General features: G+C 34.6%; 57 protein-coding genes and 1 other RNA gene (2 of these 58 only partly in view). 5 read left to right on the plus strand and 53 right to left on the minus strand.

Annotated elements, in window-relative coordinates; all coding sequences use genetic code 11:
* From LC457_RS15875 to LC457_RS15895, 5 genes are all read right to left on the minus strand, one after another.
* On the minus strand, positions 1-48 hold the start of the coding sequence (locus LC457_RS15875) for a phospho-sugar mutase (protein WP_223600762.1). 1,668 nt of this gene lie to the left of the window's left edge; 48 of the gene's 1,716 nt are visible here — the first part of the coding sequence; its start codon is at positions 46-48; its stop codon lies off the left edge, out of view.
* 56 nt (positions 49-104) lie between these two features.
* Positions 105-806, minus strand: coding sequence for a GIN domain-containing protein (locus LC457_RS15880; protein ID WP_213279613.1), 702 nt, complete (start codon positions 804-806; stop codon positions 105-107).
* 190 nt (positions 807-996) lie between these two features.
* On the minus strand, positions 997-1,380 hold the full coding sequence (locus tag LC457_RS15885; protein WP_223600763.1) for a hypothetical protein: 384 nt from the start codon (positions 1,378-1,380) through the stop codon (positions 997-999).
* 214 nt (positions 1,381-1,594) lie between these two features.
* Complete coding sequence (locus tag LC457_RS15890; RefSeq protein WP_047425488.1) at positions 1,595-2,545, minus strand: glycosyltransferase family 2 protein; 951 nt, start codon at positions 2,543-2,545, stop codon at positions 1,595-1,597.
* Between the two features lie 16 nt (positions 2,546-2,561).
* Entirely contained in the window at positions 2,562-3,164 is a 603-nt protein-coding gene (locus LC457_RS15895; protein WP_223600764.1) for a DUF4199 domain-containing protein, read from the minus strand.
* Between the two features lie 131 nt (positions 3,165-3,295).
* Here LC457_RS15895 and ffs point away from each other — a divergent pair.
* An RNA gene (ffs, locus tag LC457_RS15900) (signal recognition particle sRNA small type) lies at positions 3,296-3,393 on the plus strand.
* Between the two features lie 115 nt (positions 3,394-3,508).
* On the opposite strand, the gene LC457_RS15905 is transcribed toward ffs, so the two are convergent.
* The 6 genes from LC457_RS15905 to gyrA form a co-directional block, all read right to left on the minus strand.
* Positions 3,509-4,195, minus strand: a complete 687-nt coding sequence (locus LC457_RS15905) for a metal-dependent hydrolase (protein ID WP_223600765.1) — start codon at positions 4,193-4,195, stop codon at positions 3,509-3,511.
* A gap of 118 nt (positions 4,196-4,313) precedes the next feature.
* Positions 4,314-4,760, minus strand: a complete 447-nt coding sequence (locus tag LC457_RS15910; protein WP_223600766.1) for an SRPBCC family protein — start codon at positions 4,758-4,760, stop codon at positions 4,314-4,316.
* 17 nt (positions 4,761-4,777) lie between these two features.
* Positions 4,778-5,707, minus strand: a complete 930-nt coding sequence (gene menA / locus LC457_RS15915; protein WP_223600767.1) for a 1,4-dihydroxy-2-naphthoate octaprenyltransferase — start codon at positions 5,705-5,707, stop codon at positions 4,778-4,780.
* 72 nt (positions 5,708-5,779) lie between these two features.
* Positions 5,780-6,616 carry a 1,4-dihydroxy-2-naphthoyl-CoA synthase gene (locus LC457_RS15920; protein ID WP_223600768.1) on the minus strand — a complete coding sequence of 279 codons (837 nt, stop codon included), beginning with the start codon at positions 6,614-6,616 and terminating at the stop codon, positions 5,780-5,782.
* Positions 6,617-6,835: 219 nt separating this feature from the next.
* A complete protein-coding gene (locus LC457_RS15925; protein WP_223600769.1) occupies positions 6,836-7,873 on the minus strand; it encodes a M48 family metallopeptidase in 1,038 nt (345 codons plus the stop codon).
* 30 nt (positions 7,874-7,903) lie between these two features.
* Entirely contained in the window at positions 7,904-10,489 is a 2,586-nt protein-coding gene (gyrA, locus tag LC457_RS15930) for a DNA gyrase subunit A (RefSeq protein WP_223600770.1), read from the minus strand.
* Positions 10,490-10,584: 95 nt separating this feature from the next.
* Between gyrA and LC457_RS15935 the strand changes: the two genes are divergently transcribed.
* Positions 10,585-10,953, plus strand: coding sequence for a DUF4286 family protein (locus LC457_RS15935; RefSeq protein ID WP_223600771.1), 369 nt, complete (start codon positions 10,585-10,587; stop codon positions 10,951-10,953).
* 38 nt (positions 10,954-10,991) lie between these two features.
* Here LC457_RS15935 and LC457_RS15940 read toward each other — a convergent pair whose 3' ends face one another.
* The 4 genes from LC457_RS15940 to LC457_RS15955 all read right to left on the minus strand — a co-directional run bounded on the left by LC457_RS15940 (position 10,992) and on the right by LC457_RS15955 (position 12,764).
* Positions 10,992-11,213, minus strand: coding sequence for a hypothetical protein (locus LC457_RS15940; RefSeq protein ID WP_223600772.1), 222 nt, complete (start codon positions 11,211-11,213; stop codon positions 10,992-10,994).
* 115 nt (positions 11,214-11,328) lie between these two features.
* A complete protein-coding gene (locus LC457_RS15945) occupies positions 11,329-11,508 on the minus strand; it encodes a quinol oxidase subunit 4 (protein ID WP_223600773.1) in 180 nt (59 codons plus the stop codon).
* 246 nt (positions 11,509-11,754) lie between these two features.
* Complete coding sequence (locus LC457_RS15950) at positions 11,755-12,246, minus strand: GNAT family N-acetyltransferase (protein WP_223600774.1); 492 nt, start codon at positions 12,244-12,246, stop codon at positions 11,755-11,757.
* 5 nt (positions 12,247-12,251) lie between these two features.
* Positions 12,252-12,764 carry a DUF421 domain-containing protein gene (locus LC457_RS15955; protein ID WP_223600775.1) on the minus strand — a complete coding sequence of 171 codons (513 nt, stop codon included), beginning with the start codon at positions 12,762-12,764 and terminating at the stop codon, positions 12,252-12,254.
* Positions 12,765-12,918: 154 nt separating this feature from the next.
* Between LC457_RS15955 and LC457_RS15960 the strand changes: the two genes are divergently transcribed.
* Positions 12,919-13,458 carry a hypothetical protein gene (locus LC457_RS15960; RefSeq protein ID WP_223600776.1) on the plus strand — a complete coding sequence of 180 codons (540 nt, stop codon included), beginning with the start codon at positions 12,919-12,921 and terminating at the stop codon, positions 13,456-13,458.
* Between the two features lie 30 nt (positions 13,459-13,488).
* Here the strand turns inward: LC457_RS15960 and LC457_RS15965 are convergent, their stop codons facing one another.
* The 7 genes from LC457_RS15965 to LC457_RS15995 form a co-directional block, all read right to left on the minus strand.
* Entirely contained in the window at positions 13,489-13,623 is a 135-nt protein-coding gene (locus LC457_RS15965; RefSeq protein WP_077417018.1) for a protein with bacteriocin-type signal sequence, read from the minus strand.
* A 114-nt stretch (positions 13,624-13,737) separates the two neighbouring features.
* Positions 13,738-14,142: a hypothetical protein gene (locus LC457_RS15970; protein ID WP_223600777.1), complete on the minus strand. Its 405-nt coding sequence runs from the start codon at positions 14,140-14,142 to the stop codon at positions 13,738-13,740.
* Positions 14,143-14,366: 224 nt separating this feature from the next.
* Positions 14,367-17,360 carry a leucine-rich repeat domain-containing protein gene (locus LC457_RS15975; RefSeq protein WP_223600778.1) on the minus strand — a complete coding sequence of 998 codons (2,994 nt, stop codon included), beginning with the start codon at positions 17,358-17,360 and terminating at the stop codon, positions 14,367-14,369.
* A gap of 79 nt (positions 17,361-17,439) precedes the next feature.
* Complete coding sequence (gene uvrA / locus LC457_RS15980; RefSeq protein ID WP_223600779.1) at positions 17,440-20,271, minus strand: excinuclease ABC subunit UvrA; 2,832 nt, start codon at positions 20,269-20,271, stop codon at positions 17,440-17,442.
* A gap of 303 nt (positions 20,272-20,574) precedes the next feature.
* A complete protein-coding gene (locus LC457_RS15985) occupies positions 20,575-22,458 on the minus strand; it encodes a type VI secretion system baseplate subunit TssF (RefSeq protein WP_223600780.1) in 1,884 nt (627 codons plus the stop codon).
* Between the two features lie 24 nt (positions 22,459-22,482).
* A complete protein-coding gene (locus LC457_RS15990) occupies positions 22,483-22,923 on the minus strand; it encodes a GPW/gp25 family protein (protein ID WP_047374475.1) in 441 nt (146 codons plus the stop codon).
* Positions 22,924-23,081: 158 nt separating this feature from the next.
* The gene (locus tag LC457_RS15995; protein WP_223600781.1) at positions 23,082-24,494 is read right to left on the minus strand and encodes an APC family permease; all 1,413 of its coding nucleotides are present in this window, start codon (positions 24,492-24,494) and stop codon (positions 23,082-23,084) included.
* A gap of 142 nt (positions 24,495-24,636) precedes the next feature.
* On the opposite strand from LC457_RS15995, the gene LC457_RS16000 reads away from it, so the two are divergent.
* On the plus strand, positions 24,637-25,134 hold the full coding sequence (locus LC457_RS16000) for a DUF4920 domain-containing protein (protein WP_223600782.1): 498 nt from the start codon (positions 24,637-24,639) through the stop codon (positions 25,132-25,134).
* A 188-nt stretch (positions 25,135-25,322) separates the two neighbouring features.
* Here LC457_RS16000 and LC457_RS16005 read toward each other — a convergent pair whose 3' ends face one another.
* Positions 25,323-26,432: a M14 family zinc carboxypeptidase gene (locus LC457_RS16005; RefSeq protein ID WP_223600783.1), complete on the minus strand. Its 1,110-nt coding sequence runs from the start codon at positions 26,430-26,432 to the stop codon at positions 25,323-25,325.
* Positions 26,433-27,392: 960 nt separating this feature from the next.
* Between LC457_RS16005 and LC457_RS16010 the strand changes: the two genes are divergently transcribed.
* Positions 27,393-27,929: a helix-turn-helix transcriptional regulator gene (locus LC457_RS16010; protein ID WP_223600784.1), complete on the plus strand. Its 537-nt coding sequence runs from the start codon at positions 27,393-27,395 to the stop codon at positions 27,927-27,929.
* Positions 27,930-28,406: 477 nt separating this feature from the next.
* On the opposite strand, the gene LC457_RS16015 is transcribed toward LC457_RS16010, so the two are convergent.
* The 30 genes from LC457_RS16015 to LC457_RS16160 form a co-directional block, all read right to left on the minus strand.
* Positions 28,407-29,573, minus strand: a complete 1,167-nt coding sequence (locus tag LC457_RS16015; RefSeq protein WP_223600785.1) for a proline dehydrogenase family protein — start codon at positions 29,571-29,573, stop codon at positions 28,407-28,409.
* A gap of 63 nt (positions 29,574-29,636) precedes the next feature.
* Complete coding sequence (locus LC457_RS16020; protein ID WP_223600786.1) at positions 29,637-30,566, minus strand: UbiA family prenyltransferase; 930 nt, start codon at positions 30,564-30,566, stop codon at positions 29,637-29,639.
* A 10-nt stretch (positions 30,567-30,576) separates the two neighbouring features.
* Complete coding sequence (locus LC457_RS16025; RefSeq protein ID WP_223600787.1) at positions 30,577-31,503, minus strand: mevalonate kinase; 927 nt, start codon at positions 31,501-31,503, stop codon at positions 30,577-30,579.
* 134 nt (positions 31,504-31,637) lie between these two features.
* The gene (locus tag LC457_RS16030; RefSeq protein WP_223600788.1) at positions 31,638-33,716 is read right to left on the minus strand and encodes a M12 family metallo-peptidase; all 2,079 of its coding nucleotides are present in this window, start codon (positions 33,714-33,716) and stop codon (positions 31,638-31,640) included.
* Between the two features lie 264 nt (positions 33,717-33,980).
* Positions 33,981-35,471, minus strand: a complete 1,491-nt coding sequence (locus LC457_RS16035; RefSeq protein WP_223600789.1) for an MFS transporter — start codon at positions 35,469-35,471, stop codon at positions 33,981-33,983.
* 467 nt (positions 35,472-35,938) lie between these two features.
* Positions 35,939-37,117 carry an acetyl-CoA C-acyltransferase gene (locus tag LC457_RS16040; protein ID WP_223600790.1) on the minus strand — a complete coding sequence of 393 codons (1,179 nt, stop codon included), beginning with the start codon at positions 37,115-37,117 and terminating at the stop codon, positions 35,939-35,941.
* A gap of 56 nt (positions 37,118-37,173) precedes the next feature.
* On the minus strand, positions 37,174-37,584 hold the full coding sequence (locus tag LC457_RS16045) for a hypothetical protein (protein WP_223600791.1): 411 nt from the start codon (positions 37,582-37,584) through the stop codon (positions 37,174-37,176).
* Positions 37,585-37,586: 2 nt separating this feature from the next.
* On the minus strand, positions 37,587-37,991 hold the full coding sequence (locus tag LC457_RS16050) for a hypothetical protein (protein WP_223600792.1): 405 nt from the start codon (positions 37,989-37,991) through the stop codon (positions 37,587-37,589).
* Between the two features lie 327 nt (positions 37,992-38,318).
* The gene (locus LC457_RS16055) at positions 38,319-39,599 is read right to left on the minus strand and encodes an MFS transporter (RefSeq protein WP_223600793.1); all 1,281 of its coding nucleotides are present in this window, start codon (positions 39,597-39,599) and stop codon (positions 38,319-38,321) included.
* A gap of 22 nt (positions 39,600-39,621) precedes the next feature.
* Positions 39,622-40,221, minus strand: coding sequence for a bifunctional nuclease family protein (locus LC457_RS16060; RefSeq protein ID WP_223600794.1), 600 nt, complete (start codon positions 40,219-40,221; stop codon positions 39,622-39,624).
* Positions 40,222-40,410: 189 nt separating this feature from the next.
* Positions 40,411-41,358 carry an electron transfer flavoprotein subunit alpha/FixB family protein gene (locus LC457_RS16065; RefSeq protein ID WP_184554211.1) on the minus strand — a complete coding sequence of 316 codons (948 nt, stop codon included), beginning with the start codon at positions 41,356-41,358 and terminating at the stop codon, positions 40,411-40,413.
* A 42-nt stretch (positions 41,359-41,400) separates the two neighbouring features.
* On the minus strand, positions 41,401-42,147 hold the full coding sequence (locus LC457_RS16070; protein WP_223600795.1) for an electron transfer flavoprotein subunit beta/FixA family protein: 747 nt from the start codon (positions 42,145-42,147) through the stop codon (positions 41,401-41,403).
* A gap of 197 nt (positions 42,148-42,344) precedes the next feature.
* Positions 42,345-43,052: an SDR family oxidoreductase gene (locus tag LC457_RS16075; protein WP_223600796.1), complete on the minus strand. Its 708-nt coding sequence runs from the start codon at positions 43,050-43,052 to the stop codon at positions 42,345-42,347.
* 79 nt (positions 43,053-43,131) lie between these two features.
* Positions 43,132-44,055, minus strand: a complete 924-nt coding sequence (locus LC457_RS16080; RefSeq protein ID WP_223600797.1) for a T9SS type A sorting domain-containing protein — start codon at positions 44,053-44,055, stop codon at positions 43,132-43,134.
* A gap of 210 nt (positions 44,056-44,265) precedes the next feature.
* Positions 44,266-45,186 (minus strand): T9SS type A sorting domain-containing protein, encoded by a 921-nt coding sequence (locus LC457_RS16085; protein ID WP_223600798.1) that lies wholly within the window; start codon positions 45,184-45,186, stop codon positions 44,266-44,268.
* Positions 45,187-45,396: 210 nt separating this feature from the next.
* Positions 45,397-46,776, minus strand: coding sequence for a dipeptidase (locus LC457_RS16090; protein WP_223600799.1), 1,380 nt, complete (start codon positions 46,774-46,776; stop codon positions 45,397-45,399).
* Positions 46,777-46,933: 157 nt separating this feature from the next.
* On the minus strand, positions 46,934-47,203 hold the full coding sequence (locus LC457_RS16095) for a hypothetical protein (RefSeq protein ID WP_223600800.1): 270 nt from the start codon (positions 47,201-47,203) through the stop codon (positions 46,934-46,936).
* A 138-nt stretch (positions 47,204-47,341) separates the two neighbouring features.
* On the minus strand, positions 47,342-48,487 hold the full coding sequence (locus tag LC457_RS16100; protein ID WP_223600801.1) for a class I SAM-dependent methyltransferase: 1,146 nt from the start codon (positions 48,485-48,487) through the stop codon (positions 47,342-47,344).
* A 268-nt stretch (positions 48,488-48,755) separates the two neighbouring features.
* Positions 48,756-49,139: a GxxExxY protein gene (locus LC457_RS16105; protein ID WP_223600802.1), complete on the minus strand. Its 384-nt coding sequence runs from the start codon at positions 49,137-49,139 to the stop codon at positions 48,756-48,758.
* 66 nt (positions 49,140-49,205) lie between these two features.
* Positions 49,206-49,646: a DinB family protein gene (locus LC457_RS16110; RefSeq protein ID WP_223600803.1), complete on the minus strand. Its 441-nt coding sequence runs from the start codon at positions 49,644-49,646 to the stop codon at positions 49,206-49,208.
* A gap of 10 nt (positions 49,647-49,656) precedes the next feature.
* Complete coding sequence (locus LC457_RS16115) at positions 49,657-50,106, minus strand: hypothetical protein (RefSeq protein WP_223600804.1); 450 nt, start codon at positions 50,104-50,106, stop codon at positions 49,657-49,659.
* Between the two features lie 17 nt (positions 50,107-50,123).
* Positions 50,124-51,287, minus strand: coding sequence for a methylmalonyl-CoA mutase family protein (locus LC457_RS16120; RefSeq protein ID WP_223600805.1), 1,164 nt, complete (start codon positions 51,285-51,287; stop codon positions 50,124-50,126).
* A gap of 104 nt (positions 51,288-51,391) precedes the next feature.
* On the minus strand, positions 51,392-51,748 hold the full coding sequence (locus LC457_RS16125; protein ID WP_047374422.1) for a septum formation initiator family protein: 357 nt from the start codon (positions 51,746-51,748) through the stop codon (positions 51,392-51,394).
* Positions 51,749-51,752: 4 nt separating this feature from the next.
* A complete protein-coding gene (gene udk / locus LC457_RS16130; protein ID WP_129057369.1) occupies positions 51,753-52,367 on the minus strand; it encodes a uridine kinase in 615 nt (204 codons plus the stop codon).
* 208 nt (positions 52,368-52,575) lie between these two features.
* Positions 52,576-52,881 (minus strand): ATP-dependent Clp protease adaptor ClpS, encoded by a 306-nt coding sequence (locus tag LC457_RS16135; protein WP_052186520.1) that lies wholly within the window; start codon positions 52,879-52,881, stop codon positions 52,576-52,578.
* A 14-nt stretch (positions 52,882-52,895) separates the two neighbouring features.
* Entirely contained in the window at positions 52,896-54,254 is a 1,359-nt protein-coding gene (locus LC457_RS16140) for a hemolysin family protein (protein ID WP_223600806.1), read from the minus strand.
* A 270-nt stretch (positions 54,255-54,524) separates the two neighbouring features.
* A complete protein-coding gene (gene atpG / locus LC457_RS16145) occupies positions 54,525-55,388 on the minus strand; it encodes an ATP synthase F1 subunit gamma (RefSeq protein ID WP_184554239.1) in 864 nt (287 codons plus the stop codon).
* Between the two features lie 76 nt (positions 55,389-55,464).
* Positions 55,465-57,042 carry a F0F1 ATP synthase subunit alpha gene (atpA, locus tag LC457_RS16150; RefSeq protein WP_223600807.1) on the minus strand — a complete coding sequence of 526 codons (1,578 nt, stop codon included), beginning with the start codon at positions 57,040-57,042 and terminating at the stop codon, positions 55,465-55,467.
* A 16-nt stretch (positions 57,043-57,058) separates the two neighbouring features.
* Positions 57,059-57,598, minus strand: coding sequence for an ATP synthase F1 subunit delta (gene atpH / locus LC457_RS16155; RefSeq protein WP_223600808.1), 540 nt, complete (start codon positions 57,596-57,598; stop codon positions 57,059-57,061).
* Positions 57,599-57,600: 2 nt separating this feature from the next.
* Positions 57,601-57,671, minus strand: the 3' portion of a protein-coding gene (locus LC457_RS16160) for a F0F1 ATP synthase subunit B (protein WP_047374409.1). Its footprint extends 427 nt past the window's final position; the window shows 71 of its 498 coding nt (coding positions 428-498); the start codon falls outside the window, past its right edge; it ends in the stop codon at positions 57,601-57,603.

Genomic DNA, 57,671 nt, shown 5'->3' on the forward strand with positions numbered 1-57,671 from the left:
ATCGAAGGTATCACTTAACCAAAGTTTCGCTTTTTCTAATGTATTCATATTTGTATGTTGTTCTTTTATAGTTTGTAAAGTTTCTAGTTTAAATAATACTGTTTTTAATCCAGTTTTTTGTTTTCAACTTTCGTCGTCTTATCGATTTTGAACGCCCTGATAGGATCGTTATAGTAAACAAATTTTGCAGTATTCTGGATATTCCCTTTCAAAGAATCTTTTACATTTACTTCTGCATAATTTCCGTTTTTAGAATCGATATTCAGATTGGTGATTTTCCAGTAAGGAGCAATTAAACTTGCTGTATCTGAGATTTTTATAACCGCTTCTTTAGACAATCCAAGAAAATTCGCACGGCTTCTGTTGTGCATTTCCACTTCTGCTCTTCTTGTGTTGACAGATCCCATGAAACTTGCATTATTTTTCATATTAAGTCTGAAATTGTCGGTCTTGATTTCACTTGAAATATTCACTTCCACAGAGTCAGAAATGGCTACTTTTTCCAGGTTATATTTTGAATAAATCGTTACATTATAAAAATCTACGCCTTTTGTACCTCTTTTTTCTTTAATGAAAAGTGTTTTGTCTTTTACATCCACATCCAGATTGCTCGCCACATTCGGATAGGTTTCTATTTCCACAAAATTCTTGGGCCCTTTGGCATAAAATACACGGAATTTCCCTTCCAGATCAAGGTTGACGAACTCCGAAACATCCACATCCTTCTTTTCAATATTTCCTTTCGGAGAAACTTTTCCACAGGAAACTACTGCCATCAGCATCAATGTGTATACAACTTTTTTCATATTTAATTTTAAATATTCTATATTATAACCGTAAAGATATTTATTGAAAATCTCTGAAAGCATTTTTCATAGCTCTCAATGGACTTTCAATATTACTTTTGAACAAAAATAGGATTAAAATTTCTAAAAATCTTTGTCTTTTGACAATAAAATACCTGATAATTTTCAATTTTTTGCTTTTCGGGAAAGACTATTTCTCCTTTCCTTTTACTTTTTTATAAAACCAGGTTTTAGGACTTCCAGCCAGTGAAAACAAAAGCAGATAATCTTTATTTATACCTGAAATTTTCATTGAAGTTGCTTCTTTATCATCATTATACTTCATTTTCAACAGATTATTTTCTATTTCATAAGTCCCGCTATTCCCCATTGAACTGAAAGTTTTATCCTTATAAAAAGTGAGAATTCCTGTTCCGTATCTGGAATTTTTTGTCTTGGTTTTCAATGTATCTGTCTGATGGATTTCCCCATCATAAATATCAATAAATTCCCATGAACCAGAAAGTTTATTGGATGAACATGAAGCTGCAAAAAGTAAAAGAAAATAAAAAAGAATTGGCTTGAGTTTAAACATCCTGATTAAAAGTTTTTATAAAATTACAAAAAGCACCCTGCTGACAGAGTGCTTTTTATGTATTGAAATTGGAATCATTATTTAGCGTAACCACCCCGTCAAAAATTCTTTGAATTTTCGCCACCCCTCCAGAGGATGGGAATGGTCATACATCGACTAAAGATTTATATTAACAGATTATTTTCAGTATGTTTAACTGAATACCCCTCTGAATTTATATCACTTCGTCGATATTATAGTTCTTGTGCTCACGATTGGTTCTGATAATCATTTCTCCTAAGAATCCTGCTACAAACAGAAGGCTTCCCAAGATCATCATTGTTAAAGCAATAAAGAACCAAGGATTATTGGTAATTAAATGTCCGTAAATTCCTCTTGCAACGTCAATCAGTTTAGAAATTCCCAGCCAAAGTGCAGAAAGAAAACCAACAATAAACATTAACGTTCCTACTGCTCCAAAGAAATGCATTGGTCTTCCTCCAAAACGGCTTACAAACCACAGCGTTATCAAATCCAGAAAACCTCTTACAAATCTTTCAGTACCGAATTTTGATGTTCCGTAAGGTCTTGCCTGATGCTGTACTTCTTTTTCCGTGATTCTTCTGAAACCTGCATTGGCAGCCAGTACCGGAATATAGCGGTGCATATCTCCGTAAACATCAACAGATTTTACAACCTGCTTTTTGTAAGCTTTCAAACCACAGTTGAAGTCATGAAGATAAACTCCTGAAACTTTTCTTGCTGCTGCATTGAATAGTTTTGACGGAATATTTTTCGTCATTACATTATCAAAACGCTTCTTTTTCCAACCGGAAACAATATCATAATTATCATGAATCACCATATTGTACAGTTCAGGAATTTCTTCAGGGAAATCCTGCAGGTCGGCATCCATGGTAATCACTACATCTCCGTTTGTTCTTTCAAAGGCTGCATGAAGCGCCTGTGATTTTCCATAATTTCTGGAAAATTTAATAGCGTGGATCTGAGGATACTGAACTTTCATATTCTCAATAATGCTCCACGACAAATCCGTACTTCCATCGTCTACAAACCAGATCTCGTAAGATAAATTGCTGGTTGTGCATACTTTATCAATTCTTGAAAAAAGCTCTTCCAGAGAGTCTTCTTCGTTCAGTAACGGAATAACTATAGATAAATTCATTTAATTTTAATAAAAATTAGGCTTGATTTGTTTCTTCGGGCTGATGTATTGTTCTTGTTCTGAAAAACGCTCCGAAAAACACCGACAAAACTACGTAAAATATAAGAATTGCTGCAAAGTATCCTGAAAAATGACTTGCGGTAAGCATATCTTTTCCTTTAACAGCTTCCGGAGTGAAGCTTTGTAGCCTTTCTTTGTACTTCTGATCCAGCTCATCAATATCTTTCTGATGCTTCAGGATTTTTCTTGCAGAAGTATATTCTGTATCCAATTCTGATTTTTGTCTCTGAACATATTGGTAGTTCAACAGCTTTTTAGCCGCCGGATCTACAAAGTTTAAAAAGGCATAAATACTGAAGATGGAAAGAATTCCTCCGACAAACATCGGAACGAATGCTCTTTTGAAAGCATCTTTGAATTTTACTACTCTATGGTTGTTCCAAAAGGATTTTACAGACCAGAAAGCAGTCCCCGCATAGAGAAGAGGCAAAACAAAAGCATTGGCTTTCAAAGAGATATCAAAATAATTGATTCCTGAGAAAAAAGTGTATACTACAAAGAAAACGATCATTGTAGCGATAAAAAGTATAATTCCTAGTGTTGATGGACTTTTCGTCATATTTAAATTTTTAGAAAAAAGTTGAAAAATTTTCCCTCTAAATGTCAAGCGTTTAGCTTTACCACTGCATTTTTTCAACTAATTTTCTTTAATAAAGTTTTGAAGTTTATAAAATATTCCTACCTTTGCAACGGCAAGTCCTAAACAACCAGCTCCTGAGAATCCTCCAGGGTGGGAACGCAGCAAAGGTAATCGGTCGTAGCGGTGTGATTTAGGTAGCTTGCCATTTTTTTTTGGTTTAAAGTGAGAAGAGAGGTAATTTGATAATTATCTTTTTTTGTTTTTAATACCTTACGCATCATTTTCTTTTTTCTAATTTTCAGATTACCGACTCCCGTTATTGATTAAAATTCGAACGTCTCGCCTAATTTCGGTAAAACAAGTTCTACATTTTTATCTGCAAAATGTTTTAATGCACTTTCATGATTGATTTCAATTGCCGGGAAAGTATCAAAGTGACATCCGATTACTTTTGGAGTTTTCAATAGTTCAGCAGCAGCAAAAGAAGCTTTTCGAGGGCACATTGTGTAGTGGCTCCCGATAGGAAGGATAGAAAGATCAATGTTTCCATATAATCTTGGGAACAGTTCCATATCAGCCATTACTCCTGTATCTCCAGCCAAATAGATATTCTTACCTTCAGGAAGTCTGAAGATATACCCTACAGGAACACCTCCATAGCTTCCATCAGGAAAAGAACTTGTGTGGTGGGCCGGAACCATGGAAATTTTAAGATCGTCGATTTTTGCTGATCCTCCGAGGTTCACATCGTCTTTGTTTTTTGCCTGTTGGAAGTAACCGCATACTTCAGGAACTCCAATGATGGTAGCTTCCGGGTAATGCTGCAACACCTCTGCTACATCGGCAATATGATCACCATGTGCATGAGTCAGCAGGATGTAATCGATTTTTTGAGCAGTAATATCAAACCCTGATTCTGCTTTTTTGTAGTTGTAAAAAGGGTCGCTCAGAATTGTTTTGTCCTTGTAAGTGAACAGGAAACAATTTTGCCCTAAGAATTGTATTTTCATTTTAAATTTAGTTTCAATTGTTATTAAACACAAATGACTCAAATAATTTCACAAACAACACCATGAGATTAGTGATATTCGTGAAAGCATTCGTGCCATTCGTGTTTTCTTTAATTTATTATTTCGATGGGAATTTGTCCTCAATAAGTCTGAGATTAATACCATGTTCCAAATATGCTTTACAGCCATCTAAAACCGTCGTAAAACCACCTGTATTGTCATTAATCTGTTTCATCAGATCTTCGCCAGTCTGATTGAATCCGTAGCTCTTAATGATAACAAGAGTTCCTTTTTCCATAGTTTTGAATTCGTAGTCTACATTCGTTGAAGGATCTCCCCACTCTGTTCTGATCAGCTGGTTCGGAATGATCTTATGTACATTTACTGCGTTTTTCACACCATACATTTCCCATTCCCAGGTAACCGTTTTACCTTCTTCTAATTTTCCGGTAGATTTTGTGAACCAGAAATTTGTTGTTATTTCAGGATTGATAAATGCTTCAAAGACATCTTCAACCGGTTTTCTGATAAGCATTTGAGCTTCAACATAGACATTAGAACTCATGATATACTATTTTAGATTTAGTTAAATAAATTAAGTCCGGCTGCCGTAAGAATGGCCATTACAAAAGTCATGATACCTACCTGCTTTAAATATTGGTCTAATTCTTTTGGCTCTTTTACCGACATGATATTTCTTCTCAGCTTTGATAATGGAAATAACAGGATCATTACGATGAAAACATAATAATTTTGCTGTTGTATAAATCCGTTTACTCCTAAAAAAATAAGGATTAGTATCAATGGAAGCTGTAACAGGATCATTTCATAGATCATTGCATTTTTGAATCCTATTCTCAACGCAAAGCTGTTTTTTCCCGATAGTTTATCGCTTTCAATATCTCTCATATTGTTCAGATTAAGAACTGCCATACTCATCATTCCAACAGCTGTTCCAGGTAATAACATATCCCAGCTGAAAGTTTTTGTAAATAAGAAATAGCTTCCACACACAGAAACAAGTCCGAAAAAGATAAACACGAAGATATCTCCCAACCCCATGTATCCGTAAGGTTTTTTACCTACTGTATACCCAATCGCCGCCAAAATACTCGCTACACCCAATCCTATGAAAATATAAAACTCATTCATATAATTTGGAATGAAAGCAACATACAACAAAGCAATGGTGGCAATGAAAGACAATGCTGCGAAAAGAATCACTGCATTTTTCATCTGTTTTGCCGTAATTTTTCCTGATGCTACGGCTCTTGCTTCAGCTTCATTGATTCTCTTGGCATCGGTACCTTTTACTCCATCACCGTAGTCATTGGCATAATTTGATAAAATCTGGTATAAAAGCGTTACCAAAAGAGCAAGTGCCAGAATCTTCCAGTCCCAGATTCCACCTTCTCCGTAAAGTCTCCATTTTGCAATGAAGGCTCCCATAATAATTCCGCTTAAGGAAAGCGGTAAAGTTCTTAGCCTTGCGGCTTTTATCCAATCAGTCATATAATTATAATTGATAAACGATAATTGATAAATGATATATGAATCATCATTTATCAATTATCAGTTATATTTTTAGGATATCCATTGATCTTCTCCGAAGTTTGGCTTTCTTTTTTCAAGGAATGCATTTCTTCCTTCCTGAGCTTCTTCTGTCATATAGGCAAGACGGGTTGCTTCTCCTGCAAAAACCTGCTGGCCTACCATCCCATCATCTGTAAGGTTCATAGCAAATTTCAGCATTCTGATAGACATCGGTGATTTTCCTAAAATTTCCTGAGCCCATTCGTAAGCTGTATCTTCCAATTCCGCATGCGGAACCACTTTGTTTACCATTCCCATTTCGAAAGCTTCCTGCGCGGAATAGTTTCTTCCTAAAAAGAAAATTTCACGGGCCTTTTTCTGACCTACCATTTTAGCAAGGTAAGCAGAACCGTAACCACCATCAAAGCTGGTAACGTCGGCATCTGTCTGCTTGAAAATAGCGTGTTCTTTACTCGCTAAAGTCAAATCACATACAACATGAAGTGAGTGTCCTCCACCAACTGCCCATCCCGGAACAACTGCAATAACTACTTTCGGCATGAAACGGATCAAACGCTGAACTTCAAGAATGTTCAAACGGTGTCTTCCGTCTTCTCCTACATATCCCTGATGTCCTCTGGCTTTTTGATCTCCTCCACTACAGAATGCCCAGCCGCCGTCTTTAGGGCTTGGTCCTTCTCCTGAAAGCAAAACAACCCCTATTGAAGGGTCTTCAGAAGCATCATAAAAAGCATCATATAGTTCTGAAGTAGTCTTGGGTCTGAATGCATTACGAACCTCTGGTCTGTTGAAAGCAATTCTTGCTACTCCGTTAGATTTTTTATAGGTAATATCTTCGTATTCCTTGGCGGTTTTCCACTCGATCATCTTATAAAAATTTTTCTCAAAGATACGGAATTACAGAGAAATTCTCTGTGTGAAATTCACCTATCATTTAAACAAAGAAGAGTTTTTTTTCATTCAAAATTTCTGTTTATAAATATTGAATAAGAATGTATTTTCAGAATGAACCATCCCCCTTTATTCTTAAAAACAAAAGCCGGAACATTTCCTGTTCCGGCTTTTTATGATTGAGTTATCAAATGATTACTTTGTTGCTGTAGCACTAAGCTCAGCTTCTTTAGCTTTCATCTCTTTAACTTTATCCATATTTTTAGTTACTATGTAAATTTCCTTTAACGCTGTAACTGCATCAAGACTCTTTGGATTTGCTTTATACCATCCTTCAGCGTATGGTAATGCTTTTCCAAATCTTTCTCTTCTTGCGTCGATTAATTTAGAAGCCTCATCCGGTTTGTCTTTTCTCAATGCATTGATCTCTCCTACTACTTTAGCATCATCACCAATAGTTGTATATACTAAGTTTTGATATGCATCAGAGAAGTCAGGCTTAAGCTCAACTGCTTTTTTAAACGCTTCTAAAGCATCATTAACAGTAGCAGGGTTTTTAGCCTGCATTACCCCAAGGTTATACCAGTTTGTTGCGTCATTTGGGTTCTTAGCTAATTGTTCTTTCAATCCGGAAACAAATTTATCTGTATTTCCTGATTGAAGATATGCTGTAGTCTGAGCTTCTTTAAGCTTAGCACTGTTTGGGAATTTAACTAATCCTTTTTCAATAACAGCAAGAGCCTCAGGTGCTTTTTTCGCATTAAGAAGTAATGAAGTAAGAGTTTCGTATAAGTCTGATTCTATACTTTTTGTCTGTTCAGTTTTGAAATCAGTATAGTCCGGGTTCTTCTTCATAAGCTCCCAAGTCGCTTTATCAAGATTCACTACCTGTCCTGTTTTCTTTTCTTTTGCAGTATAAGTAGTTTCTACTCCTGTAAATCCGGAATTAACAAGGTCTGTATATATTTTGATAGACTGGTCGCTGTTATTCGCTAATGCGTGACTAAGTCCAGCATAATACATATATATTTTGTTGTCCTGTCCATTAGCCTTCAATAGGTCATAAACTTCTATAAACTTAGGTGCTGCAGCTGCATAATTTTTTGCATTATATGCATCCATAGCAACTTTATTAGCTTCCTGAAGCTGGGCATTCAAAGCATTGGCATCTTTTTTCTGCCCAAAAGCAAAAGCAGACGCTACGATAGCCATTCCTAAAATTAGTTTCTTCATAATAACTATTTTATATTTATATTGTACAATTTATTCTTCAGAATCAGAATTCTCATTTTCCTCTGCTGCATTTTCATTTTCAGCCTGAGGGATTGTATCGTTTTCCTGGTTATCAGCTACAATATCTGTTCCTTCTTCAATTTCTTCAGAATCTTCTTCTACATCCTTATCCATCGCTACTTTTGCAATAGCTGCAATTTCGTCATTTTTCTTAAGATTGATCAGTTTCACTCCCTGAGTATTTCTACCCATTACTCTCATTTCATCCATACCCATTCTGATGGCAACGCCGGATTTATTGATAATCATCAATCCATCTTCATCTGTTACGTTTTGAATAGCGATCAGATTTCCTGTTTTTTCGGTAATGTTCAGGGTGATAACTCCTTTTCCTCCTCTGTTGGTAATTCTGTAGTCTTCTACTGCAGTTCTCTTTCCATATCCTTTTTCAGATACTACAAGTACTGTTTCGTTCTCTACATCATTCACAACAATCATACCAATAGCTTCGTCACCGTCTTCAAGCAGGATTCCTCTTACCCCGATAGATCCTCTACCTACTTCTCTTACTTTCTCTTCAGGGAAACGAATACATTTACCATTTTTAGTAGCAATCATAATCTGAGAATTTCCATTGGTCAGGTAAGCTCCTAACAACTGGTCATTATCTCTGATCTCAATAGCATTTACCCCGTTTACTCTTGGTCTTGAATAAGCTTCTAATGATGTTTTCTTGATTGTACCGTTTTTGGTAACCATCACAACGCTCATTTGATTTACATATTCGGAATCCTTCAGGTTATTGGTTCTGATATAGGCTTTGATCTTATCATCCGGTTCAATGTTGATAAGGTTTTGTACCGCTCTTCCTTTTGCTGTTCTGGAGCCTTCCGGAATTTCAAATACTCTTAACCAGTAACATCTTCCTTTTTCTGTAAAGAATAACATATACTGGTGGTTGGTTGCAGAAACGATATATTCAAGGAAGTCAGAATCTCTGGTTGTAGCCGCTTTATTTCCTACACCTCCTCTACTTTGAATTTTATATTCTGAAAGTGAAGTTCTCTTAACATATCCTGCGTGAGAAATGGTAAGAACTACAGCTTCATTCGGGATAATATCTTCGATAGACATTTCACCTCCTGAGTAATCAATTTCAGTTCTTCTTTCGTCTCCGTATTTTTCTTTGATTTCGATCAATTCTTCTTTAATGATCTGGAATCTTCTTGGCTCATTGGCTAAGATATCTTCAAGATTTTCAATTTCTTTCATGATCGCATCATATTCATCACGGATCTTATCAAGCTCCATTCCTGTTAAACGAGCCAATCTAAGATCAAGAATCGCCTGAGCCTGAATGTCTGAAAGTTCAAATGCCTCAATCAAGCCTTCTTTTGCTGCCTGAGGGTTTGCACTGTGACGGATAATAGAAATCGCTCTGTCTAATGAATCCTGAGTTCCGATCACTTTCATGAACCCTTCAAGGATATGTGCTCTTTCTTTTGCTTTTTTAAGCTCAAACTGAGTTCTTCTTACGATTACTTCATGTCTGTGCTCTACAAAGTGATGAATGATATCTTTAAGGTTCAGCTGCTCCGGCCTTCCGTGTACCAATGCAATATTGTTTACACTGAAAGAAGTCTGAAGTGCCGTATATTTATATAATAGGTTAAGAACAACGTTCGGAATAGCATCGTTTTTCAATTCATAAACAACACGAAGTCCTTTTCTGTCCGATTCATCTCTGATCTCGTGGATACCAGGGATTTTCTCATCTTTAACAAGCTCAGCTGTTCTTGCGATCATTTCTGCTTTGTTAACCTGATAAGGAATTTCACTAACGATAATAGCGTTTCTGTTTCCTATTTCATCAAAGCTAACTTTAGCTCTTAAAACAACTCTACCTCTTCCTGTATGGAACGCATCTCTTACACCGTCATAACCGTAGATGATACCTCCTGTAGGGAAATCCGGTGCAATGATGTGCTGCATCAGCTCATCAATCGTAATTTCTTTATTATCGATATAAGCACAGATTGCATCTACAGATTCTGATAAGTTGTGTGGCGCCATATTGGTTGCCATCCCTACTGCAATACCGGAAGTACCGTTTACCAAAAGGTTCGGAACTTTAGTTGGCATTACTGTCGGTTCCTGTAAACTGTCGTCGAAGTTATTCTGGAAATCAACTGTTTCTTTGTCTAAGTCTGAAAGCACCTCATCAGAGATTTTTTTCAATCTTGCCTCAGTATAACGCATTGCTGCAGGCGGGTCACCATCCATTGAACCGAAGTTACCCTGGCCATCAACCTGAGGATAACGTAAGCTCCAGTCCTGGGCCATTCTTACCATAGCATCATATACAGAGGAATCTCCGTGCGGGTGATATTTACCCAAAACATCCCCAACAATTCTCGCAGATTTTAAATATTTTCTATTAGAAAACACCCCTAATCCATACATACCATAAAGTACTCTTCTATGAACGGGTTTCAAGCCGTCTCTTACATCCGGTAACGCTCTTGAAACGATAACGGACATCGAATAATCGATATAAGACGACTTCATTTCATCAACAATGTTGATAGGAATCAGTCTTTCTCCTTCTTTTTGCATAAACAAATTTTATTGTAATGATATTCAAACTCTTAGCTGTAAGTCTGAAAATTATTTATTTCCAATTTTTATTAACGGGCTAATTTACGAAAAAAATGCCGATTTTTGCTGTAGAATTTATCCAAAAAATCTTAAAAATTCATAAAAATATGGGAGTATTAAGTATAACTTTCCACTGTACGAAAGATAACCTGGAAGAATGGGAAAATTATATTGATGAAACATTGGTTTTAATGACTGAAAACCTAATGGATGTAGACAAATATATTCTTTCTGAAGTACATAGTGATTATATTGAAGATGGTAAAAATTACAACCTCTTATTAATCTTTGAAAATGATGAATTGCGGGAAGATTTCATTAAAAGTGAACTTTTGAATATCTCTGAAAGAATTGAGAAAAAGTTTGGCCAGGAAGTGATGATCTTTAATACTTACCTGAATCCGAAAAAATCGAGATTATAATTTATAAAAAAGCACTGAAAAATCAGTGCTCTCTTTTTTTATCTGTGATGCCCATGACCACGGCCTCTGTGATGATGACCACGATCGTCATAAATATACACTTTCTTTACCTGGCCAGGTGCATAGTATCTTGCACTTCCACCATAATACCTTTTTGCATGACCCGGCGGCATTCTTCTTCCATGAGGCTCATGCACTATGCATGAAGACAGCATAAATAGTACCACGCCTGCCCCAACTACTTTAAACAAACTTTTCATTATTTTCACTTTTTCAATTTCGATAGCGAAATATATCAATGTTAATGCCAAAAGAAATTGAAATTAAGCTAATATATGTTAAAACCTGCTTCTAGTTTTCATTTTACACGACCTGTTAATAGCCGCTTCTTTTTTTCACCTGCCCAGGAGCATAATCTTTTGCACTTCCACCATATATTTTTTTAGCCTGTCCCGGCGGAACTGTTTTAACGCGACGCCCATTGTCATGCACTACACATGATGACAGCAAAAACATCACAATAAGAACTCCTGTAATTTTAATCAAATTTTTCATTATTTCTATTTTTTCAACTTAACTATTACAAGGGTAATGCCAAATTGGAAAGTTCAGAGTTCAGAGTTTAAGGTTTAAGGTTTAAGGTTGGAATATACAGCCTTTTATTGTCAATGGTCAATTTTGCTTCGCAAGTCAATAGTGAATTTTACTATGGAGATTAGTGCTTATCAAACAAATTCATCATTCATCATTCATCATTCATCATTCATCATTCATCATTCATCATTCATCATTCTTTATTCTTTAAAGAATTTCGCTTCTTTTCTCCATCAAAACAAGATCTTTCCATTCGTCGTTAAGCTTTCCAATTTTTTTTCGGACTCCTACCACTCTGAAGCCGTTTTTCTGATGAGACTTGATGGCCATTTCATTTTCGGAGAAGATATTGGTCTGCAATGTCCAGAATCCGTGGTCCTCGCTGTCCAGAATTATCTTTTTAAGCAATATGGAACCCAATCCCCTTCCCTGGTATTCGTTATCAAAATAAATGCTTACTTCTGCAACTCCTTTAAAACTTTCTCTTTTGCTGATTGGTTTCAGGGCGCACCATCCTATTACTTCATTATTTTCATTTTCAAGTACCCAGCGACAGTCGTTGAAATATTCCATACTCCAGGCTTCAGCGGTAGGAACTTCTGTTTCCAAAGTAGCAATTCCACCATCTACTCCCTGACGGAAAATCTCCAGCACACGGGTTTCATCACTGGGAAGCATTTCTCTTAATTCGTAATTCATCTTATTTAATGATATTTTCTTTTTATTTTCCTTTTAATTCTTGAATAGTGGGTCTGTTTGCTTTTCTCATCCTGAGAAACGACACTGATATTCCCATCCACTTCCAGAACGGAAAGTTTTACATTGTCTATGTTTTCAATTCCATGTTCTCTTATTGCTTCTTCCAATTCACTTTCTGTAATTTTTACACGGTTCAGCGCTGCCTGATCTGCAACACCATCTCTGATAAGAATTACCGGCTCATCCTCCATAAAAGTCTGAAAGGAACGGCTGGAAAACATGATTCTTTTTAAAATAAAGTTAGCGACAAACAAAACTAATGCCGCAATAATTCCGCCCTGGAGAGAAGTATCAGGGCCTACCATCGCATTCTGGACTGCATTTGAAATCAGCAGCAACAATACAACATCTCCTGCATTGAGCTGAGAAAGCAGATTTTTACCAAATAAACGGATAGCAATTACCATGAAAAGGTAAACGCAGAGGGAACGGACAGCAACGTTAAGAATAGGATCCACAATTTTTTTTATCTACTCAAATGTATTGATTTTTTGTTATTGTATGAATGCTACGGAATAAATATGTTGCTAACTACTGGATAGTGATTGATCGTTTATAAAAAGAGATTATTGGTATAAGATTTGACAGCCTTCATAACATTATAATTCAAAGATGAAAAAACAATTATTTTTATATCTGGCCATTTTTCTGCTTTTTACTGCCTGTAAAAAAAATGATATTCAGCCTGCAGATAAAGCAATCAATGAAAAAGTGAATGAACTTTACACTCAATATGGTAAATCTAATGAAGCTGTCTATAATCAGGCAATTTCCGGGGACTTATTTTCTAAGGATCTAAAGAAAGCTTTGGAAGATGCCATATATGCTTCAAAGGCAGATATTGAGAAAGTAAAAAACAGTGATCATCCTGATGAGAAACCCCTGATCTTTGAAGGTGCAATGTTTTCAAGTTTATACGAAGGGTATACCAGTTATAAAATAAAGTCTGTTACAAGACATGATAAGACAGCAGAAGCGTTGATAGAGTTTGAGTACAATATAACCACACCTAAAGTTATATGGACGGATACCATACACCTCATCAATACTGAAAAAGGATGGAGAATAAACAATATTACTTTTGACAAAATTGGAAATTCCAAAGATCTTAAAACGAGATTAACAGAGTTTGTTCAAAGTACACAGCAATAGAAAAGCCGCTTATAAAGCGGCTTTATTTTTTTACGGACATTGAACGATTGGAACATCACTGCAAATTACTTTATTTGCCCATTCGCAAAACGTACAGTATTTTTTAGGCTCTCCTCCGTACACTGACTTCAAATCTGACTTCGTCAGCTTCTTTAAATTTTTCATATAGTTTTAATTTTATGGTAAAGCAAAATTAAAATCTATCTGATTATTTTTTATTACAACTTAATCTGATAAGCTTTCATTATTCACACTTTTATGAATAATATGCAATGAATATTATCTGCTGTGGATTTCTACAGTCACAGGCATTACGTAAGTGTAGGCAACCATGTTATCAGTCAGTTTATTGCGGTCTACTCTATAATCAAGATCGCTTAATACTGTTTCAATTTCTTTGCTTACCGTTTTGCAGTCTCCTGTAGAATGAACATTTACAATTTTACCATTTTTGGCAATATCAAATTTCACTACTGAATTTACAGTTCCCTGCTTGTAATCAGGATTGGTAAGATCAAAATTAGCTTCCAGTTTATTTCTTATATCTGTAAAAGTTTCGCTCCTATTCAGCTGAATAGGTTCAATGGTATTATGATTGGTAGTTTGGGCTTTGGCAGTGTTCAAAACGGCAGCAAATCCACAAACGAAAAGTGAAGCAAACAATATTTGAATTCGATTTTTCATAACTAATTGGTTTTAAATATTATACTAACCTTTTTTTGTATCTCTTAACCAAAGTTATTAAAAATAATTCATATTAATTTTACATTCAGTTAACATTGAGTTAACATTAGAAATTAATTAATTGATTTTCAGCAGAATAAATTTTAAAAATAATTGAAAATTTAATATTGGAAGTTAATTTTGGACATAAAAACTAAATTTTTATTTGCTAATCAAAGCATATATTATTCCATTAGTTTTTTTAGCGCTTCATAAACTTTTTTCCAAGCACTATCTTGAAGATGAGATTCCCATAATCTAATTGGTTTGATATTATTTTTCTCATCTTGCGGCACAAAATAGTAATCACCCATTTTTACTTTTTGGTCTTCATCATTATCAATATATAAATCGAGGTCAAATATTGTACAATCAGAAATCATAATGGGCAATATTTTTACTTTATTTTCTATTCTTTTTTTCATTGCATTTTGAAGTTCGTGATTATAAATAAAATCTGATCCTATAAAATCTTGACTTACCAACATAATTATAATATCTGCCTCATCCAATTTATCAAAGATTTCTTGCTGGACTTCAACACCGGCTTGTAATTTTAAATCTTGCCAAATATTTATCTTCCCACTTCGTTCTAAAGGTTTTAAAAAAGTCATTAGTCTTTGTTTCTCAATCACATCTTCATGACTGTAAGAAATAAATATTTTCTTCATATTTTTTATATTTTTATTATTACTAAAATGTTTAAAATTTAAACTTTTCAAAATTACTGTCTTATCAAAATCAAGTCCACTATTATTTATATTAATTCTATAGCCGTTAATAAGACTAGAAGAAAATTCATCACTTTCCAATAAATTATAGTGTATAAAATTTTTATTATCTGTGGAAAGGTATAGATCATTTGGAAACTTATTATATTTTTTTTCTGTTAAAAGAATATCAGTATCCCTAATTTGATTTTCTTCTAATTCAATCTGTTCATTTTCAATATTTTTATCCAAATAAGTATTCAAAATATCAAAAAATATTTCTCTTTCTAAAGTTTTAGTATCAAAATTATTTTCTTTGGGAATAATTCCAACACTAATAATTAACTTTTCATAATCAAGTTTAACTAACACTTTTGCATTCTGATTTTTTGCAGTAAAAACTAACTGGTCTTTTTTATAAAATTTTTTTTCAGGATTTCCGCCATACAGACAAATTAATTGGTTTATAAATCCAAATGGAATAAAGTTTTCAAATTTTAAGATAAAATTAAACTGATTAAAATCTCCAAAGATGAAATAGTCATCATCTTCATCGGTTGTAGATTTTAAATAACCAGGAATTATATATTTAGCGGGATCTGATTTATTATCAAAAAAAATTACTTTATTGTATTTCAGTAACTCTAATAAATTTTTATTTTTAATTTTCGCTTCAAAAATATTTTGAGGAACTTCTCCATTATACTTCCTTAAAGTAACTTCATTAAATATCCTATATATATCTCTTACTGTCTTCGCAGGATTTAACCAAACTACATCATTTAAATCTAAACTATTTTTGTAGTAAAGAACTAATCCTTTTTTTGAAAGTTGATCTAATTCAGCTTTCAAAAGATTCATCTCACTCTTTTTTTTATGATAAAAAGGGAGCAATTGACTTACTTTAATTTCATTAAGCTTTTTGTTATTAACAATAAATTTATAAAGATCAAATTCCTCTGAAGCCACTTCCTTTTCTGGTCTATTAGTAATAATATTTAATATTTCTTCTTTAAAACTATGTAAAGTAAGATTATACATTTTATTATTTTCAAAGCTTAGCTTGTCAAGACTTAAATAAACATGTCGTATAGTATTATCATTAAGCAATATATCTTGGTGATGTTTTTCAGAATAAGTTTGTATTTGGAATATATTTTTCTGATCACTAGTAAACTCATCTAACTGATCAACATAATCAATCTGACCTAGCCAATATCTACGATTAAAATTTATATTCTTTTCTCCTTTGGAGTCAGTTTTATATTTATTAACATCAGAATTTTTGTTCCAAAAAAGAAGATTTGTTGAAGACTGTGTCAAAAATGCTTTATAAACACCATGATAATAATCTTGCCCTCCAAAATCATAAAAAATAGCTTGGGGAATTTCATCTTTAACCTTCTTATTCTTAAATTGTGATATTTGCAATATATGTGTTGAATTACTTGTTTCTATTTCACTAGAAAAAAAGTAATTTAAAAATGTGGATTTCCCACATGCATGATTCCCCAATAAACAAATTTTTAAAGGTAATCTAACTCTAATTTTAGCAGCTTGATACTTTATAATTTCATTAATAATAACATCGTAATGATTTTTTTCAGAACCTAATATTATATTATTATTTTCTAATATTATATTATTATTTATTATTATTTGATTTAAATACTTTAATTCCAATAACTCCTTTATATCTTCAAAATTTGAAATATAATTATTTGAAATATCAAGATTCTTTAATTTCTTTAAATTTGAAATTTGGTTTAGATTATTAATTTGATTATTTCTAATACGTATATTATGTAAATCCGGTAAGTCATCTAAATTTTCAATTTTAGTTATCTGGTTATAACTTAAATAAATTGAACGTAACTTTTTTAAATTTTCTAAGCCTTCTATTTTCTTAATTTTATTTGCTCCTAAGTATAGATAGCGAAGATTAATTACATTTTCTAGGTTTTTAATTTTATTAATTTCTGTACCATTAATTGATAACCATTCTAAATTAACAAGATTATGTAAACCTTCTATTGTATCTAATTTTTCATTCCAGTTTAATTTTAAATCATATAATTTTGACAACCCATCTAGCCCACTTATCTTTTTTAATTTATTATATGATAAGTCGAGAAATCTTAAATTCTTTAAATTTTCTAAATTTTTAATTTCTGAAATTCTATTATTGGATAAATATAAATCTTTAAGATTTAAAAGATTATTGACTCCCTTAATTTCAGTAATTTCATTTTCCTCGATTACCAATTTTTCTAGATAAACAAATTCATCTAGCCCTTTTATTTCATTGATACCATTTCCTGATAAATTAATTGCTATTACATTATTATCCTTATCAATTTGGTAACAATTTTTATGAGCTATTCTTGAAATTATATTTTCATTACCTACTAAATTCAAGTTGAAATTAAATATCTTTTCAAGTTGAACAATTTGTTCTGATTTCTCCATGATGATTAGTCTTTTCCCCAAAAATAAATAAAAAAACCACAATTTTCATTGTGGTTTTCCGTAATATATTTCTATAATTCTATTCCAGTTCCCTCTTCAAGAACTTCCCAGTCAAGCTTTTCTTAGACTTCACAATTTCTTCAGGGGTACCCTGTGCTACGATCTGTCCGCCATGCTTTCCTCCTTCTGGTCCAACGTCGATGATATGGTCTGCTAATTTGATTACATCCATATTATGTTCGATGATAATGAACGAGTTTCCAAGTTCTACCAATTGATTGATGGCTTCCATCAGGATTTTTACATCTTCAAAATGCAGTCCTGTCGTTGGCTCATCAAGGATATAAAGGGTGTTTCCGGTTTGTCTTTTCGCTAATTCGGTTGCTAACTTGATACGCTGCGCTTCACCTCCTGAAAGGGTTGTTGACTGCTGTCCAAGCGTAATATATCCTAAACCTACGTCCTGTAATGTTTTCACTTTTGCAAAAATCTTAGGAATCGGCTGGAAGAAATCTACCGCTTCATCAATGGTCATATCCAGAACATCAGAAATCGATTTTCCTTTGTAACGAACTTCAAGGGTTTCTCTGTTGAAACGTTTTCCGTTACATGTTTCACAATGAACATATACATCCGGAAGGAAATTCATTTCAATAACTTTCAATCCACCACCCTGACAGGTTTCGCATCTTCCGCCTTTTACATTGAAAGAGAATCTTCCCGGTTTGTAACCACGGATTTTACTTTCCGGAAGTTCCGCAAAAAGGTTTCTGATATCCGTAAACATTCCTGTATAGGTAGCAGGATTAGAACGTGGTGTTCTTCCGATTGGTGTTTGATCTACGTCTACAATTTTATCAATATTCTCCAGTCCTTCAATTTTTTTGTAAGGCAAAGGCTCCTGAACTGCTCTGTAGAAGTGTTTGTTAAGGATCGGATATAGTGTTCCGTTAATCAGGGAAGATTTTCCGCTTCCTGAAATTCCGGTTACTACTACCAGTTTTCCAAGAGGAACATCCAGGGTTACGTTTTTAAGGTTGTTACCCGTTGCTCCTTTTAAAACAATATTTTTACCGCTTCCTGCTCTTCTTTCTTCAGGAATTGCAATTTTTCTTTTTCCATTGATGTATTGAGCAGTGATGGTATCTGCTTTCAACAAATCTTTTGGTTTTCCCTGCCAAAGGATTTCTCCACCGAATTTTCCGGCTCTTGGACCAATATCCAATACCTCATCGGCTTCAAGAATCATGTCTTTGTCATGTTCTACCACCAATACAGAGTTTCCGATATCTCTAAGGTTTTTCAGGGAATGAATCAGTCTTTCGTTATCTCTCTGGTGAAGCCCGATACTCGGTTCATCAAGAATGTATAGTACATTGACCAATTGAGATCCAATTTGTGTCGCCAGACGGATTCTCTGTGATTCTCCTCCTGAAAGGGTTTTTGAACTTCTGCTCAAACTTAAATAGTCCAATCCTACATCCAGCAAAAACTGAAGTCTGGTTTCAATTTCTTTTAAGATCTCATGAGCAATAATTTTATTTTTTTCTGAGAATTTATCTCTAACATCAGCTAACCAGTCTTTTAAGTCTGATAAGCTTAAACCATTGATCTCAGCAATATTTTTACCGTCAATTTTAAAACTTAAGCTTGAAGGCTGAAGACGTGTTCCATGACATTCCGGGCAGGTTTCTTCTGTTGTGAAGTGTCTTTCCAGCAAAATGGCTTCATAAGATTCTCTTTCCTCAATAATTTCTTCCATGAAAGCAATCAGACCGTCAAAGCCAATCTTAATTTTCTTGGTAATTCCGGCGTATTTCAGGTCTTTATTGAATTCTTTATGACATCCGTTGTAGATATAATCCAATGCTTCTTCAGGAATATCCTGCAAAGGCGTTGTTAATCCCAGTCCGAAAATCTCAAGAATATTTTTAATCTGGGAAAGAATCCATTTGTTTGATTTGATATCTTCCAATGGCAATAATCCTCCCTGATTGATAGATAGTTTTGGATTATCAATAAAGTAATCGGTATTGATCTTTTTAATGGTTCCCAACCCTTTACAGTTCGGGCAGCTTCCTTTCGGAGAGTTGAATGAGAAAGTATTCGGTTCCGGCAGCGCCAGAGAGTGCCCTGTTTCTGCGTCCATCAGGTTTTTGGAAAAGTATTCGATATCTTTACTTCCCAATTTCTGAATTCCGATAATTCCTTCTCCCATTTCCATCGCAGTACGCAATGATTTTTCCATTCTGCCTTCTGAAGCATTCTCCCCGATAATCCAACGGTCGATAACGATATCAATATCGTGGGTTTTATAACGGTCAAGTTTTAAATCATATTCAATATCCTGCAATTCGCCATCAATTCTTGCCTGTCCGTAGCCTTTTTTAGCCATCTGTACAAAAAGCTCATGATAATGCCCTTTTCTGGAACGCACGACTGGTGCCAAAAGCATGATTTTCTCTTTTTTATAATTTTCTTTGATGGTATCCAGAATCTGATCTTCTGTATAGCTTACCAATTTTTGTCCGGTAGACAAAGAGTACGCATCCGAAACTCTTGCATACAAAAGACGTAGAAAGTCATACAATTCTGTAACAGTTCCTACGGTAGAACGAGGGTTTTTATTGGTTGTTTTCTGCTCGATGGCAATGACCGGGGAAAGTCCTTCAATTTTATCTACATCAGGACGCTCCAAGCCGCCTAGAAACTGGCGTGCATAAGCAGAGAATGTTTCGATATAACGACGCTGGCCTTCCGCAAAAATAGTGTCGAAAGCCAATGAGGATTTTCCACTTCCGGAAAGGCCTGTAATAACGACCAATTCGTTGCGTGGAATTTTAACATTAATATTTTTAAGGTTGTGTTCACGTGCTCCGTAAACTTCTATATATTCTGTTGATTTGCTCATAATTCGGAGTGACTTTGCCTGAAAATCACAACGTGCAAAAATACGAAATTTTATAGACTTTTTTTGAATATTAGAACGATAAAAGTTTTATAAAAAATTCCTAGGTTTTGTTAATAGACTGGATCTTACTTTATTGAATTTTGCTGAATGATTCCATACGTTCCGGATATTATGTTTCGGCTAAAGCCAATCGGAAATCATTTAATAAAAAAACGGGCTAAAGCCCGTTCCTATTGATATCATTCAAAATGCCATACTAATCGGCATTTATATTTTAAACTGATTTTAATTTTCTTTAAAGATTTACATATCCTGGAAATCGACATCTTCATTGTTTATTCTTACCACATATTCAATCCCATCAATGGCTTTGGCGATGATCTGATTTCTTATAATATTAGCCATGTTTTCCCAATAGGCTCTTCCATAGAAAGAATAGTTCTGCGGAATAATTTCTACCTCAACGGTTCTTACAAAACCTTCTTTGGGCTTGTTGCTGATCATGGTTCCTCTTCTTACCCTTACTTCTCTTACCTCATCTTTCAGAATCATACGGCAAAAGTTTTTGACATCTTCTAAAGAAATGATCTTATCTCTTGTCGTAAGTGCATATTTATAAGCCTGAATACTGTCTGTTCCTTTCTGTTCTTCAGCACCACCCAATGTTTCGGTAAGCAATACAACGGTTTGCGACTTCAACTGGTTGGATAGTTCAGTTCCCGGACGCATGTGATTGGCCAAAGTACAATGCGTAACCCAGAAAGAAGCATAGGTATGATCGGTTTTTTCTACCGGTTCCATGATAACATAATTCAGTTCCTGTCTGATATTCCTTTTGGCATTGTTTACTTTCTGTACCATGGTTTTCATTTTATCGGACATTTCGCTGAGAACTCCTTTTACGTTATCTCTGTTCAAAAGGGAAAATGCTGCAATTTCGTCTCTTGTCAATTCAAGAACATTGGCAATCATATCAACTGCATTTCTGCTTGTGAAGCGTTCCATTCCTCCTTTTCTTACAGTGTATAAACCTTTTTTAAGATCATCTGCAGGTGTAAAAGGAATTTCTGTGTACTTTCTTCCATCACCGTCCTGTACCTCATCTACATAAAGAAAATGTTCACCTTCATCAGTTACCAAAGGAATATTATTTCCCATGATATCAAGACTGTATTCTGTTTTTTTCCAACCTCTGTTGTAGATCGGGAAAGCATTCAGTACAAATGAGAAGTTATCCAGGATTTCTGCTGAAAACTGCGGCGGGAATTCAAAAGTAAGCCACAGGAAACTTTTATTATCCAGGAATTTTGTAATTTCTTCTTTTCCTGCTAAGAAATCAAGATTCTGAGGAAGCTGCCCGGGTTCTGAGAACAGGCTTTGAGAAATTCCTGTTACTTCAATAAATTTATGGCGGTAAATGCTTTTAATATCATTAATCACCTTATTTCTGATGGACTGCTCTTTGAACATCTGTTCGTAACCGTCCGTATGATTTTCTGTAAGATAGCTTAATCCTTCTCTTACAAATAAAGGATTTCCATTGCTGGACACTGAAATGTATGGCAATAATTTATATACAAAATCAAGGTGTTCAAAAGCCGGATTAGAACAGAATATGCTCAGGTATTTAGGAAAGTTTTCACTTATATATTTGCTTACATCTACTCCTATTGTGATTTTTCTGTAATCTTCAGGTCTTCCCTGAAATCTTGCAATAGGAATTTTATTAAATCGGTCATCTATGCTGTAGCAGGTATTTCCTACAAACATAACAGACGTATGAACTTTATTGATCCTTACATTTCCTACCGGTGTAAAAGGGATATTCAGCTGCTTATCGGATTCTGATTTTACTGTGGAAGTCATCTGTTTACGGAAGAAAAACTCCGTATGTTCCAATAAAACCTCCGATGAATCATAGGGCTGTGTAAAAGCCACTGAATGAGCAGGAATAGGATGTGTGTAGATGGACGGTGTAAGAAGTTTTGCCAGTTTTTCCAATATACGGGCATTTACCGTCTGTATTTCATTATTCGCTTTAAAAACTTCTGTACTGAATGCATCTATCAACAGTTTTACAAAAGGATCTAAAGACTGCGGACTTCTTAACCCCCATACTTTAGTTGCATTCTGAAGCATTCTTGCTTTTACAGATTCTTTGGAATAAATATTCTGATCTAAATTCATAATTTTCTTTCGCTGTTAAAAATATTAATCAATAGACATCGGGCTTAGAAACAATTCGGTTGAAAAACTGAAACGTTCTCCTGTTTCCTCCATTTTTGCATTGATGGCAATTCTTACTTTCTTTTTAATTTCGGTGTGTTCTTTAGTATCGTAGCTGTGCTCTACAAATTGTATATGGGCATCGATCTGAGGGCTTACAATTCTTGGTTCATATTCCTGGATTTGTCTTCTGAGGCTTTTGACAAAAACGTTTTCCCAGATGGCACTTGTCACTCCATTATCGAATTCAAGGTTCCAAACATCGTTTCCATAGTTTTCATCATATCTGTTCTCCCCTTTTTTGGTGGTAATCAGCAACATAATATTGTGAGCAATACTTTCCCCCATATCGCAGGTATCGATACTTCCACCTTCGGTCATTAAAGTAGACGGTACGAAAGGCATTCGGTAATTTGGTGTATCCATAACTTATAGTTTTTACTTCATGGTCCGCTTATTTAAAAACGGAATACCAAAATACGCATTTTCACCAAATAATTGTTACAATACCTTAAATATTATTCAAAAAGAAGGGCCTTCAAACTGAATTGAAGGCCCTGAATCTATTATATCTTTTATTTTATTTAAGCGTCCGCCTTTTTCCGGTTGATAAAATAATATACCGGAAGTCCCAGCAATACCAGTACAAAGCCCGGCCATGTATACTGCTGTTTGTAAATTAACAGTAAAATACAGAAACATGTTCCTATGATAAGGTAAATAACAGGTGTTACCGGATAAAGCCATGTCTTATAAGGTCTTTCCAGTTCCGGCTGTTTCATTCTTAAATAAATAACTCCAAAAACAGTAATCATATAGAACAGAACGATTACAAAAGAGATCATATCCAATAAATTCCCGTACTGTCCGCTCAGACACAGAATTGAAGCCCAAACTCCCTGCATCCATAAAGCATTTTCAGGAACTTCATTTTTATTGTTTTTAACTGCCGACTTGAAGAACATTCCATCTTTTGCCATCGTCTGAAAAACTCTCGCTCCTGCCAGAATCAATCCGTTATTACATCCAAATGTAGAAATCATTACCAATAAAGCAATGATAATGGTTCCTGCACTTCCAAAAATATTCTGAGATGCAGCAACCGCTACTCTGTCATTGGCTGCAAATGCAATTCCGTCTCTGTCCAGGGCATTCAAGTATACATAGTTGACTGCTATATAAAGGATCATTACAGCAGATGTGCCATAAATCATCGATTTTACTACATTTTTTTTAGGGTTTTCAATTTCACCGGAAACAAAGGTCACACTTTCCCAGGCAACAGAACTGAAAACAGAACCTACCATGGCAGCTGCAATTCCGCCCAATAAAGTCATTCCTCCAATCGGTTCCCAGCATTCTTTAAGGAAATTACCACTCAAATCTTTTTTAAGGTTATTAAAAGAATCTGTTCCCCAGCTGAAGTTTTCTGATAAATGGGAAATATCTACTAATATAAATCCGGCCGCTATTAAGCCTAATAATGCAATGATTTTAGAACCAGTAAAGATATTCTGAAGGATTTTTCCACTCTCTACCCCTCTGGTATTGATATAAGTAAGCAAAACAATAACGGCAATCGCAAGAATCTGTATCCATGTAATTTTAAATTCCCCGCTTTGGAAAATAGGAGCAGCATCGTTAAGTGAAGGAATAAGGTAAGCAGTAAATTTACCAAAAGCCATTGCTACTGCAGCAATCGTTCCGGTTTGTATTACGGTGAACAATCCCCAGCCATAAAGGAACCCCATCCTTTTTCCGAAAATTTCTTTCAGATAGGTATATTGTCCGCCGGCTTTCGGAAAGAGTGCAGAGAGCTCTCCATAACTTATAGCTGCTGCTACGGTCATCACTCCAGTGATAACCCACACCACAATCAGCCAAAACCCTGATCCCAGGTTTCGTGTCATATCAGCACTTACAATAAAGATCCCGCTTCCGATCATAGAACCCATCACCAGCATAATGGCGTCCCATAGTTTCAGTTTTTTTTGCATAGTCAAGTATAGGCGTCAAATATAATCAAATCTGTCTTTGATTTTGAATTTTATTGAAAAATCCTTGAAACAGCTGTTTTTTATCATTTTTAAATCGGTTATGATTCAATATTAATTAGTATTTTTGGTAAAAATATTAAACATGAAATTTAAAGCAATATTATTTGCAGCAGCTTTAACAGCTTCTTCATTAGCATTTGCTCAATCTGGTCCACCGGAAGGAAAAGCTTTGGTTGGTGATACTTATGGAGATCAGGTAGCCCCATCCGCTGAATCTAAAGCGATCACAGTAGATAAATTGAATAAACAGCTTAAAAAAGACAATAAAAAAGTTGAAAATGTAGCTGTTAAAGGAAAAGTAACTGATGTTTGCGATAAAAAAGGATGCTGGCTTACCATTCAGACTGAGGACAATTCTAAGTTTTTTGTAAAAATGAAAGACTATGCTTTCTTTGTTCCTACAGCTTTAAAGGGTAAAAACGTAGTATTGGAAGGTAACGCAGAAAGAAAAGTAACTTCTGTGAATGAGCAGAAACATTATGCTGAAGATGCTAAAAAGCCGCAAGCTGAAATTGATGCGATTACTCAGCCTAAAGAAGAAATCAGATTTGTAGCTAATGGAATTAAAGTGGTTAACTAAACTTTATATTCTGAAATTAAGTTTTGGCTAAAGCCGGATGAATATTTATTTAATGTAAATGAGCTAAAGCCCATTCCTATTGAATATAAATTTTAATATCCCAAGTTTGGAACTTAGTTATAAAAATAAAATCTCCGGCAGCCTTTCAGGGCTGCCGGAGATTTTTTATGAGGTTATTTAAAATTCTTTTAGTCTTCAATTTTAAAATCCACTACAGAATCCAGTTTCGGATATTTGGTAGCAGAAATAAATTTCTTTCCGGTACAGTCTATTTCCAGCCAGCCTTTTCTCTTCTTTACATCTCCGGCCTCCATTACAAAAGGAATGAAAGAGATTTCATCTTTCCCCTCTTCTTTGATCTCTCTGTACTGAACTGCTATATCCAAAATACATTCATGGTCTGTATTCAGTCTTACATTTCTGTAAACGATATCATAATGCGTTTCCTGATTTTCAGGGATATCCAGATAAGTTTCCCAGCCTGTAATATCAGAGTTCAGCTCACTAATTGCCTTTAGTGCATAATAAAGAGCGATAGTATAATATTTTCTCGTTCCTTTTCTGGTATAATCATCTACAAAGTGTCCGCCTTCAAATAAGATCGTAGGCATTCCGGCTTTGATGAAATTATCACCTGTGGAAGTAGGATAAAATTCGTCAGAATATCTTCCGATCTGGTTCGGGATCATCTCCTTCAAGTGGTTGTATACACTTGCAATCACTGCCATGCATTTTTTCCTGTTTTCTGTAACAGTCCGTTCTACATTTTCTGAAGGTGCCAGGAAGGAAAGCGTAGCGGGATGAATACCGTCAGTGGTAAATATGGTCCTTTGCTCATGAAGGTTTAATGCATAATCATATTTCTTTGAAGCGGCAGCATGTTTCAGAAACTTAATCTCTTTACTGGCCTCGTTATGAAAATCTCTGTTCAGATCAATATCAGCAGCATTTAGTCTTGTCCATCTTTCAGATCCATCCGGATTCAGCATGAATATAAAATCAAGCTGTATTTTACTGAACAGTTCCGCTTTCATTTCAGGTGCCTTATCAAGGCTCACTAAAAGATCCAACATCGCATGGGTAGCGTTGGATTCATTTCCGTGCATTTGTGACCAGGCTAGTACCTGAATCTTTCCGGTTCCTATAGTTAACCGATAAATAGGCTTATCCAAATACGATGTTCCGATCTCCTGAATATAATCGCTGAGATTCGTCTGTAGGTAAGAAAATAATTTTTCAGGGGAAATATAGCGATTTGAGAAATCGGGTGTCTGAGAATAGATCTGTTCAAAATTCATCTTGAGAAATAATTTACAAGAATCAAATTTAACCATTTTTAGGCAAAAACTTAAATTAACATTTGTAAAAATAGTAAAAATGCAAAAATTTACATTTGACACATGTTTTTAAAATAATTTACAAGTATTAAATACTGCTGTTTTTATTCAATAAACAATAATTAACATCTGTAATACTATTAAACAGTCTCTAATGACATATTGTCTGTTGATAAAATTGTGGATTGCGAATAATTTAATTCAATATATTTAAAATGCATTGAATCAATAAGTTATAAAGTTTATCTAAATTACATTTAGAATATTACTTGAAGTGTAAGAAAGGCTTTTTTAGCTTCTTTGAGGAGTATTTTATCAAACATAATTATTGTGGAAAACTCTGCCGTTTATATTATTATACAAATGTAAATAGCTCAAAAAATTAGAAATCTTCTCTGGAATTCTAATTAATTTATATTTCTGAGCGTTAATTAACAGACAATAAAAATAGTTGTTTAGAATAGGTTCAATTTTTCTTTAATATGGTGTTATATCGGCTTAAATTAAGGTGTTTACATTAGTAATTTACTACTGTAACACACGTAATATAGCTATTATATCGCTTAAAATGGACATTTATCAGCATCTTGACTCCCGAAGAAGTAATTCGGTCGATTAGTTATGTAAACAGTAAAAAGGATTCATTTTAAGGGACTAAATCACCTTTTAAAATCTAATAATTTACATTTATAAACACTTAATATAAGTAAAATATAGTACTTGAATGCTCATATAGAATTCCCCCCGGAAGATTAATAATATATTAAATACAATTGTAATTTATTTGTAATATACTGATTTAAAATACTTTGTTACCATGTTACAAATGTATATAGATAATAATTTCAATTATTTACATTTGTATTTTGCATTTGTAAATTATATAAGTTACATTTGTAAAATAATTAAAGGTTTATTTTTATGAGTTTAAATGAAAGAATTTCCAAAATTATAGAGTATTCTAATCTTACTCCTTCTGAGTTTGCTGATGAGATTGATGTGCAGCGTTCGTCCATTTCGCATATCACGTCAGGAAGAAACAAACCGTCTCTTGAATTTATCATAAAAATAAAATCCCGTTTCCCGGAACTTCTGTGGGACTGGTTGGTTACGGGTGAAGGTGAGATGCTGAAATCCCAGCTGCCCGAATCAGAAATTAATGAAGAATATACCGAAGAGGAGAAAATAAAAACGACTCCACTACCCGATCTTTTTACGATGATGAATGACGATGATGAATTCGGAAGTGATGAAACAGAGATGGAAGCCTCCACATCAAGTGCTGGAGAATCGTTTATACCAGCCCAGAATAAAGCTCCGGAAAAAATATCCGATTCTCAGCGATTAGAAAATTCCAGTGATCAAATATTAGGACAAATACTTGGTAATCAGACTAATAAGATAAAACGTATTGTTTTGTTCTATGAAAACGGAAAATTTGAGAGCTTTGAGCCTTAAAAATAAAAACCTGATCAAAGAAAATGATCAGGTTAAAAAATATTTGAAGAAGAAAACTAAAGCTATTGCTTTATTTTGTTTTTTGAAATGAGATGGATATCCAGTGATAGAATTTTTATCTTCTTATGATTATCTATCCCACAAATATGTTTTTATAATTTCGGCTGTTTATAAGGATAATACTTTGCTTATGTATTTTGAGAAATTCTGTTACAGAACAGTATCCTGATGGTAAATGAAAACATTTTCATGCATTGGTTTTTTATGGCTCTATCAAATATAAAAATTAAAAATCAAATCAGCAATGAAAATCATATTATTTTAACATATAATTAATGTAAACAATAATTATATCGATTATTATTAATTTGATTAAAAGTCTACTTCTTCAGGGATAACTGAGCTTCTGTATTGAAGTTGATTGCATAAAAAAGCCTGCAAATCTGCAGGCCTGATAGGTATAGTAAAGCAATACTATTATTTCTTTCTTCTTTCCAGTTCTTTTTTGATAAGCCCCAGCTCTCTTCCGGTTTGTCCGGCTACAGAAGTGTTTTCTCTGGCTCTTCTCGTCAGATATGGTACAACATCCTTCACAGGTCCATATGGAAGATATTTAGCCACATTATAGCCTTTATCAGACAGATAGAAGGTAATATTATCACTCATTCCATAAAGCTGCCCGAAATAAACGTGTGGATTGTCAGTGTCCAAAGATTTCGCTTTCATTTTATCCATAATTAGCTCTGAAGAGATTTCGTTATGGGTTCCAAAAAAGGCAGAAACTTTATCCAGATGATTCATAACAAAGTCGATTCCTGCATTGTAGTTCTTATCTGAAGCATCTTTACTTGGCTGGATAGGATCTGCATATCCTTTTTCTACTGCTCTGGCTCTTTCTTTTTCCATATAAGCACCACGAACAATTTTGTACCCAATGAAGTAATTTTTCTCTCTTGCTCTCTGAAGATTAGCTTCCATATATTCCAGTCTTCCTGTTCTGTACATCTGGATGGTATTCCAAACGATAGGTTTTTGCTGGTTATACTTCTCCATCATTTCTTCACAAAGATGGTCTGCTGCATCCTGCATCCAGGTTTCTTCAGCATCTACCATTACTTTTTTATCATTTTCGTGGCAAAGACTGCATACTTCATCAAATCTTTTTACCACTCTTTCCCATTCTTCTTTCTGGCTGGTAGTAAGCTCAGCTCCTTTTCCAACGGCTTCATAAAGATCAATTCTTCCGAAAGCTGTAGGTTTGAATACGATAAAAGGAATGGCCGGATTTCCCACTGAGAATCTAACAATATCCTTAATTTCTTTGCAAACCGCATCAAAAGTTTCTTCATCTTCTTTTCCTTCAATAGAGTAATCGAAGATACTTCCAACTCCTCTTTTGAACAGCTGTTTCACTGCCTTCATACTTTCTTCACGCGTTTCACCACCGCAGAATTGCTCAAATAAGGTATTTTTTACAATCCCGTTAACGAAAGGAAAATTGTTGTGTACTGTAAAATTCAGGATAGATGTTCCAAGGCTTGTAAGAGCGGGCTGTTCAATCATTTTAAACATCCAGTAAGCCTTTCTCAATTGTGCATCAGACTTGTCTGCAAATGCAACTTTAGTATCATTAAAAATGGGCATTCCTATTTATTAAATTTAGTTATGCAAAGGTAATAATAACCTCAGTTTATTTAAAGATTTTTTTTATAATTTATGCTCTATCCCGTTTAAAAGCATTGCAATAATTCCTACAAAAACCCAGAACCGTAATATATTCAAAGTAAAGAAGTTACTTCTCCGGGAATCATTGATAAGAAGATAAATACATAATATCATGATAAAAAGTCCTCCGGCAAAATAATAGGCCATGAACCCGGTAATCCCGGTTTTTGTAATAAGTTTCATAGATACGGCCATAGTAACCATGAGTAAAGACGTCAGAATAAGTTTTGTATTTCTGCTTTTAAAATAATTAGGAATTGTAGTATATCCAAATGTTTTGTCCACACTTCTGGTAAGGGTATCTTTCACAATATCAATGCAAAGTAAAATAAGGAAAAGAAAAACTGCCATCAGGAATACCTTTTTTGAAAAGGTTTCGTAGTACACCATCATTCCAAAGAACGGATATAAGGTAAGACTGACAAAGGTAAGGTTGTTTACAATGAGTATTCTGCTCAATTTGTGACTATAAAACCACATAAAGAACTGATAAACTACAAAAAAAACAAAGACATTATGGGAAATCATCCACGCCACTCCTAAAGAAATAGCGCTGAGTGCGAGATAAGCGTATAGAAAATATTTCTGCTTGATAAAACTCTGAACCCTTGTTCTGAAAGGTTTTACAATATGGTCTTTCTCCAGATCATAAAACTGATTGATAATGCCACCGGCGAGAATGGTTAAAACCGTACAGAAAATAATACCGTGTACTTTGAAATCAAAGACAAATTTTCTGAAAGATTCATCCTGATTGAACAGGAAAAAAGTGGAAACATAAAGGGCAAACGTCAACAGGGCTGCTACAAAAAAACGCGCTCCGAGCAGAAAGCCCACGAATTGTGAAAATCTGTACAGTAAAGATTTTGATATATAATTTTTAGATTGGAAAGTTTCTTTTTCAGAATTCATTCCAACCTATTTAAAATCTGTAAATCACTTCTTTTTGGAAGCCTTCAAGCATTTTTTCTGCTTTTGCATAGTCTTTAGTAAATCCTAAGATATAGCCGCCTCCACCGCTTCCGCAGAGTTTCAGATAATAAGCGTTAGAATCCAGACCTTTTTTCCAGATATTAAAAATACTTTCAGGAATCATTGGACGGAAATGTTCATACGCCCAATGAGAAAGTTTTTTCAGATTTCTGAAGAAAGGATTCATATCTTTTTTAAGGAAAGATTCAATACATGCGTTGTTGTAACGGATAAATTCTTCTTTCAGGGTTTTGCGGAAACCTTCAGCCTTCATTTTTTCAAAGAAAATCTGAATCATAGGACCTGTTTCGCCTGTTATCCCGGAATCAATAAGGAAAATAGCTCCTTTTCCTTCTTCTCCTTCCGGAATATTTACCCTGTCTAAATTTTCTTTATTTTCGATAAGGATTGGCAGATTCATGTAACAGATCAAAGGATCCATTCCTGAACTTTTTCCATGGAAATAGCTTTCCATTTCACCGAAAACAGCTTTTAATTTTTTAAGATTATCTTTTGAGATATTCTCAGGATTGAGTTTGCTGATTGAATATTTTTCAAAAATAGCAGCAACCAAAGCTCCGGAACTTCCCACTCCATATCCCTGAGGAATATTGGAATCAAAGAAAAGTCCGTTAGAAATATCATTTTTGAAGCTCTCGATATCTAATTTAAAATCGTCGGAAAGATCAAGTGCTGTAAGAAATTCAGAATATTTCTGCAGATGCCTGTTGGAGTTCAATTCAAATTCTGAACTCAAATCTGAAAATTTTAAAGTTCCTTTATAGAAGCTGTAGGGTACTACCAGCCCCTGGGAATCTTCAATCATTCCGTATTCTCCAAACAGGATTATTTTTGCATAAAATAAAGGGTTGGTCATATTGACAATAAATCTTTTTGCAAAGTTAAAAATTATTCCGCTGAATATAAGCAAAACTCAGGCCGAATTTTTTCTATATAAATATATGAAAAAAGCCTGATATTATCAGGCTTTTACAAAGTTTTATTTAAAAATTACTGTTTGATCAGCTTTTTATTAATGGTCTGCTTCTCTGTTTCTACAGTAATCACATAGTTCCCTGTCTGAATTGAGGAAAGATTTATTTCCTGTTTATTCCCTTTTAAAGAAGAATCGGAAGCAACCAGCCTTCCTGCTTCATCATAGATTTTATATCCCTTTAATCTTTCTTTTGAAGAGAGAGTTATCATATTTTTGGCAGGATTCGGATAAATATCTATTGAATTATTTTTGATATTGATATCTTCTACTGCTAAGACACTACAAGAGAAGTTCACATTCCAGCCGTTTCCTGTAACGGCTCCATCTGAAACAAATCTTACGGTTATAGCACCTGAAGGATCTGTTGATGTAAACGGACCGGGAACTGTACTTCCAGTCAAATTATTTCCATTGGCGAATAATGGTGAAGCTGTAGAAGGGCCATTATACACATACATAAAATCATAGCCCTGTTCAAGATCGAATGTTGTAAATGTCATTGTCATAGATGAGCCCGGAGTAGGATAAAATGTTTTTACAAGGTCTTCATTATCTTTATACTGCCCGTTGGAACCTCCCGTGTCCAAAAACTGAGTTCCATCACACCATGCTCCGTCCGTCAGAAAAAGTTTTGATAACTGGAATGCATTTGGTCCGCTGCAATCTGTTCCTACACTTAGTCTGTAATAAGATGCCGGTTGTAGATTTGAAAAATTAAAAGACTGTGTATTAACATTTCCTGAAGATACTGCCGCTCCGTTTGCTGTTGTAAGCTTATATTTCCATGCTGTTGAAAGAGCGTCTGTAAAAGTGGCGTTTGCAGAAGTCTGTGTGATATTGTTAATGTTAAAATTCGTGATGGAAGTAGGGCAAGAAGCGGTACAGTTGGTACCAAGGCATCCTTTTGAATCTATTATATTTCTGATCAATGTTCCAGGCTGTACACCAAAACCATTCGCAAAATTAATCCCTACGCTGCTTACCAAATGGCAGTAACTCATAATAGTTCCTCCGCCTGCAGCAGGAAGTGCAGCCGTGCAACCTTCGTTATTTCCTGAAGCAGGTCCGCAGCCATCAATAGCTGTATTATTTCCGTTCCAGAAGCATGCGTGAGTATGCGGTGAACCTAAATTATGCCCAAGTTCATGCGTCATAGCTTCTATATTCCATGAATAGGTTGGCACATTTTGATAGGTGAAATTTGTACCACAATAAGAATATCTGTAATCAGTACATAATGAATTTACATAGGCGATACTTGTTGTAGCGGGGTTTCTTAATAATTGTGCCACATCCCCGTTAAAAGAGGTTCTGGTGGTTCTAAACTGATTCAGAATTGTGCTTGGTGAGCCTGCATAAGGATCAGTGGTTGTCCAAACAAAAACTTCACTTAAAGCCACATTAATATTCTCATTTGCATACAGTGTTGAAACATTATTATGCATAGCAGTTACCCAATTGGTTGTAGTTGTGGTATTACTTCCATTTTGGGTATAAGGGCCGAAACCTGCTTCATAGTACATTCTTACGCAGTTGTCTGTTTTCTTTTTGCTGGTATTATTAGGGTTGAAAACCGGTCTCTGAACCTGATTTTCTTTCAATCCGTCTACATCACAGGCAAATGGATTAGATCCTGTTAATTTAGAATCCGAGTAACTTACAAAATCTTCAGAATTTTTAGCTTTTCCTACAACTATATTTCCTAATTCAGGGGTAGAAGCAACTCCTACAATATCGTTATTGAAGAAACTAAAGGCCACGATAGAAGCATTATCCCCTTTCACAATTCCCTGATAATACACTCCTGGTGTATACTGTACTTCTATCCCTTTATCTGTAACTACTTTAAAATCGTTGGTTAAGATCTGATGTCTGTACATTTCAACAGTGATTTGTCTGCCTCCATCAAAGGGAAAAGAGATTTCAAGAAAATCAGGTTTATCTTGGATTAATCTTTTTAATTCTGCAGGCTTCAAAGACATCACCGTAATATCTGTTGCTGCTTTTTTGTATTCAGCTATTTTATCTGCAGATTTATCTATCTCAAATAAGGCATAGGTTTTAAGTTCTGATTTTCGATTATGAAATTCCAAAACTTTTTGAGCAACAGGTTTTAAATTTTGAGAAAAACAAAGAATAAAACACTGCAAAAAACAAATTAATAGAAGCTTTTTCATGATTTTGATAATTTTTATCGTTTTTTACAAATAAACAAAAAAAATCAAAACATAGTGAAAAAACATAGCTATATACTAGTATTAATGGCAATTCTATAAATAAATCAAATCAATTAATCAAATAAATGTTTTTTATTCTTTAAAATAAAAAAAAGACGTTAAAAATAACGTCTTTCAATTTTATAATGTTTCTCTGTCGGTTCTCATTTTAACCTTCAGGAATCGTATTAAAACCAATCCTGCTGCAAAGAATAGAGTCATGGATAATGCTGCGATACGCATATTATTGAAATACTCGATCAATGTTGCAAAGATGAATGTTCCAATGATGATGGCAATTTTCTCCAATACGTCATAGAAACTGAAATACGTTGTATTTTCCATTGAATTTTCCGGAAGCAGTTTTGAATATGTAGATCTGGACATCGCCTGAAGCCCCCCCATTACCAAACCGACTACTGCAGCTACTCCATAAAACTGATATTCTACTGTTGGACTTTCTTTTTTCAGGAAGTAAGCCCATATACAAGCAGCTATCCATAATATGATTGCAATGGAAATAACATTCCTGTTTCCGATTCTTTTTGATAGTCTTGAGAAAATAATAGCCCCAATAATAGCTTCAATCTGAATTACCAGAAGTGTTCCGATAAGTTTATCCTGAGCCAGATTGATCTCGCTTTTTCCGAATAATGTTGCCATAAGGAAGATCGTCTGCATTCCCACACTGTAAAAGAAGAAACTTGACAAAAAGAACTTCAGGTTTCTGTCTTTGAAAAGATCTCTTCCTACTTTAAAGAGTTCATGAAAACTTTCTTTAGCAATATCTTTATAGAAACTCATATTATCTTTTAATACTTCAAAAAAACCTCCCTGTTCTTCATGTTTTTTGAAAATATTTTTATAGTTCAGTAATACAAGATCTTTAGGAAGTTTATCTTTTACATCTCCAAACTGTGGAAGATGTTTGAATGTATATTGAGAAAAACCAAACCACCAGGCTCCTGTAAGCAAGAAACTGATTCTTGTAAATAATAACTGCTGTGCAGCCCCTTTAGCAAAAACCTGAATCAGCAGCAAGCAGATTACAACTAAAACTACAGACCCAATATATCCGTATACATATCCTCTGGAAGAAAGTGCATCCTGCCTGTCCGGTGTTGCAATATCCGGAAGGAAGGAGTTATAAAACACCAGACTACCCCAAAAGCCGACACTTGCCGTGATACTGAAGAGAAGCCCCAGAAATACGTTATGCATTCCTGTAAACATGGCTAATCCCATACACGATGTAGCTCCTAAATAACAAAAGAACTGTAAGAAGGATTTTTTGTTTCCGATTGTATCTGCCAAGGAAGATAAAAAGGGTGAGAGCAATACAACAATAAGGAAAGATATCGTTAATGAATATCCGTACACCGTATCCGGTTTGTATTCTTCTCCAAAAATTTTGATCATATGTCTTACCGGGACATCAATCCATGTTTTGGTTTCTGCTACGTATTCCTTTTTCTCATACGCTGTGGTAAGTATGGAATAATAAATGGGGAAAATAGTAGAGGTAATAACCAGGGAATACACGGAGTTTGCCCAGTCATATACAGCCCATGCCTTCATAATCTTTGGATTATTCTTTATGTTTTTAGGCTGTCGATTCTCAGTTTCAGACATTTCAAATATATATTAGTAGCACAAAAATAAAAAAACCATTAAGAAATGGATAAGTTTTTAAAAAAATTATCCATTTCTTAATGGTAATACATTCTTAAACAGAATATTAGATATTGATAAATGTATTTTATTATTGGGTTACTATTCTTTTTATGGTGTCAGTTATGAACAAATCGGCTAAAATCAGCATATTTAATATCCTGTGAATCTTAATCATACCTTCATGAAGACTATTTAATATGGTTTAACAGACATACCATAAGATTGTGGAAGCTCTCTTTACCGGTTCTGAACAACTCTGCGGATGTCATCGATACTGTCTGTAGGGTTATGTAACCAGAAGTTTAACTATAATAGCCTAAAGAGTATAGTAATAACCGTAAGAAAACACTCTGTAACCAAAAAAGCGGGGTTATGAAACCCCGCTTTTTTACTTTGAAACCATAAATTATGGCTTTATCTGTATGTTAGATATTTTCAATAACGATAGCAGAAGCTCCGCCACCTCCGTTACAGATTGCTGCTGCACCGTATTTTGCGTTATTTTGCTTCAATACGTTAATCAATGTAACGATGATTCTTGAACCTGAACTTCCCAGTGGATGTCCTAATGCTACAGCTCCTCCGTTTACGTTTACTTTAGCAGCATCTAATCCTAAGATTTTGTTGTTAGCCAAGCCTACTACTGAAAAAGCTTCGTTGAATTCAAAGAAATCAATATCAGAAACTTCTAATCCTGCTTTTTTAAGGGCGATAGGTAATGCTTTTGCCGGAGCAGTTGTAAAGTTTTCAGGCTCGTGTGCTGCATCAGCGTAAGAAACGATTTTCGCAAGAGGCTTCAATCCAAGTTCTTCCATTTTTTCTTTGGAAACCAGGATCAGTGCAGAAGCACCGTCATTCAAAGTAGATGCGTTAGCTGCTGTTACTGTTCCTTCTTCTTTTTTGAATACAGTAGGAAGGGTTGAAATTCTGTCGAAGTTTACTGCTTTGTATTCTTCATCTTCAGCAAAAATTACAGGCTCTCCTTTTCTCTGAGGAATAGAAACCGGTACAATTTCTTCACTGAATTTCCCTTCGCTCCAAGCTTTTGCAGATCTTTTGTAAGATTCTACAGCGAAGTTATCCTGATCTTCTCTTGTGATATTATAGTCTGCTGCACATTTTTCTGCACATACTCCCATATGTACTTTGTTGTATACGTCTGTAAGACCGTCAAGTACCATCCCATCAAGCATTTTGATATCGCCTAACTTTGTAGCCACTCTTGCATTGTAATAGTGAGGAACTAAAGACATATTTTCCATACCTCCGGCAACAATTACTTCTGCATCACCAGCTTTGATTGCCTGAGCAGCCATTGTTACAGCCTTCATTCCTGAAGCACAAACTTTATTAACTGTAGTAGAAGGTGTATTGATTGAAAGACCTGCTCCTAAAGCTACCTGACGAGCCGGCGCCTGGCCTTCTCCTGCCTGCAGAACATTCCCCATATAAATTTCCTGAACAGCATTAGGATCTAAACCAATTTTATCCAGTGCTCCTTTTACAGCAGTTGCTCCCAGTTTTGTAGCCGGAACTGTTGACAAGCTTCCCATAAAACTCCCCATAGGTGTTCTTACTGCGGAAACGATGAATACTTCTTTCATGTATATAATTTTTATTTTTAGCTACGGAACAAAGATTCCGTTTTATTAGGTTGAATTTATTTCACTTTTACATAAACCACATCAAACTGAGTTCCTTCAATTTTAGTATTAACTTTCAGAAGGTTATCCTGAGTTGCTATAATTTTATTATTGAAGACATCTCCTATCTGTATGGGATTATCTTTATCAGATTTCTCCATAATAATTGCTTTGTAGTTGCAGTCATCCACAAAAACCAATGTTGATTTGATATAGTCTTTTCCATTATTGAAATATTCAGTCTGAACATTATCTTTAATGGTCATATGCCATATTCCTTCCGGGTAATTGGGTCTCACAAATTTACCTTCTTTTATATTGGCACATTTAGGCGGATTATCCGGTTTTTTCTGATTTGCAGTCTGCGCGTTAATCTGTGTAGCTGCCATCAAGAAAATTCCTGCGGAAAATATTTTTAAGAAGTTCATCTTTATAGTTGTGTTCGATTATTTACTTTTTTGCTTCCTCCTGCAAAAACCAAAAGGAAAGCTCCTAAAAATTCTACAGCCCAGCCCCATTTCAGCTTAACAATTCCGGCAAAAGTTTCCTGCCATGATTTGAATGGTAAAAAGCTAAAGTATTGCAAAGACTGCATCTTTACAGCGAATAAGGTAAATGCAAATAAAAGGATAAGCAGAATACCAAAAAATCTTACGATTTTTACGCTGTTATTAACAATTCCAAAAACTGCACATGCGGCAAATATCCAGCATGCAATAACCAGATAATGATCAAGTTTCCAATAGTTCCAGTTCCCAATAACAGGCACGTGTACCAAGGGTAAAAAACTGCCTGCTACTACTAACAGTAATCCTAATAACTGAATATTTTTCATATTTACTAAAGTGCCAAAATACAAAAAAAAACACACTTTTAAATAGTGTGTTTTAAAAATAGGATTTCTTTACCCGAACACTTGTTAGTTATAAAAAAGCCTTAATATTATTATTTATTACACAAAGAAAAAGGTTATTTATTGTTAAATTAAAAATTAACATTTACGATCTTTATCCCGATCTGAAGTCCATATTTTTTCTTCATCAAAGACTTGTCATGGAAATTGGATGTAAAGTCTTTCCGGAAAGCAACATTCCGGTCTTAAAATAAAAAAATTGCATTTTTTAAAAAATGCAATTTAATATCTTAAGAATGTTAGTTTTAATTAATGTTTTACTGATGAAACATCTTCTGGGTTGTGTTTGTGTTTAAAAATAACTGCAAATAATACTGCAACCACTAAAGCGTATCCTGCAAAAATATACCATGACATTTCCCATCCTTTAAGCTGTAACAAAGGATCAGTTTGAGAAAATACATAATGATTCACAACTTCCTGCGCTAACAGCATCCCAATTGTTGCTCCAAAACCATTGGTCATCATCATAAACACTCCTTGTGCACTGGACCTTATACTTTTATCTGTTTCTTTATCTACAAAAAGAGAACCGGATACATTGAAAAAATCAAATGCAATACCATATACGATCATAGACAAAATAAACATCCAGACTCCATTTCCAGGATTTCCCAGTCCAAATAAACCAAATCTCAAAACCCATGCAAACATAGCCATTAGCATTACTTTTTTAATTCCAAATCTCTTTAAGAAGAATGGGATCAATAAAATACATGCTGTTTCAGACACTTGAGACAAAGAAATTAAAGCATTTGCGTGATTAGCACCCCAAGTATCTTTAAAGGATGGAATATCTTTAAAGCTAGTTATAAAAGGATTTGCATAACCATTGGTGATCTGAAGGGAAACTCCTAATAGCATAGAAAAGATAAAGAATGTTGCCATTTTTTTATCTTTAAATAAACTAAAAGCCTTTAATCCTAAAGCATCATATAAGCTTCTTTTTTCATCGCTTTTGTTAACGGGGCATTCAGGTAAAGTAAATGAATATAGGAATAAGATAATTCCTAAAACACCTGAAACAAAAAACTGCGAATAATTATTCTGATAACTTGTAAAGTCTACAAATAACATTGCACAGATAAACCCAATAGTTCCGAAAGTACGAATTGGAGGGAAAGCCTTGATGGTATCAAAATTATTATTAACAAGAACCGTGTAGGCTACAGAGTTTGACAATGCAATAGAAGGCATATAAAACATCACACTCAAGCTATACAAAGCAAATAATTTGGAAAATTCAATGTTATTTCCAGCTGACATCCCATAATATCCTGCAGCAAGTAAAAATACCGCAGCAAGTAAATGACAGATTCCAAGGAGTCTTTGTGCCTGGATCCATCGATCTGCAATAATTCCCATAATTGCAGGCATAAAAATAGAAACAATTCCCTGCATTGCATAGAAAAGACCTATTTTGGAGCCTAGTCCTATAGAACCTAAATAATTTCCCATAGAAGTTAGATAAGCTCCCCAAACTGCAAACTGAAGAAAATTCAGGACAGTCAGTCGTAATTTTAAATTCATAGTTTATATAAAAAGTATCTCTTTAGTCAATTGTCTTTTTCCTTCTCTTGATTTCTTCCTGGATTTCAAGAGCAGTATCATAGTCTTCTTCTTTAACGGCATCCTCCAGTAATTTCTGAAGTTCTTCCATAGAAAGAGATTTTAAGTTGTCTTTTGTCTGTACAGTTTCTGAGAAAGATTGGTCTTCTTTGGCAACATCTTCGAGTTCTAATAAGATCCCGGCTTCATTCAGAACCTGCTGTGTGGTAAATATCGGCGCATCAAATCTTACCGCCATTGCAACAGCATCTGAAGTTCTGGCATCAAGGATTAATTCTTCGTCGTTCACTTTATTTTTAAAGTTGATATTGGAGAAGAATACTCCGTCTACAATCTGATAAATGATCACAGAGATCAGTTCATAGTTGGCAGAGACTATAAATTTTGTAAATAAATCATGAGTAAGAGGACGCGGCGGATGAATATCTTTTTCCAATCCGAGAGAGATAGACTGGGCTTCGAAATTTCCTATAACAACAGGTAATTTTATGTGTGTTTCTTCATGCTCCAGTAACAATGCGTACGCCCCTGATTGTGTCTGGCTGTACGATATTCCGCGAATAATTAGCTGCTTATAATCCATAGCTACAAATATAGATTAATTTTTCATTGTGATTTTACTTTTTTACGCAAAAATAAAAGCCCGGAAAGCCGAGCTTTTATCTGTATTGTTGATGATTGTCAAACGTCAATAGTGAATTTTGCTTCGCGAGTGAATTATTTAATTAAAAATTGACGGGCAAAGCGAATTGACTATTCACAATTCACTTTCTTATCCTTTTATTGCTTTAATTTTCTCTGTTAATGCAGGAATAATCTGGAAAGCATCTCCTACTACTCCGTAATCAGCAGACTTGAAGAATGGTGCTTCAGGATCGCTGTTGATTACTACGATAGTTTTTGAAGAGTTTACACCGGCAAGGTGCTGAATTGCCCCTGAAATCCCTACAGCAATGTAAAGATTCGGAGAAATAGCTTTACCTGTTTGCCCTACGTGTTCTGTGTGAGGTCTCCATCCGATATCAGAAACCGGTTTAGAACATGCTGTAGCTGCTCCTAAAACGTTTGCTAAATCTTCAATCATTCCCCAGTTTTCAGGTCCTTTCATCCCTCTACCAGCAGAAACAACAACTTCTGCTTCTTTAAGATCTAATTTTCCTGAGCTCTGCTCGTGAGAGATCACTTTAGTATCTTCATTAGCTACTGATAAATTTTTCACTTCTTCTGAACCTGATACTGCATTTTCTTTAACACCGAAAGCGTTTTGAGAAACCGTAACAATTACTCCGTTTCCTTCAGCTTTTGCATGCATAAAACCTTTTCCTGAGAATGCTCTTCTCTTTACCTGGAAAGGAGAAAGGCTTTCAGGAGCTTCCAAAGCGTTAGTAATTAAAGAATAGTTCTTCATTACAGCAAGCATCGGAGCAATTGAAGAAGCATCAGTTGTGTGAGGGAAAACGATAATGTTTCCGTCTGCTACTTCACTTACAGCCTGTGCGAACGCTTTTGCTGAGAAGTTTTTAAGACCTTCGTCTTTAATATTGATGACGTTTGATGCTCCATATTTGTATAATAAATCTGAAGAATCTGTTGGGTTTACAGAGATTGCCGTAACGGTATCTCCAGCTTTATCAGCAACAGCTTTAGCGTAAGAAACTGCTTCAAAAGCTGCTTTTTTGTAAACTCCGTTTATATTTTCTGCGTATACGAATACTGCCATTGTTTTACATTTAAAAATTAAAAAGATTGAAAAATTTAAAGATTAGATTACTTTCGCTTCTTCGTGAAGTAATCTTACCAATTCATCCAGATTGTCAGGAGAAACCATTTTCACAGCTGCTCTTGGCGGAACGCTGTCATAAGATACTCCCTGAACTTTTACTTCTGAAGAAGTAGGCTCTACTACCTGTAGAGGTTTTGTTCTTGCAGACATAATTCCTCTCATATTCGGGATGATAAGGTCTTTTTCATCTACCAATCCTTTCTGACCTGCAATGATAGCCGGTAATTTCACAGAAATAGTTTCTTTTCCTCCTTCAATTTCTCTTACTGCAGTAGCTTCACTTCCGTTTACATCTAATCCTACTGAAGCGTTTACGAAAGGCTGATTCAATAGCTGAGCCACCATTCCCGGAACAGAACCCCCGTTATAGTCGATAGATTCTTTTCCGCAAAGGATAAGGTCATATCCTCCGTTTTGAGCTACAACTGCAATTTCTTTTGCTGTAGAATAGCTGTCTTTAGGATCAAGATTTACTCTTACAGCATCATTAGCACCAATTGCTAACGCTTTTCTGATTACAGGTTCTGTAGCAGCATCTCCTACGTTGATTACTGTTACTGTTGCTCCCTGAGATTCCTGAAGTTTAACCGCTTTTGTCAACGCAAATTCGTCTAACGGGTTGATTACCCACTGAATTCCGTTTTTGTCGAAAGCAGATTTATCTGCTGTAAAGTTAATTTTGGAAGTAGTATCCGGAACACTACTAATGCAAACTAATATTTTCATATGTTGTTCTTAATTTTTTATTGGTCATATGTAACCTTAAGGTTTCACGTGTACTATTTTATTTTTTCCCTTTGATGCATAAAATCATAACAGTTTATGCAGAGATTTTGTTTGAATTAATTTTTGCTAATATAAATAAAAAATATATTATGCATGCATAATACTTATTAAATTATTATTCAATACATTAGATGTAGTTACTTGGTTGGTTTTGTTGCCCTAAACTCTATTTTACTTGGCAAAACCCTTGGGTTCATCTTTAAAATATCCAATATGAGATTCCCCATATCTTCGGGCTGAATCTTCCAACTGTCTTTTTCAGACGGAATGTTTCCATTAAAATGAGTTGCCACCGAACCCGGCATAATCACTGTAGACTTGATATTATATTTCCTTAAATCGATCATTGCAGCCTGTGTAAAACCTACCACTCCGAATTTTGAGGCATTGTATCCTGTTCCGTTTTCAAAGAAGTTAGCACCTGCGAGACTTGAGATGGTAATATAGTAACCTTCTGTCTTTTTCAGTTCTTCTACGGATGCTTTTAAGGTATAGAAAACACCCGTAAGATTGGTTTCTATCATATCATTCCATTCTTCCGCAGTGAGTTCATCTACGGGTTTAAAAATACCTAATCCTGCATTAGCAATGATATAATCCAGTCTTCCAAACTTTTCAACAGTATATTTAACTGCTTCCTGCTCGCTTTCCAGGCTTCTTACGTCAGAAACAATTCCCAAAACATTTTCTGAATATTGTTTAAGTTCTTCTTCCGCCTTCATGACATCTTCTCGTTTTCTTCCTGAAAATGCTACTGAGATTCCATTTTCAAGTAAAATTTTAGCAATTCCGAAACCAATTCCTTTGGTTCCTCCTGTTATATAAGCTGTTTTATTCTCTGTCATTGATTCCCGATTTTAATTCTCTAAAATAACAAAAACGCTCCAATTGGAGCGTTTTACTGATACTAAGATTTATCAGGATTTATTTTTTTATAAATTTCTCTGTGAAGTTTCTTCCTTCCGTCTCTACATTCAGTAAATAGGCTCCGGAAGATAAGTTTCTTACATTCACCTGATCACCGTTTAAGGTTACATCTACTCTTTTTCCTGACATATCATATACTTCAACATGTTTTATCTTGTTAGCAGTTGTAATTTTTATTACTTCAGTAGCAGGATTTGGATAAATGGATAGTTTCACATCGTTTTTAACAGCATCTCTTGTAGATAGTGATGCTTCATTATTGATTTTGATGTTATCGATATAGGCAGAACCTCCATAATTATCATGTACAAAATCCATTCTGTTGATATTATTATTACTGAACGGTTGTCCTGTATAGATCAGAGCATCATTCAGGAAATATTGAATTCCTGTGGCCGTAGAAACTATTTTTACTCTGTACCAGGTATTGGCATTCCAGGTTTGGTTTGTATTTACCAAATTACCAGATCCTGCTGTAGCAATTAAAATACTTCCATCATAAGAAAAATCAATATAAGTAACAATTCCTCCAGCTCCTGTTGTACTCACTGTTCTGAACACAAAATCTGAGCTTGATGAACTTTTTTGCGTAAGTCTTACGTCAAATGATTGTGTAAAGCTATTATAGGTTAATGGTGTAGTAAAGGTATAGAAACCACCCATTACAGGGCTTTGTTGTGGTCCATAAGGTAAATCTGGTGTTATTTTTAAACTATTTGAACCCTGGCTTGCCATTTCAGCTGAAACCAATTGGCTTGTCAAATATACTGGTGGGGTCCCTCCATCATTTGTAGTAATCCAACCCTGCTGCCCATTAATATTCCCTGTTGTATATCCTTCACTGGCTTCAAAAGAGATAGTCTGCTGGGCATAAGATGATATGGAAATCAACGAAATTGCGAAAATGTAAAGTTTCTTCATGATATTTTTTAGTTTTGAGCAAATATATGTATTTTAATCAAAAAGACAAAATCAGCGAATATTTTAAACCTAATCAATAATTAACATAATATATTTTAACTTAAACAAATAAAGATATTAAACCTAAAGAAAAGCATCATTTCAAAAAAATCATCCATAAATACAGTCGCAGGCTAGAAAGAATACAGGTTTTCAGAATCAATTAATAATTTATCTGATGATTACTTTTTCTGTAAAATTCCTTCCTTCAGTTTTGATATTAACCATATATACACCTGCAGAAAGCCCTCTTACATCTATTCTGCTATTGTTCTTTTCAGTTTTTATCAGCTTTCCTGACTCGTCATAGATTTCAATACTTTTTATTGTACTAAGAGAATTAATATGGATAAAATCAGTTGCAGGATTAGGGTAAACTGATATTTCTTTGGTGGTAACTCTAGAATCTTTAATCCCTAAAACCAATAGTTCACTATTTACTTTAATATTATCAATATAGGCTGATCCCAGGGCATTATTATGCACAAAACGCAGCTGGTCTATATTCACTGAACTTGTGGCAGTTCCTGTATAAATAAGAATATTATTGAGGTAATACCTGACATCTGTGGCAGTTCCTATGACTTTTACTCTATACCAGATATTAGGCAGCCAGTTTGAAGATATTGAAATCAAATCCTGTATACCGGATACTGTATTCAGGATCTTGAACAATCCGGTTTTATCAAAATCCAATCTCACTACAGGCTGATCATCAACGCTATTTACTCCCTGAAAACCAAAATCAGAGCCGTTGAGCTGCGATATATTGATATCAAATGATACGGAAAAGTTGTTGTAAGCAAGAGGTGCCGGCAGGTTATAAAAGCCTCCGATAATAGGATCAGACTGGGTTCCGTAGGTGGCTTCTTTTACAATTTTGAGGGAACTGCTTCCGTCGCTGGCTTTATCTACACTGATGGTCTGATGGGTTACATTTGCAGGAACTCCTCCTGTGGGAGTACTGATCCATCCTGCCTGGCCATGGATATCACCAACGTTGAATCCTTCATTGAACTCAAAGGATATAGTCTGTTGTGCAAAAACGCAGGCTGAAAATAGCAAAAACGCAATTGAGTAGTATTTTTTCATAGTAAATCAAGTTTTGTATTAAAAATATAAACTTTCCTCGAATGGTGAAATAACTTATTGCAAATAAAAAATAACGCTTTTATTCTCAGTGAATTTAATTTTCAAATCTATTAAAAACGTCTTTCCACAAAGATAAAACAGCTCAATCAGGAGCAAAAAAATAAGGTATCTCTTTCCAGAAATACCTTACCTTATCTTATTTTCGTTGAATTACTTTGAATAATTTTCAAAGAACAACGGAATACTTTCAATTCCTTTATAGAAATTAAATAATCCATAATGTTCGTTTGGAGAGTGGATCGCATCAGAATCCAACCCGAAGCCCATCAATACAGACTTAGCTCCTAAAACCTGCTCAAACATCGCTGTAATTGGAATACTCCCTCCTCCTCTGTATGGAAGAACTTCTTTTCCGAATGCGGATTCCATCGCCTGTTTTGCAGCTGCAAATTCTTTGGTATTGGTTGGTAAAACATAAGGCATTCCTCCATGGTGAGGCGTTACTTTAATTTTTACTGTATCCGGAGCAATTTTTTCAAAATATTTCGTGAATTTTTCCGTGATTTCCTGAGGAGTCTGGTAAGGAACCAAACGCATTGAAATTTTAGCAAAAGCTTTGGAAGGAATTACGGTTTTTGCGCCTTCTCCTGTATAACCACCCCAGATTCCGTTGCAGTCTAAAGTAGGACGGATAGATGTTCTTTCTAAAGTTGTATATCCTTTTTCTCCTTCTATATTACTTAATCCAATTGATTTTTTGAATTCTTCAGGATTGTCTTTCAATTTGTTCATATCTGCTCTGTCTGCATCTGAAACCGTTTCTACATTATCATAGAACCCGTCAATTGTAATATGACCGTTTTCATCAATCAGATTAGCGATCATTCTTGAAAGAACGTGAATAGGGTTTGGAACTGCCCCACCGTAAAGACCTGAGTGCAAATCTCTGTTTGGACCTTCCACTTCTACTTCTACATAGCTTAAACCTCTCAATCCTGTTGTAACCGTTGGCTGTTCATTACTGTAAATATGAGTATCGGAAATTAAGATACAATCGCAAGTTAACTTCTCTTTATTTTCATTCACCCAGTCTCCTAAGCTTACAGAACCTACTTCTTCTTCTCCTTCTAAGATAAATTTAACGTTACAAGGAAGAGCATTGGTTTTCATCATAGCTTCAAAAGCTTTCAGATGCATGAAGAACTGTCCTTTGTCATCCGCAGAACCTCTTGCAAAAATGGCTCCATCAGGGTGTAATTCCGTTTTTTCAATATAAGGTTCAAAAGGTGGTTTTGTCCATAATTCTAATGGATCTGCCGGCTGAACATCATAATGTCCATACACCAATACTGTAGGTAAACTTTTATCTAAAATTTTCTCTCCGAAAACAATTGGATAGCCTTTAGTCTGGCAAACTTCAACATTATCAGCTCCTGCATTTTTAAGGTGCGCCGCCACTACATCTGCACATTTCAAAACGTCATCTTTATACGCCGGATCTGCAGAAATAGAAGGAATTCTCAATAACTCAAATAATTCATCCACGAAACGCTGTTTGTTTTCGTTAATGTAATTTAATGTCTCTTGCATTGTAAAAATTTATTTTGTTAAAATTAAAAAAAATGCCCGGCAGGAACAAACAAAAAAACAGGATTTTCCCAACCTTATGCTAATGAGCTTTATAGCCATCTTTTTTAATAAAAAATGCCCTGCAAAAACAGGGCACTTGTATATTTTGTACTTCTAATTAGTGTTCAGCTTTTGGAGCCTTTTCAGTTTCAGCAGGTTTTGCAGCAGCAGTACTGTCTGTTTTAGGAGCTACAGCTTCTGGCTTTACAGCAACTTCTTCCTTATGTTCTGCAGCAGCTGCATGTCCGTGACCTTCTCCCTGTGCAGCATCAGAATATCTTTCTACTCCTTCTTCCAGTTTCAAAGTCCCTTTATTTCCACCAGCTGGTACTTTTTTACAACTTACCGCTACTGTTGCAATTGCTAAACATATAACTAATTTTTTCATATGTAAAATTATTTTTTTTAAGATCATATGAAACCGCACTATTTTAATCTATTCTGATGTATCCAAACAGCTGGCGATTTCATGTTTAAATTTTTGATTGCCCAAAAGTAAGAAATCCTGCTTTTTTCGGCAACATTTTTATACTGATTTTAATATTATTTTCCCTTTTTTGGATTGTGTAAAAATAAGGTAATGATCTCCTCCATCTTTCAACCCATATTTTTTCTTGATTTCTTCAGGTTTTAAGGGATAGTTTTTTGAAATGATATTAAACTGTTCTTTTTTCTTAATATTTTTAGAGTCAACCGGTTCCATCTCCAAAATTCTTCCTGGAAAATCTTCCTTCTTTTCACTGGAGGTATAAAAATGACTGTTTGGATGAAGCTTTTTCAATCCGAATTTTTGTGAAATCAAATTAAAAACTCCTGCTTTCAAAATAGAGTTATTGGGGATGTAAATGTATTTTTCAGGCTCAGAATATTCCGATTCTGCCCTTTCTTCTTCTCCAAATTTGAAGGTAAAGCCAGATTCACCACTCTCAAGGTTCACACAGCTGCAGATAATCTCATCTGTATTTTCGTTGGATAAAAAAATAACAACTTCTTTTACATCATTTTTCAGGGCAATAATTTCTATCCTGGAAATACCCGACAGCACTGATACAAGATATTTAAGATCAATAAGCGGAGAGAGTTTAATAATTACCTGATCGGAAATAGAAAGTAATGTTTCCTGAATTTCCAAAATATCAGGAGACAGGTCTTCTAAAAGAAAAACTTTGTTTTTCTGCTGATCTCTTCTGGCGGGATCAAGGTAAATAACATCAAAATGTTCCTGATTTTGGCTCAGAAAATCTTCAAGCTTTTTGTTGATAAAACTTGCCTGACGCCCTAAGATACCCCAGTTATGCTTAACGATTTCTAAAAGTTCTGTATTCTGCTCTACCAAAGTGACATGATCAAAGTTTTGGGACAGATAATAGGCATCAATACCAAAACCGCTCGTAAGGTCAATAAATGTACTCCCTTTCAATATTTTGGATTTGTAAAGGGCTGTTTTTTCTGATGACGACTGTTCCAGATTAAGCTGCGGTGGAAAAATAATTCCTTCTTTCAAGAGAAAAGGAAATTTTCTTTCAGCAACCTGCTTTCCTTTGATCTGCTGTACAATTTCCTGCATAGAAACTTCCGGAAAAGGCGATTTTTTTAGCAGCAATGCATGTAAATCTGCATTCAGATTTGCATTGATATAGTTTTGGATTTCTTTGTTTATTAATTTAACCACAGATGACACGGATTTTCACAGATGTTTATGTTTTATTTCTTTGCATTCAAATGCTGATATATTTCTTTTTTTATTATTCTAACATTTTATAATCCAAATGTTTAAATTCAGGAAATTTATTTTTAACTGCAGATGAAACTGATTTTCACAGATGTTTATGTTTTATTTGTATTTAATACATTAAATTATTTCTGCTTTTTCTGATTAACTAAAAAATATACGCAATCATCTGCGAAAATCTGCGGCATCTGTGGTTATCTTTAGAAAGCTAATCTAAATTTCCTCTTACTTTCCGAATAATACTTTTGCTAATATAATCAGTATTAAAGTTAACCAGAATTCCTAGTTTCAATCCTGTTAACTTTAGATAGGTTAATAACTGTTGGTGATGAATATTTGCTATTTCCGTTACGGCCTTCACTTCTATGATAATTTTATCTTCAACAATTATATCAGCAACAAAGCTAGAATCAATAGTGATATCCCTGAATTTAATCTTCATTGGAACTTGAGTTCTCACTTTTAAACCATTATTCTCCAGTTCATAAGCCAAAACTTTCTCATAAACTTTTTCTAAAAGCCCTGGTCCAAGTTCATTATAAACAGAAAATATAGATTTCCTGATATAAAAACTTATCTCATTTTCTTTCATAACATTTGTATTTTGTGTTTCATAAATCTACACAAAATCTTATTTGAAAATGATTACTCAATCAAATTATCTTTTGTAAAAAATATAATCAGTTAATACCGGGATTATACCGTTCTGTTTAAATAAAGAGTTGATTTGCCCTCTATGATAAGTAGAATGATTAACTGCATGGAAAAGCATTTCAAAAATACTGTTTTCAAACTTTGCCCCTCTTGAATTATGATATTCTATTCTTTTATCCAGATCAAAATTCCTTATAATATCAATGCTTTTAAGAAAGTTTCCATGATTAATTTCCTCAAGAGATTCAAAAGGATTAATTTGCCAGACTTCAAAAGTTTTTTCTCCCAGAATCCGGGCATTCCAAATCTGTTGTGCATTAAGAGTATGATTAATCAAACTGATCGTTTTATCATCAACAAGTTTTCTGTTTTCAGAAATAACTTTAATCATTTCAACATTGAAATGATAGGTGTATTTAAATAAATCTATCAGTTTTTCATTCATTACTAAAAACTTATAAGCTTTTTTCTTTATGCAGCTTTATTACATTTGGGGATGTAGAATCTATATCTTCCGGATTTTCATTCTCAAAATCAAAGAATAGCAGAAATTCATTTTCATTAATAAACTTAATAAGCCCACTTAAAAATTTACTCTCTTCAAGTTTATTGTTGAAATCATTATATGATGCTACTAAACTGAATTTGATAATTTTTTTTGAAAAATCAGTAGTATATTTTACATGGGCAACTTTACCTTTGTTTGGGCCATCAGGAATTACATGATGTCTACCATCAATATCCAATCCATTAAGTTGTACCTTTACATAGCCATCATCAAAAAATGTAAATGAACCGTAACTACCGGCATCTATTCCGCCCCATTTTCCGTACAGATCTTTCTCTGTTTGTGAAAAAAGTAGTCCGAAAAATGATAAAAAGAAAATTAGTAAGCTTTTTTTCATGGTATTATGAGATGTTTTTACTCAAACATTTCAGCCCAACGAACAGCTATTATTTCATTTTCGTTGTAAAGATCTCCGATAGACTTTTTAACGTCTAATTTAGGGTATAAATTCACTCCAATCAGCTTTATTTTCCCTTCTTCAATCCATTGTTGTTCTTCAACAGCATGATCATAGATCTTTTTCTGAATAACGCCTTGTTTTAACAATTCAAGGTAACCTCCTGCTTCTTCAATTTCAACAAATAATGCCCAGGATTTTTCTGCAAACTGTTTTGTAATATCCTCAATATAATAACTTCCGTTCGCTGCATCTTCAAATACATTGATGATACTTTCGTAAGCCAGAACGATCTGTTGTTTGAAAGAAATCTCTTCCGAATTATCCGTACTTCTGTTTACCAGATAATTATTGGTAAAAACAGCGTCTGCCCCTCCGATCATTGCGGAAGCAAGTTCTAATGTAGAACGGATCAGGTTGTTTTCATTATCAGAAACGGCCTTATTCCTCAGTGAAGTCTCTGCAAAGATGTATGGAACTTCATCCATCCCATATTCTTTAGAAAGTTGGTTAAAAATGATTTTAAAGGCTCTCAGTTTTGCCATTTCAAAGAAATAATTTCCTCCTACGGCTATTCTGAATATCAGTTTATTCAAAATTTCAGCACCATAAGCTTCTACCAGCTCCTTAGTTTTTGCGAGCGCAATACCAAGCTGTTGATAAATAGCTGCTCCGGCATTCTGATGCAGTGAAATATCAACACATATGTTTCTTTTAAAATCTTTAGCCAATAATTCTTTAGCCAGCTGGTCGTCTATATTTCCTTCTTTTTCATTAAAAATGTCAATCAATGAAAAATACTGGTCTTCTTCTTTAGGACTTATGTGTCCTGCAAGTTCTTTGTTGTTGACAAAAAGAGTCTTTTGATCAAGATTTTCTACGTTATGATCAAGGATAAACGCAAATACTTCTTCTTCTAAACTTTCATGGTATTTTGCTACCAAATGGGTACTCTCTTCAACTCTGGGCAGATTTACCAAAGGCTTCTGAACTTCCGTGTAAAATGGCTTCACTTCTATTCCTTCCAAATTCTGCTTTTCTAAAATTGGGTAAATATCCTCTGTTTTAAGTTGTTTTTTGACTAAATTCTCCCAGTTTGAAAATATATCTGTATTTGACATTAGTTTTTTTATTTGTGAATGGTCAATGGTGAATTCTGCTTCGCAAGTGAATTTTAAAAACTAAAAATTCTTTTCGTCATTAACGTAATTCTATTCAACTTTTATTACTTTTTAGCAACTTTTGTGCTGTCCACCACCAAAATGAAGATCTCTTCATTCGGTTTTTTCATGAAATAATTTTCTCTTGCGTATTTTTCTTTCTCTGATTTGTTGTTCATCAGTTTTTTATAAAAAGCATCATTCTTTTCGTATTCTTTTTTATAGAAGTCAAGCTGCTCTTCATATTTTCTGATCTCACCATTGAGTTCATTAATTACAAGAAATGAGGTTTTATCGAAAAAAATCATCCATACCAAAAACAGACAGATCGTAATGGTATACTTGTTCAAAACATATTTCTGTATAAGTTTGAATGTTTCAGATTTCGGCTGAATGTCTTTGATAAGGTTGTTTTCTTCCATTTTTTTAATGTTTTTTCAACGAGTTTTTAATAACAGTAGTTAAAAAATCAATCGCTACGGAATTCTGCTTCATATTAGGGATAATAAGATCGGCATCATTTTTAGATGGCTCTATGAATTCCTGGTGCATTGGTTTCAATGTAGTCTGATAACGGTGTAATACTTCGCTCAGATCTCTTCCCCTTTCCTGGGTATCTCTCCTGATCCTCCTGATCAGCCTTTCGTCAGAATCTGCGTGAACGAATACCTTCAAATCAAATTCTTTCAGTAATTCTTTGTTGGTAAGAACCAGAATTCCTTCTACTACCAATACGTTTTTAGGTTCTACAGTCACATGATCTCCTGTTCTGGAATGAGTAACAAAGCTGTAAATGGGCTGTTCAATAGGCTCATTATTTTTTAAAGCTTTTACATGTTTTATCAGTAGGTCAAAGTCTATTGATTTCGGGTGGTCATAATTAAGAGCTTCTCTTTCTGTCAATGTAAGACCTTGGTTGTCATGATAATAATTATCCTGAGAAAGGATATTCATTCCTTCAATATCAAGCTGCTGAAGTATCTTGTCAACAACTGTAGTTTTGCCGGATCCTGTACCACCGGCAATTCCTATTACAAGCATTATTTTTTTGTTTCTTTATAGTTGGTACAAATATACTATTTTAGATAAAATATGACAATGTAAGAGTATTGAGAAATTAAAAGATTAAAGCATTTAAAGATTAAAAGACTTTGCTGAAGGCTGCTACTCTTTGTCATTTATTGTTATTCTTCAACTTTCACCTTCGGATTCAATAAAAAAACCGGCAAGAAACTTGCCGGTTTTTATTTTATACGATTTCGCTTGTTAATTCGCGCGAAATTAATTTTTCATGCATAGGCTTTAAAACATCCATTGAGCCTGTTTTTACGGTACACTTGCCCTTGTAGTGAACTAGGATCGTACATTGCTCAGCTTGTTCAAGTGTATGTTTGCATATTTCGATCAGACAGTCTATTACATAATCAAATGTATGAACATCGTCATTATGCAGTACCAGTTTATAGACTTCATCCGTATCATCCAGAACGAGGACTTCTTCCTCATACTGGCGTTTTGGGTCTTCGTAATCTTTTATGCTGTTATAAAAATTCATTCTAACTGTTTGTTTTAAACTTCTCCAATTTTATCTGCCAAATGATCTATAGCATTGGGTTCTTCATAGACCAATTCTACAAGTTCCACACTTTTATTATTCATTTTCAGAATTTTGAAGTGATAGTCCTCAAGATCAAATTCCTGGTTTTCTTCAGGGATGTCTTCCAACTCATAAAGAATAAATCCGGCTAATGAATTGTACTCACTTTCTTCTGAAAGAGGCAGTTTTTTAGGTAAAAATTCATTGATTTCATCCAAAGGCTGTGTAGCCTGTACCCAATACGTATTATCTGATATTTTATCAACGATTTTTTCTTCATCGTCTTCTTCATCCTGAATTTCCCCTACCAGTTCTTCCAGAATATCTTCTAATGTAATAATCCCTTCAGTTCCACCAAATTCGTCGATAACAATAGCGATATGCTGTTTTTTAAGCTGGAACGTTTTCAGTAAATCTGAAACTTTTTTACTTTCCACAACAAAAAAGGCATCACGCATTAAATCTTTAAGATCTTCATGATCCAGATTTCCTTTTCTTTTTACAAATTCCCTGATGATCTCTTTTGTATAGAAAATCCCGATAACATTATCAATGGAGTCGATGTATACCGGAATACGGGAATACCCACTGTCCATAATCTTATTGATGATATCATTCACATCTTCTTCAAAATCGATAGAAGTAATATTTTGTCTTGGAACCATGATCTGCTTAGCAGAATGATCGGTAAAATCAAATGCATTTTTGATGATCTCATAGTTCTCTTCTTCAATCTCCCCACTGTCAGCACTTTGTTTTACCAAAAGCTGAAGTTCTTCGGTAGAGTGAATTTCCTGTTCGGAAGCCGGGTGAATTTTAACCAATCTCAGGAAACCGTTTGACATTGAGTTCATCAACCAGATAAACGGTTTAAAAATCGTGTAAAAAACTCTTAGCGGAACAGCAGTTGCCATTGTAGTTGCTTCAGATTTTCTGATCGCAATTGATTTTGGGATAAGCTCACCAAATACAATGTGCATGATTGTAATCAACACAAAACTTGTCACTACTGAAATTGTAGTAATTGTTGTCTGAGTAAGATCAATACTCAAAGAGATGAAAATGTTTTCAACAATATGATGCAGGGCACTTTCTCCTACCCAACCAAGGGCAAGGGATGCCAATGTAATTCCTAATTGTGTAGCGGAAAGATATTCATCAAGATGCTTGATGATATGTTCTGCCTGTTTAGCCATAGAATTGCCTTCTGCGGCTTTTAACTGAATTTGTGAATAACGAACTTTAACAATTGAAAATTCTGCGGCTACGAAGAAGCCATTTAGTAAAACAAGAAATAAGGCCAGCAAAAGCCTGACTATGTCCGAGTCCATTTAGAGGTTGTATATATTTTATTAAGTACAAAGATATGTAAAATAAAAATAACCTGAATCCGGGATAGATAATTTTGGTTAAGGATTTTTTTTCAGAAAAAATGAAGCGATAAAACACTCTTATTTTTCAATTAAAAAAATAACTGAGGGGATTCTTCCATTTATCTATAAAAAGATGATTTTTAGATACCGAATAGCAGTTTTAGCATTCATATAAACAAAAAAGCACCGATAATTTCGGTGCTTTTCATTGTATCTTAAAATAATTCTTTATGAATTTTTCAAAGCTTCTGCTCCGGAAACAATTTCCAGGATTTCGTTGGTAATTGCAGCCTGTCTTGCTTTGTTGTAGAAGATCTTCAGATCATTTCTCAATGCTTCTGCATTGTCTGTAGCTTTGTGCATTGCAGTCATTCTCGCTCCATGCTCAGATGCTACTGAATCCAGGATTGATTTGAAAACCTGAGTTTTGATCGATTTTGGAATCAAATTATCCAGGATCTCAGCTCTGTTAGGTTCAAAGATATAATCTGTTTCAACCTGCGGTTCAGTGTTTTCAGGCATTGAAATCGGAAGAAGTTTTTCTGTAGTTACTTCCTGAGTTGCTGCATTCACGAATTTGTTATAAATAACATATACTTCGTCAAATTTCCCTTCTCTGAAGCTGGTCATTACTCCTTCAGTAATGTTCGCTACCATATCAAAGTTCAGGTTATCATAAACAGAACTTCCATTAGCATATACCGTACGGTTTCTTCTTACAGCATCATATACTTTTTTACCTACCGGCAGAACTTCAATCTCATATTGAGAGTTGTTCTGGAACTGAAGGTTAAGCTCTTTTACGATAGAAGAGTTAAAAGCTCCTGCTAGACCTCTGTTTGAAGTAACAGCGATAAATAGTATTCTTTTAACCTCTCTTTTCTGAGCATATACAGAAATCTGATCAGGATCTGAGCTAGAATTTACATTCTGGATAAGCTCCTGTAATTTTTCAGAATAAGGTCTTAACATTACGATTGCATCCTGTGCTTTTTTAAGTTTCGCTGCCGAAACCATTTTCATAGCACGTGTAATCTGCATCGTAGATGAAATTGACGTAATTCTGCCTCGTATTTCTTTTAAGTTTGCCATTAATTTGGGTTCAAAGTTTAAGGTCTAAAGTTTAAGGCTTAAAACGTTATATTTTAAACCTTAAACATTGAATTTTTTAGTTGTATTTAGAAGCTAAATCGTTAGCTGCCTGCTTAAGAACTGCTGTAATATCGTTATCGATTTTACCTGCTTTAATAGCAGCCATCGTATCAGGGTGCTTAGATCTTAGGAATTCGATGTACTCATGTTGGAATTCTTTGATCTTTCTGATAGGAACGTTTCTCATTAAGTTTTCTGTTCCGGCATATACGATTGCTACCTGACTGTCTACAGGAAGTGGAGCATTTACCGGCTGCTTAAGGATCTCTACGTTTCTTTCTCCTTTAGAAATAACTGCTAAAGTAGAAGCATCAAGGTCAGAACCGAACTTAGCAAACGCTTCTAGTTCTTTATATTGAGCCTGGTCTAGCTTCAAAGTACCAGATACTTTTTTCATTGATTTAATCTGAGCATTACCTCCTACTCTCGATACAGAGATACCTACGTTGATCGCAGGACGAACCCCTGAGTTGAATAGATCAGACTCCAAGAAGATCTGTCCGTCTGTAATAGAGATTACGTTGGTAGGGATGTATGCAGAAACGTCACCAGCCTGAGTTTCAATAATTGGAAGTGCCGTTAATGAACCACCACCTTTTACGATTGGTCTTAAAGACTCAGGTAAATCATTCATCTGACTAGCAATATTGTCATCAGCGATAACTTTTGCAGCTCTTTCCAATAATCTTGAGTGAAGATAGAAAACGTCTCCAGGATAAGCTTCACGGCCCGGTGGTCTTCTCAATAGTAGAGAAAGCTCACGGTAAGCAACAGCTTGTTTAGATAAATCATCATAAACGATCAAAGCTGGTCTACCAGTGTCTCTGAAGAACTCACCTATAGAAGCTCCTGCCATTGCAGAATATACCTGCATTGGAACTGGATCTGATGCATTAGCCGCAACGATTACAGTATATGCTAAAGCTCCTTTATCAGAAAGCGTTTTAACGATTTGTGCTACTGTAGAAGCTTTTTGACCAATTGCAACATATATACAATATACAGGCTTACCTGCATCAAAAAATTCTCTTTGGTTAATGATCGTATCAATTGCAACAGTAGTTTTACCTGTCTGTCTGTCACCAATGATAAGCTCTCTTTGTCCTCTTCCTACAGGAATCATCGCATCAATTGCAACGATACCTGACTGTAAAGGTTCAGTTACCGGCTGTCTGAAGATAACTCCAGGAGCTTTTCTTTCCAATGGCATTTCGTATAAATCCCCAGTAATAGGACCTTTACCATCGATAGGGTTACCAAGAGTATCTACTACTCTTCCTAACATACCTTCTCCTACTTTGATAGAAGAGATTCTGTTTGTTCTTCTTACTGTATCACCTTCTTTTACTAATTTACTTTCACCAAGTAGAGCAACACCTACGTTGTCTTCTTCAAGGTTAAGTACAATACCTTCTACATCACTAGAAAATTTCACCAACTCTCCGTATTGTACGTTTTCTAACCCGTATACACGAGCAATACCATCACCGATGGTTAAAACTGTACCTACTTCCTCAACGTTTGATTGAGTATCGAAGTTGGCCAATTGCTGTTTTAAGATCGCAGATACTTCTGCCGGATTTATTTCTGCCATTGTATGGTTGTTTTTCTTAATTTAATTGGAAATCTTTTTTAACTTGGTTCAATTTTGTCTTCACAGACGCGTCTACCTGCTGGTCACCTACTCTTAGAACATATCCTCCAAGAATTTCTGGCTTCACATTCACTTTCAGATCAAAATTTGAATCAGCATTTACAAGATTGGTAGATCTTAAAATCTGATCCAGGTTCTCTTTTGAAAGAGGAGTTGCTGTAGTAAGTGTTACTCTCTGTATACCACTAAGGTCTTCTACTTTATTGATGAATTCCTGAGCGATATTTTTCAGTTGGTTTTCACGTCCATGCTTAATCACCAATCTGATCAAATTCTGAGAAGAGACAGATAAACCTTTGAAAATTTCGTTTGCTACTTCTATTTTCTTTTTAGAATCGATGTAAGGAGTCATGAAAAATTTATTTAAGTCTGCAGACTCTTTCATGATCTTTACTACATCTTTCATTTCAGAAAATACAGTAGCCGTTTGACCTGACTCATTTGTGAAATCAAGTAAACCTTGTGCGTATCTTTTAGCTACTTTAGATGTAAGCATTCTTAGTTAAGGTTTGATTTGTTTAAATAATTTTGAACTAATTCGTTTTGAGCTTCGCTGTTGTCTAATTTTT

The organism is Chryseobacterium sp. GVT01B (assembly GCF_019970045.1).
Taxonomy (GTDB): domain Bacteria; phylum Bacteroidota; class Bacteroidia; order Flavobacteriales; family Weeksellaceae; genus Chryseobacterium.

What these genes read in the sequence shown, in the direction of transcription:
- LC457_RS16140 (WP_223600806.1), bottom strand. Translation starts at nt 54,254, where the DNA reads ATGGACTCGGACATAGTCAGGCTTTTGCTGGCCTTATTTCTTGTTTTA.
- LC457_RS15895 (WP_223600764.1), bottom strand. Translation starts at nt 3,164, where the DNA reads ATGACGAAAAGTCCATCAACACTAGGAATTATACTTTTTATCGCTACA.
- LC457_RS16055 (WP_223600793.1), bottom strand. Translation starts at nt 39,599, where the DNA reads ATGAATTTAAAATTACGACTGACTGTCCTGAATTTTCTTCAGTTTGCA.
- LC457_RS15920 (WP_223600768.1), bottom strand. Translation starts at nt 6,616, where the DNA reads ATGATCGAGTGGAAAACCGCCAAGGAATACGAAGATATTACCTATAAA.
- LC457_RS15985 (WP_223600780.1), bottom strand. Translation starts at nt 22,458, where the DNA reads ATGAATTTAGATCAGAATATTTATTCCAAAGAATCTGTAAAAGCAAGA.
- udk (WP_129057369.1), bottom strand. Translation starts at nt 52,367, where the DNA reads ATGCTTGTAATAGGAATTGCCGGTGGTACAGGATCCGGCAAAACTACA.
- LC457_RS16050 (WP_223600792.1), bottom strand. Translation starts at nt 37,991, where the DNA reads ATGAAAAATATTCAGTTATTAGGATTACTGTTAGTAGTAGCAGGCAGT.
- LC457_RS16125 (WP_047374422.1), bottom strand. Translation starts at nt 51,748, where the DNA reads ATGGAAGAAAACAACCTTATCAAAGACATTCAGCCGAAATCTGAAACA.
- LC457_RS16115 (WP_223600804.1), bottom strand. Translation starts at nt 50,106, where the DNA reads ATGAAAAAAAGCTTACTAATTTTCTTTTTATCATTTTTCGGACTACTT.
- LC457_RS16040 (WP_223600790.1), bottom strand. Translation starts at nt 37,117, where the DNA reads ATGAAAGAAGTATTCATCGTTTCCGCAGTAAGAACACCTATGGGGAGT.
- LC457_RS15945 (WP_223600773.1), bottom strand. Translation starts at nt 11,508, where the DNA reads ATGAAAAATTTGATTAAAATTACAGGAGTTCTTATTGTGATGTTTTTG.
- atpH (WP_223600808.1), bottom strand. Translation starts at nt 57,598, where the DNA reads ATGCTTACATCTAAAGTAGCTAAAAGATACGCACAAGGTTTACTTGAT.
- LC457_RS16070 (WP_223600795.1), bottom strand. Translation starts at nt 42,147, where the DNA reads ATGAAAATATTAGTTTGCATTAGTAGTGTTCCGGATACTACTTCCAAA.
- LC457_RS15970 (WP_223600777.1), bottom strand. Translation starts at nt 14,142, where the DNA reads ATGAAAAATCGAATTCAAATATTGTTTGCTTCACTTTTCGTTTGTGGA.
- LC457_RS16090 (WP_223600799.1), bottom strand. Translation starts at nt 46,776, where the DNA reads ATGCAAGAGACATTAAATTACATTAACGAAAACAAACAGCGTTTCGTG.
- LC457_RS15885 (WP_223600763.1), bottom strand. Translation starts at nt 1,380, where the DNA reads ATGTTTAAACTCAAGCCAATTCTTTTTTATTTTCTTTTACTTTTTGCA.
- LC457_RS15890 (WP_047425488.1), bottom strand. Translation starts at nt 2,545, where the DNA reads ATGAATTTATCTATAGTTATTCCGTTACTGAACGAAGAAGACTCTCTG.
- atpA (WP_223600807.1), bottom strand. Translation starts at nt 57,042, where the DNA reads ATGGCAGAAATAAATCCGGCAGAAGTATCTGCGATCTTAAAACAGCAA.
- LC457_RS16110 (WP_223600803.1), bottom strand. Translation starts at nt 49,646, where the DNA reads ATGAATGAAAAACTGATAGATTTATTTAAATACACCTATCATTTCAAT.
- LC457_RS15965 (WP_077417018.1), bottom strand. Translation starts at nt 13,623, where the DNA reads ATGAAAAATTTAAAGAAGCTGACGAAGTCAGATTTGAAGTCAGTGTAC.
- LC457_RS16025 (WP_223600787.1), bottom strand. Translation starts at nt 31,503, where the DNA reads ATGACCAACCCTTTATTTTATGCAAAAATAATCCTGTTTGGAGAATAC.
- LC457_RS15910 (WP_223600766.1), bottom strand. Translation starts at nt 4,760, where the DNA reads ATGAGTTCTAATGTCTATGTTGAAGCTCAAATGCTTATCAGAAAACCG.
- LC457_RS16045 (WP_223600791.1), bottom strand. Translation starts at nt 37,584, where the DNA reads ATGAACTTCTTAAAAATATTTTCCGCAGGAATTTTCTTGATGGCAGCT.
- LC457_RS16120 (WP_223600805.1), bottom strand. Translation starts at nt 51,287, where the DNA reads ATGTCAAATACAGATATATTTTCAAACTGGGAGAATTTAGTCAAAAAA.
- LC457_RS16005 (WP_223600783.1), bottom strand. Translation starts at nt 26,432, where the DNA reads ATGAATTTTGAACAGATCTATTCTCAGACACCCGATTTCTCAAATCGC.
- LC457_RS15950 (WP_223600774.1), bottom strand. Translation starts at nt 12,246, where the DNA reads ATGAATTACGAATTAAGAGAAATGCTTCCCAGTGATGAAACCCGTGTG.
- LC457_RS15990 (WP_047374475.1), bottom strand. Translation starts at nt 22,923, where the DNA reads ATGGATACACCAAATTACCGAATGCCTTTCGTACCGTCTACTTTAATG.
- LC457_RS15925 (WP_223600769.1), bottom strand. Translation starts at nt 7,873, where the DNA reads ATGAAGAAACTAATTTTAGGAATGGCTATCGTAGCGTCTGCTTTTGCT.
- LC457_RS16015 (WP_223600785.1), bottom strand. Translation starts at nt 29,573, where the DNA reads ATGCCCATTTTTAATGATACTAAAGTTGCATTTGCAGACAAGTCTGAT.
- uvrA (WP_223600779.1), bottom strand. Translation starts at nt 20,271, where the DNA reads ATGAGCAAATCAACAGAATATATAGAAGTTTACGGAGCACGTGAACAC.
- LC457_RS15995 (WP_223600781.1), bottom strand. Translation starts at nt 24,494, where the DNA reads ATGCAAAAAAAACTGAAACTATGGGACGCCATTATGCTGGTGATGGGT.
- LC457_RS15905 (WP_223600765.1), bottom strand. Translation starts at nt 4,195, where the DNA reads ATGAAAATACAATTCTTAGGGCAAAATTGTTTCCTGTTCACTTACAAG.
- LC457_RS15935 (WP_223600771.1), top strand. Translation starts at nt 10,585, where the DNA reads ATGCCGATTTTTGCTGTAGAATTTATCCAAAAAATCTTAAAAATTCAT.
- LC457_RS15975 (WP_223600778.1), bottom strand. Translation starts at nt 17,360, where the DNA reads ATGGAGAAATCAGAACAAATTGTTCAACTTGAAAAGATATTTAATTTC.
- LC457_RS16085 (WP_223600798.1), bottom strand. Translation starts at nt 45,186, where the DNA reads ATGAAAAAATACTACTCAATTGCGTTTTTGCTATTTTCAGCCTGCGTT.
- LC457_RS16065 (WP_184554211.1), bottom strand. Translation starts at nt 41,358, where the DNA reads ATGGCAGTATTCGTATACGCAGAAAATATAAACGGAGTTTACAAAAAA.
- LC457_RS16035 (WP_223600789.1), bottom strand. Translation starts at nt 35,471, where the DNA reads ATGTCTGAAACTGAGAATCGACAGCCTAAAAACATAAAGAATAATCCA.
- LC457_RS15960 (WP_223600776.1), top strand. Translation starts at nt 12,919, where the DNA reads ATGAAAAAACAATTATTTTTATATCTGGCCATTTTTCTGCTTTTTACT.
- LC457_RS16080 (WP_223600797.1), bottom strand. Translation starts at nt 44,055, where the DNA reads ATGAAGAAACTTTACATTTTCGCAATTTCGTTGATTTCCATATCATCT.
- LC457_RS16010 (WP_223600784.1), top strand. Translation starts at nt 27,393, where the DNA reads ATGAGTTTAAATGAAAGAATTTCCAAAATTATAGAGTATTCTAATCTT.
- LC457_RS16075 (WP_223600796.1), bottom strand. Translation starts at nt 43,052, where the DNA reads ATGACAGAGAATAAAACAGCTTATATAACAGGAGGAACCAAAGGAATT.
- LC457_RS16020 (WP_223600786.1), bottom strand. Translation starts at nt 30,566, where the DNA reads ATGAATTCTGAAAAAGAAACTTTCCAATCTAAAAATTATATATCAAAA.
- LC457_RS16135 (WP_052186520.1), bottom strand. Translation starts at nt 52,881, where the DNA reads ATGAATTTTTATAACAGCATAAAAGATTACGAAGACCCAAAACGCCAG.
- menA (WP_223600767.1), bottom strand. Translation starts at nt 5,707, where the DNA reads ATGACTGATTGGATAAAAGCCGCAAGGCTAAGAACTTTACCGCTTTCC.
- LC457_RS16000 (WP_223600782.1), top strand. Translation starts at nt 24,637, where the DNA reads ATGAAATTTAAAGCAATATTATTTGCAGCAGCTTTAACAGCTTCTTCA.
- LC457_RS15940 (WP_223600772.1), bottom strand. Translation starts at nt 11,213, where the DNA reads ATGAAAAGTTTGTTTAAAGTAGTTGGGGCAGGCGTGGTACTATTTATG.
- LC457_RS16095 (WP_223600800.1), bottom strand. Translation starts at nt 47,203, where the DNA reads ATGAAAAAATTAGTTATATGTTTAGCAATTGCAACAGTAGCGGTAAGT.
- LC457_RS16105 (WP_223600802.1), bottom strand. Translation starts at nt 49,139, where the DNA reads ATGAAAGAAAATGAGATAAGTTTTTATATCAGGAAATCTATATTTTCT.
- LC457_RS15880 (WP_213279613.1), bottom strand. Translation starts at nt 806, where the DNA reads ATGAAAAAAGTTGTATACACATTGATGCTGATGGCAGTAGTTTCCTGT.
- gyrA (WP_223600770.1), bottom strand. Translation starts at nt 10,489, where the DNA reads ATGCAAAAAGAAGGAGAAAGACTGATTCCTATCAACATTGTTGATGAA.
- atpG (WP_184554239.1), bottom strand. Translation starts at nt 55,388, where the DNA reads ATGGCAAACTTAAAAGAAATACGAGGCAGAATTACGTCAATTTCATCT.
- LC457_RS16060 (WP_223600794.1), bottom strand. Translation starts at nt 40,221, where the DNA reads ATGGATTATAAGCAGCTAATTATTCGCGGAATATCGTACAGCCAGACA.